This is a genomic window from Pseudomonas fluorescens, assembly GCF_000968015.1.
Lineage (GTDB): Bacteria > Pseudomonadota > Gammaproteobacteria > Pseudomonadales > Pseudomonadaceae > Aquipseudomonas > Aquipseudomonas fluorescens_W.
On the sequence record NZ_LACH01000008.1, the window covers coordinates 1 to 57,671 of the forward strand.

Annotated in this window: 44 protein-coding genes and 2 riboswitches (1 of these 46 running past the window's edge); of the genes, 16 read left to right on the forward strand and 28 right to left on the reverse strand. The window is 60.2% G+C overall.

Going from position 1 to position 57,671, the window contains the following annotated elements; translation table 11 throughout:
* Positions 1–35: 35 nt before the first annotated feature.
* From VD17_RS05010 to VD17_RS05040, 7 genes are all read right to left on the reverse strand, one after another.
* Positions 36–698, reverse strand: coding sequence for a flavin reductase family protein (locus tag VD17_RS05010; protein WP_046052931.1), 663 nt, complete (start codon positions 696–698; stop codon positions 36–38).
* A gap of 12 nt (positions 699–710) precedes the next feature.
* Entirely contained in the window at positions 711–2,198 is a 1,488-nt protein-coding gene (locus VD17_RS05015) for an amidohydrolase family protein (protein WP_046052932.1), read from the reverse strand.
* A complete protein-coding gene (locus VD17_RS05020; protein ID WP_046052933.1) occupies positions 2,195–3,391 on the reverse strand; it encodes an amidohydrolase family protein in 1,197 nt (398 codons plus the stop codon). Before VD17_RS05020 ends, VD17_RS05015 begins: the two co-directional genes overlap by 4 nt.
* 170 nt (positions 3,392–3,561) lie before the next feature.
* Complete coding sequence (locus VD17_RS05025) at positions 3,562–4,614, reverse strand: extracellular solute-binding protein (RefSeq protein WP_046053090.1); 1,053 nt, start codon at positions 4,612–4,614, stop codon at positions 3,562–3,564.
* Positions 4,615–4,646: 32 nt separating this feature from the next.
* Positions 4,647–5,435, reverse strand: a complete 789-nt coding sequence (locus VD17_RS05030) for an ABC transporter permease (RefSeq protein WP_046052934.1) — start codon at positions 5,433–5,435, stop codon at positions 4,647–4,649.
* A complete protein-coding gene (locus VD17_RS05035; RefSeq protein WP_046052935.1) occupies positions 5,432–6,349 on the reverse strand; it encodes an ABC transporter permease in 918 nt (305 codons plus the stop codon). Before VD17_RS05035 ends, VD17_RS05030 begins: the two co-directional genes overlap by 4 nt.
* Before the next feature lies 1 nt (position 6,350).
* Positions 6,351–7,436 (reverse strand): ABC transporter ATP-binding protein, encoded by a 1,086-nt coding sequence (locus VD17_RS05040; RefSeq protein WP_046052936.1) that lies wholly within the window; start codon positions 7,434–7,436, stop codon positions 6,351–6,353.
* 140 nt (positions 7,437–7,576) lie between these two features.
* Between VD17_RS05040 and VD17_RS05045 the strand changes: the two genes are divergently transcribed.
* The 3 genes from VD17_RS05045 (at position 7,577) to uvrA (ending at position 13,444) form a co-directional block, all read left to right on the forward strand.
* Complete coding sequence (locus tag VD17_RS05045; RefSeq protein ID WP_008154995.1) at positions 7,577–8,266, forward strand: GntR family transcriptional regulator; 690 nt, start codon at positions 7,577–7,579, stop codon at positions 8,264–8,266.
* Between the two features lie 298 nt (positions 8,267–8,564).
* Positions 8,565–10,676, forward strand: coding sequence for a hybrid sensor histidine kinase/response regulator (locus VD17_RS05050; protein WP_080931964.1), 2,112 nt, complete (start codon positions 8,565–8,567; stop codon positions 10,674–10,676).
* Between the two features lie 137 nt (positions 10,677–10,813).
* A complete protein-coding gene (uvrA, locus tag VD17_RS05055; protein WP_046052938.1) occupies positions 10,814–13,444 on the forward strand; it encodes an excinuclease ABC subunit UvrA in 2,631 nt (876 codons plus the stop codon).
* An 85-nt stretch (positions 13,445–13,529) separates the two neighbouring features.
* On the opposite strand, the gene VD17_RS05060 is transcribed toward uvrA, so the two are convergent.
* From VD17_RS05060 to VD17_RS05085, 6 genes are read right to left on the reverse strand one after another with little or no spacing between them, the layout of a single operon-like run.
* Positions 13,530–15,473, reverse strand: coding sequence for a response regulator (locus VD17_RS05060; protein ID WP_046052939.1), 1,944 nt, complete (start codon positions 15,471–15,473; stop codon positions 13,530–13,532).
* Complete coding sequence (locus VD17_RS05065; RefSeq protein ID WP_046052940.1) at positions 15,463–16,338, reverse strand: sensor histidine kinase; 876 nt, start codon at positions 16,336–16,338, stop codon at positions 15,463–15,465. The genes VD17_RS05060 and VD17_RS05065 overlap by 11 nt, the downstream gene beginning before the upstream one ends.
* Positions 16,331–17,335, reverse strand: coding sequence for an ATP-binding protein (locus tag VD17_RS05070; RefSeq protein WP_046053091.1), 1,005 nt, complete (start codon positions 17,333–17,335; stop codon positions 16,331–16,333). The genes VD17_RS05065 and VD17_RS05070 overlap by 8 nt, the downstream gene beginning before the upstream one ends.
* Positions 17,332–17,736, reverse strand: a complete 405-nt coding sequence (locus VD17_RS05075) for an anti-sigma regulatory factor (RefSeq protein ID WP_046052941.1) — start codon at positions 17,734–17,736, stop codon at positions 17,332–17,334. The genes VD17_RS05070 and VD17_RS05075 overlap by 4 nt, the downstream gene beginning before the upstream one ends.
* Positions 17,733–18,095 (reverse strand): STAS domain-containing protein, encoded by a 363-nt coding sequence (locus VD17_RS05080; protein WP_033061627.1) that lies wholly within the window; start codon positions 18,093–18,095, stop codon positions 17,733–17,735. The genes VD17_RS05075 and VD17_RS05080 overlap by 4 nt, the downstream gene beginning before the upstream one ends.
* A 4-nt stretch (positions 18,096–18,099) precedes the next feature.
* Positions 18,100–18,951: an STAS domain-containing protein gene (locus VD17_RS05085; protein WP_046052942.1), complete on the reverse strand. Its 852-nt coding sequence runs from the start codon at positions 18,949–18,951 to the stop codon at positions 18,100–18,102.
* Between the two features lie 318 nt (positions 18,952–19,269).
* Between VD17_RS05085 and VD17_RS05090 the strand changes: the two genes are divergently transcribed.
* Positions 19,270–19,458, forward strand: a complete 189-nt coding sequence (locus VD17_RS05090; protein ID WP_185753106.1) for a hypothetical protein — start codon at positions 19,270–19,272, stop codon at positions 19,456–19,458.
* A 64-nt stretch (positions 19,459–19,522) separates the two neighbouring features.
* On the opposite strand, the gene VD17_RS05095 is transcribed toward VD17_RS05090, so the two are convergent.
* Positions 19,523–20,044, reverse strand: a complete 522-nt coding sequence (locus VD17_RS05095) for a DUF4142 domain-containing protein (protein WP_046052943.1) — start codon at positions 20,042–20,044, stop codon at positions 19,523–19,525.
* 217 nt (positions 20,045–20,261) lie between these two features.
* Between VD17_RS05095 and VD17_RS05100 the strand changes: the two genes are divergently transcribed.
* Entirely contained in the window at positions 20,262–20,504 is a 243-nt protein-coding gene (locus VD17_RS05100; RefSeq protein WP_033061630.1) for a DUF465 domain-containing protein, read from the forward strand.
* A gap of 110 nt (positions 20,505–20,614) precedes the next feature.
* Positions 20,615–20,875 carry a hypothetical protein gene (locus VD17_RS05105; protein ID WP_046052944.1) on the forward strand — a complete coding sequence of 87 codons (261 nt, stop codon included), beginning with the start codon at positions 20,615–20,617 and terminating at the stop codon, positions 20,873–20,875.
* A gap of 91 nt (positions 20,876–20,966) precedes the next feature.
* Here VD17_RS05105 and VD17_RS05110 read toward each other — a convergent pair whose 3' ends face one another.
* The 6 genes from VD17_RS05110 to VD17_RS05135 form a co-directional block, all read right to left on the reverse strand.
* Positions 20,967–22,055 carry an SMP-30/gluconolactonase/LRE family protein gene (locus VD17_RS05110; RefSeq protein ID WP_046052945.1) on the reverse strand — a complete coding sequence of 363 codons (1,089 nt, stop codon included), beginning with the start codon at positions 22,053–22,055 and terminating at the stop codon, positions 20,967–20,969.
* Complete coding sequence (locus VD17_RS05115; protein WP_046052946.1) at positions 22,052–23,197, reverse strand: sterol desaturase/SRPBCC family protein; 1,146 nt, start codon at positions 23,195–23,197, stop codon at positions 22,052–22,054. Before VD17_RS05115 ends, VD17_RS05110 begins: the two co-directional genes overlap by 4 nt.
* Positions 23,198–23,304: 107 nt before the next feature.
* Complete coding sequence (locus tag VD17_RS05120) at positions 23,305–24,168, reverse strand: LysR family transcriptional regulator (protein WP_046052947.1); 864 nt, start codon at positions 24,166–24,168, stop codon at positions 23,305–23,307.
* Positions 24,169–24,417: 249 nt separating this feature from the next.
* Positions 24,418–26,265 carry an amidohydrolase gene (locus VD17_RS05125; protein WP_046052948.1) on the reverse strand — a complete coding sequence of 616 codons (1,848 nt, stop codon included), beginning with the start codon at positions 26,263–26,265 and terminating at the stop codon, positions 24,418–24,420.
* 307 nt (positions 26,266–26,572) lie between these two features.
* A complete protein-coding gene (locus tag VD17_RS05130; protein ID WP_008154977.1) occupies positions 26,573–26,887 on the reverse strand; it encodes an SCP2 sterol-binding domain-containing protein in 315 nt (104 codons plus the stop codon).
* 64 nt (positions 26,888–26,951) lie between these two features.
* The gene (locus VD17_RS05135) at positions 26,952–27,662 is read right to left on the reverse strand and encodes a histidine phosphatase family protein (protein WP_046052949.1); all 711 of its coding nucleotides are present in this window, start codon (positions 27,660–27,662) and stop codon (positions 26,952–26,954) included.
* Positions 27,663–27,865: 203 nt separating this feature from the next.
* Between VD17_RS05135 and sohB the strand changes: the two genes are divergently transcribed.
* The gene (sohB, locus tag VD17_RS05140; protein WP_046052950.1) at positions 27,866–28,891 is read left to right on the forward strand and encodes a protease SohB; all 1,026 of its coding nucleotides are present in this window, start codon (positions 27,866–27,868) and stop codon (positions 28,889–28,891) included.
* An 83-nt stretch (positions 28,892–28,974) separates the two neighbouring features.
* Here sohB and VD17_RS05145 read toward each other — a convergent pair whose 3' ends face one another.
* Together VD17_RS05145 and VD17_RS05150 are read right to left on the reverse strand one after the other, a co-directional pair.
* The gene (locus tag VD17_RS05145; protein WP_046052951.1) at positions 28,975–29,469 is read right to left on the reverse strand and encodes a DUF934 domain-containing protein; all 495 of its coding nucleotides are present in this window, start codon (positions 29,467–29,469) and stop codon (positions 28,975–28,977) included.
* A complete protein-coding gene (locus VD17_RS05150; RefSeq protein ID WP_046052952.1) occupies positions 29,453–31,111 on the reverse strand; it encodes a nitrite/sulfite reductase in 1,659 nt (552 codons plus the stop codon). Before VD17_RS05150 ends, VD17_RS05145 begins: the two co-directional genes overlap by 17 nt.
* A gap of 522 nt (positions 31,112–31,633) precedes the next feature.
* On the opposite strand from VD17_RS05150, the gene VD17_RS05155 reads away from it, so the two are divergent.
* A complete protein-coding gene (locus VD17_RS05155) occupies positions 31,634–32,707 on the forward strand; it encodes an ABC transporter substrate-binding protein (RefSeq protein ID WP_046052953.1) in 1,074 nt (357 codons plus the stop codon).
* Here VD17_RS05155 and VD17_RS05160 read toward each other — a convergent pair.
* Positions 32,704–32,922, reverse strand: a complete 219-nt coding sequence (locus tag VD17_RS05160; protein ID WP_046052954.1) for a DUF2970 domain-containing protein — start codon at positions 32,920–32,922, stop codon at positions 32,704–32,706. The two genes, VD17_RS05155 and VD17_RS05160, sit on opposite strands and share 4 nt — an antisense overlap.
* Before the next feature lie 152 nt (positions 32,923–33,074).
* Between VD17_RS05160 and VD17_RS05165 the strand changes: the two genes are divergently transcribed.
* The gene (locus tag VD17_RS05165; protein WP_046052955.1) at positions 33,075–40,154 is read left to right on the forward strand and encodes an NEL-type E3 ubiquitin ligase domain-containing protein; all 7,080 of its coding nucleotides are present in this window, start codon (positions 33,075–33,077) and stop codon (positions 40,152–40,154) included.
* Positions 40,155–40,216: 62 nt separating this feature from the next.
* Here the strand turns inward: VD17_RS05165 and metH are convergent, their stop codons facing one another.
* A complete protein-coding gene (metH, locus tag VD17_RS05170) occupies positions 40,217–43,927 on the reverse strand; it encodes a methionine synthase (protein WP_046052956.1) in 3,711 nt (1,236 codons plus the stop codon).
* A gap of 155 nt (positions 43,928–44,082) precedes the next feature.
* Here metH and VD17_RS05175 point away from each other — a divergent pair, with 155 nt between their 5' ends.
* The 3 genes from VD17_RS05175 (at position 44,083) to nfuA (ending at position 48,240) form a co-directional block, all read left to right on the forward strand.
* Positions 44,083–46,377: a fatty acid cis/trans isomerase gene (locus VD17_RS05175; protein WP_046052957.1), complete on the forward strand. Its 2,295-nt coding sequence runs from the start codon at positions 44,083–44,085 to the stop codon at positions 46,375–46,377.
* Between the two features lie 186 nt (positions 46,378–46,563).
* The gene (locus tag VD17_RS05180) at positions 46,564–47,598 is read left to right on the forward strand and encodes an acyltransferase family protein (protein WP_046052958.1); all 1,035 of its coding nucleotides are present in this window, start codon (positions 46,564–46,566) and stop codon (positions 47,596–47,598) included.
* Between the two features lie 57 nt (positions 47,599–47,655).
* Positions 47,656–48,240, forward strand: coding sequence for a Fe-S biogenesis protein NfuA (gene nfuA, locus VD17_RS05185; RefSeq protein WP_008150988.1), 585 nt, complete (start codon positions 47,656–47,658; stop codon positions 48,238–48,240).
* Between the two features lie 147 nt (positions 48,241–48,387).
* Here the strand turns inward: nfuA and cobM are convergent, their stop codons facing one another.
* The 4 genes from cobM to VD17_RS05205 all read right to left on the reverse strand — a co-directional run bounded on the left by cobM (position 48,388) and on the right by VD17_RS05205 (position 50,550).
* Positions 48,388–49,134 (reverse strand): precorrin-4 C(11)-methyltransferase, encoded by a 747-nt coding sequence (cobM, locus tag VD17_RS05190; protein ID WP_046052959.1) that lies wholly within the window; start codon positions 49,132–49,134, stop codon positions 48,388–48,390.
* Positions 49,135–49,217: 83 nt separating this feature from the next.
* Complete coding sequence (locus VD17_RS05195; protein WP_046052960.1) at positions 49,218–49,631, reverse strand: cobalamin biosynthesis protein; 414 nt, start codon at positions 49,629–49,631, stop codon at positions 49,218–49,220.
* Positions 49,628–50,335 carry a CbtA family protein gene (locus VD17_RS05200; protein ID WP_046052961.1) on the reverse strand — a complete coding sequence of 236 codons (708 nt, stop codon included), beginning with the start codon at positions 50,333–50,335 and terminating at the stop codon, positions 49,628–49,630. The genes VD17_RS05195 and VD17_RS05200 overlap by 4 nt, the downstream gene beginning before the upstream one ends.
* An 11-nt stretch (positions 50,336–50,346) precedes the next feature.
* Entirely contained in the window at positions 50,347–50,550 is a 204-nt protein-coding gene (locus VD17_RS05205) for a CbtB domain-containing protein (protein ID WP_008150980.1), read from the reverse strand.
* A 121-nt stretch (positions 50,551–50,671) separates the two neighbouring features.
* Positions 50,672–50,900, reverse strand: a riboswitch (cobalamin riboswitch).
* 252 nt (positions 50,901–51,152) lie between these two features.
* Positions 51,153–51,365, forward strand: a riboswitch (cobalamin riboswitch).
* A gap of 100 nt (positions 51,366–51,465) precedes the next feature.
* Here VD17_RS05205 and cobW point away from each other — a divergent pair.
* The 4 genes from cobW to VD17_RS05225 all read left to right on the forward strand — a co-directional run.
* Positions 51,466–52,527 (forward strand): cobalamin biosynthesis protein CobW, encoded by a 1,062-nt coding sequence (gene cobW, locus VD17_RS05210; RefSeq protein WP_046052962.1) that lies wholly within the window; start codon positions 51,466–51,468, stop codon positions 52,525–52,527.
* Positions 52,528–52,530: 3 nt separating this feature from the next.
* Positions 52,531–56,394, forward strand: coding sequence for a cobaltochelatase subunit CobN (gene cobN / locus VD17_RS05215; protein ID WP_046052963.1), 3,864 nt, complete (start codon positions 52,531–52,533; stop codon positions 56,392–56,394).
* Between the two features lie 151 nt (positions 56,395–56,545).
* Positions 56,546–57,544: an ATP-binding protein gene (locus VD17_RS05220; protein ID WP_046052964.1), complete on the forward strand. Its 999-nt coding sequence runs from the start codon at positions 56,546–56,548 to the stop codon at positions 57,542–57,544.
* Positions 57,545–57,663: 119 nt separating this feature from the next.
* A protein-coding gene (locus VD17_RS05225; RefSeq protein ID WP_046052965.1) for a vWA domain-containing protein crosses the window boundary here: on the forward strand, positions 57,664–57,671 show its 5' portion. The gene runs 532 nt beyond the window's last position; the window shows 8 of its 540 coding nt (coding positions 1–8); it begins with the start codon at positions 57,664–57,666; its stop codon lies off the right edge, out of view.

Consider the following 57,671-nt stretch of genomic DNA (forward strand, 5'->3'; position numbering starts at 1 on the left):
CACTCGACAGCTCCTACAGAATAGGTGAGTGATCACTACTTGGTCTCAGGCCAAAACCGCTCCCCACCCCCCGGCGCCTCCGTCCACGCCTGCAACGAGCGTGTCGGCAAATCGAAATAGTCGCGGGTGCGTGCATATCCATGCCCACCCATCCGGCCAATGGCATCGAGCCCGAGTTGATCGATATACAAGGTTTTCGGGTCGATCAATTCATCCCGTACATGCGCCATCAGCACTTCGCCAAAGATAATCTCCCGTGACTGCCCGATGGACAGCGCCATCATCCGTCGACACTCCAGTGCAACCGGGGCTTCGCCAATCCGTGGGCATTTGACCGTGGTGCCGGGTATGGCGGTGAGGCCGGCGGCTGTCAGCTCGTCGAAGCCGGGGGCGAACGGCACGGCGCAGACGTTCATGGCTTCCACCAGGGCATCGCTGACGATGTTCACGGTGAATTCCTGGTTGAGCTGGATATTGCGCGTGGTGTCCTTGGGGCTTTGGTCGCCGTAGTTTTCCACGCCCAACGCGAGGATCGGCGGGTCGGCCGAGAGGGCGTTGAAGAAGCTGAAGGGCGCGGCGTTGATCCGACCTTCGCCGTCGATGGTGGTGACCAGGGCAATCGGCCGTGGCACCACGCTGCCGATCAAAATCTTGTACTTGTCTCGCGGGCTCAATTGGCTGAAGTCAAAGCTTTGCATGGGCAGAATTCTCTAAAGAAGTGGATCAATCGCGCTCAGCGGCGCGTGTGCGCTGTAGTCGTCAGCGAACGGGATGGCCGGTTTGAACAGGCCTTTCCAGTCCGGTTGGCCGAAGGCCCGGTCGCTGTGGCTGCGCATCAGTTTTTCGAATTGTTGTTGGGCCTGGCGTTGCAGGGCGGGGTAGTCGACGCCCTGGACCTGACCGTCCTGCATCACGCAGCGGCCGTTGATGTAGCTGGCGATGCAGTCATCGCCGCGCCCGGCCAATACCAGGTTTTTCAGTGGGTCGAACAGCGGCCCCAAATGCAGGCCACGAAGGCTGAACACCGTGATGTCGGCCTTGGCGCCCGGTGCCAAGCGGCCCAGATCATCGCGGCCCAAAGCCTTGGCGCCGCCGAGGGTGGCGGCGTTGTAAAAATCCAGGGTGGTGGTGAGCGAGTTGCCGCCCTCCATCAATCGCGCGATGTTCAGACCCTGACGCATGTTTTCCAGCAAATCCGCCGGCCAGGTGTCGGTGCCCAAGGCGAAGTTGATGCCCTTGGCCCGATAGCGACCGAAAGAGTTCAGCGCTTCGCCATCACGGGCAAACACTACCGGGCAATGCACCAGACTCGCGCCGCCATCCACCACGCGCTGCAGATCGTCATCGCCTGAGGTGTAGAGACCGTGGGGCAGCAGACTGCGTGGGGTCAACAGATTCAGTTGCTGCAACCAACCCAGCGGCGAAGTCCCGCGCAGTTGCTCGACCATCGCCACCTCACCGAGCCCTTGGCAGCAATGCAACCGCATCGGCGCGTTCAGTTCCAGGCTGAGCGCGGCGGTGCGTTGCAGCAGGGTTGGGGTGCAGGTCTGGATGCGGTCCGGCAGCAGCGCGCCGCGAATCAAACCCTCATGTGCACCGTCGAAATCATGGAAAAACCTGACAGCGGCATCGAGCCCGGCCATGCCTCGTGCTTCATCCCAGTGATGCCCGAGGCTTCCCTCGGCGCGCCAGTAACTCATGCCGCTCATGTAGCAGGGGCCGAGGTAAGTCCGCAGCCCCAACTCGGCCGCCACACCGGCCACCGCAGAAAACTCGTCGTAGGTTTCGGCCCACTCACGGTAATACATCGAGGTGATCGGCATGGCGGTGGTGATGCCGTTGCGGATCAGCTGAGTGAAGGCGTAGCGGTATTTGAAGACTTCTTCATCAGGGCTGTAACTCTCTCTCGGACCCGCCGCCAGATAGTCCTCGGACCACATCCGGCCCATGTCGCGTTCATCGCCGTTGTCCAGCGTCAGCACCGTCGAATCAAGATCCCCGAGCGCATCCAGATCGATGAAGCCCGGACCGATCAACGCGTTGCCATAATCAATCCACTGATCCACCGGCCCCGGATAATCACGTCCGACAAACACGATGCGCGAACCTTCGAACACCACTTCGCCGTCGCGCCACAGCACATGCCGGGTGCCGTCGAAGCCGACCACGCAGCTGGCTTTCAATCCGATCCTTTTCACAAGCGACTTTCCAGCAGTCGGCCACCGGAGGCGATCAACTCACCGCTGCGATAAACCTGCCGCACCGGACGCGACACCAGCGCCTCACCCAGCGTCTGCACCGGCATCAGCAAAAAGTTCGCTGGCGCACCGATCTCCACTCCATAACCTTCACAGCCCAACGCCCGAGCGCCATTCACCGTCGCGGCTTCAAACGCCGCTGCCAGTTCATCGTCCTTGTTCAAGTCGAAACGAAAGGCCAGCAGCATCGCCCGTTCCAGCATGTCGCCGTTGCCCATGGGCGACCAGGCATCGCGAATGCCGTCCGAACCCAGGCACACGTTCACCCCGGTCTCACGCAACGCAAGGAATGGCGGCACCGCGCAATCGGCGGGCGCCGAACTCATCAGGGAAATGCCCAGCGCCGCCAAACGCTCGGCCACCGGTTTGACCTGGCTCCACGGCAACATCCCCAGGCAGTACGCATGACTGATCATCACCCGACCCTGACGCCCGAAGCGTTCGGTGTAGTCGGCGATCAGTGCGATCTGCCACAGGCCCAGTTCGCCCTTGTCGTGCAGGTGAATGTCGATGCCACGCTCGAATTCGCTGGCCAGTTTGAACACAAAGTCGAGCTGCGCGATCGGGTCGTTGTCGATGCCGCACGGGTCGAGGCCGCCGACGTTTTCCACGCCCAGGGCCATGGCTTCGCGCATCAGTTCGGCGGTGCCGGGGCGGCTGATCAGGCCGGTTTGCGGGAACACCACCAGTTGCAGGTCGATCAGGTCGCGGTAGTTTTCGCGTAGTTGCTGCATGGCTTCGACGTGGCGCAGGCCGAATTCCGGGTCGATGTCGACGTGACAACGCATCGTCAGCGAGCCACGGGCGATGCAGTTTTCCAGCAGGGCGCCAGCACGTTGGGCAATCGGTGCCTGGACTTCACGCAGCACGCGGCGCTCGTTGGCGATGTAGTCCTTGAGCGTCGGGCCGGCGCTGTTCGGGCGCCAGGGTTGGCCCCAGAGGGTTTTGTCGAGGTGGACGTGGCTTTCAACCAGGGCAGGGGTGAGGAGCTGGTTTTGGCCGTCGATGTCGGTGGTGGTCAGGGCCGCGGTCGATGCCGGGCGGCGTTGCTTGAACAGGCCGTTTTCGATCAGCAGGTCTTCGGCGGGGGAGCCGTAGGGCCGCACGTTGCGCAGCCAGCGGGGGTGGGTCATATCAAGCCTCAAATTTTGTGGTGTTTGGTCGGGCCTCATCGTCGGAACGCCGCCCGGAGCAAGCTCGCTCCCACAAGGGTTTGTGTTGGAACAAAGATAGTTTTCCAACCGAGAACCCTGTGGGAGCGAGCTTGCTCGCGATGGCCGCGACTCGGTCTCAAGTCAGCCAATCAACCCTTGAGCTTCGACCAGATCCGGTCCTGCAGCTCCCGCGCCTTGTTACTGCACTCTTTCTCCGGGCGCAGGCGCGAGGCGAACTCGTCGGGCATGTTGATCGCGTCCATTACCCGCCATTTGGCGTCGATCAACTTGTCGCTCTGGATGCCGTTGGCGTAGGCGATGGCGTTGGACACGGCGGCGGCGTTTTCCGGCTTCATCATCCAGTCGATGAAGATCTTCGCGTTGCCTGGGTGCGGGGCGCTTTTCGGTACGGCGAAGTTGTCCTGGAACATCGCCAGGCCTTCGCGCGGGTACACGTACTTGATGGTGCTTTTTTGCAACGTGGCCCGGGCGGTGGAGCCGTTCCAGTTCTGCATCATGATCACTTCACCGGAGGCCATGCGGTCGACGGTGTTGTCCGAGCTGTACATCTTCAAGTGCGGTTTCTGTTTTTGCAGCAGCTCCAGAATGCGCTTGGCGTCCTGCGGGTTTTCGCTGCATTCATCGACGTTCAGGTAATGGCTGGCGGCGTTGATCACGCTGCTGGAGGTGTCGAGGGCAGCGAGTTGGCCTTCGAGTTCCTTGCGCGGTTCGAAGAACTCTTTCCACGAATCGTCCAGTTTGCCGCCGGGCACCCGCGCACTGTCATAGGAAAACCCGGTGGTGCCCCACAGGTACGGGGCGGAGAATTTGCGGCCCGGGTCGAAACCCGGGTCGCGGAACGCCGGTTTGACGTACTGGAAGTTGGGCAGGGTCGACGCGTCGATTTGCAGTAGCAGGTTCTGGTTGATCAACGTGCGCATGATCGATTGTGACGGCACGATCACGTCATACGCCGCGCCACCGGCCTGCAGCTTGGCCAGCAGGGTTTCGTTGCTGTCGTAGCCGTCCATGGTGACCTTGATCCCGGTCTCCTTTTCGAATTTGGCCAGCAGATCCACCGGGTAGTAGTCGGTCCAGTTGTAGAAGAACAGTTCCTTGGGTTCGGCAGCCTGCACGGTGAGCGCCGTGAAGCAACTCAGGGCCAGACCGACGATAGCGAAACGCATGCTTTTTGTTTTCATTGGCTTTTTATTCATAACAGCAGGCTCCAGGCTCATTGGTTTTTGCCGCGCTGTCCCAGCCAGAAGGCCAGCACCACCAGCACGATGGAAATCACCAGCATCAGGGTCGAAATCGCGTTGATCTCCGGCGTGACACCGGACTTGATCGCCGAGAAGATGTACACCGGCAACGTCGTCGAACCGGGGCCGGCGACGAAGAAGGTCATGATGAAATCGTCGAGGCTGACCACGAACGCCAGCACCGAACCGGACAGCACCGCCGGCCATAACAACGGCAAGGTCACCCGACGAAATACTTGCCACGGGTTGGCGTACAAATCGTTCGCCGCCTCCAGCAAGCTCTTGTCCAGGTCATTGAGCCGCGCCCGGATCGGCAGGTAGGCGAACGGAATGCAGAAGCCGATGTGCGCGACGATTACCGTCAGCAAACCGAGCTTGATCCCCAGCGCCATGAACAGCAGCAGCGTGGCCACGGCCGTGACGATCTCCGGCAGGATCAGCGGCAGGTTGATCCCGCCTTCGACCATCTTCTGTCCATAAAACGGCCGGTACGTCGCCAGTGCTGCGAGCAAGGCAATGGCCGTGGCGCAGACCGTGGCGATGCTGGCGACGATGATCGAGTTCAGCGCGGCGGTCTGGATCGACGGGTTGGCCAGAATCCTTGCGTACCAGGCAAAGGAAAACTCGGTCCACACCGTGGCCGAACGGTTGGCGTTGAAGCTGTAGGCAATCAGCACGAAGATCGGCACGTACAGATAGGCCAGGATCAACAGGCTGACTTCGCGGGTCAGGGGCAGTTTTTTCAGGTGCAGGGCGATCATGCGGTGGCTCCCCGACGCAGGGTTTTGGCGGTGCTGCGGCTATAAAGGGCGTAAAGCACCAGGGACAGCAGCAGAATCCCCAGCAGCAGGAACGACAGCGAACTGCCCAGCGGCCAGTTGCGCGCGGTGCCGAACTGTTGCTGGATCAGGTTGCCGATCATCAACGTCTTGCCGCCGCCGAGAATCGCCGGGGTGATGAAGGCACCGAGACTCGGCACAAACACCAGCAGCGCGCCGGCAATCACGCCGGGCATCGACAGCGGCAGGATGATCCGCCGCAACGCGTGCCAACGATTGGCGCCGAGGTCGTAAGCCGCTTCCACCAGACGCCAGTCGAGTTTTTCCAGGGTCGAGTAGATCGGCAAAATCATGAACGGCAGGAAGCTGTAGACCAGCCCGACGCTGACCGCGAAGTCGTTGTAGAGCAGGGTGATGCCGCCCGCCTGCGGGAACAGCGCGTTGAGGCTCTGAGCAACCCAGCCATGCTCGCGCAGGATGATCAGCCACGCGTAGTTGCGGATCAGCAGGTTGGTCCAGAACGGAATGGTGATCAGCAACACCATGAGGTTGCGCCGACGCGGTGTCAGGCTCGACATCCACAACGCCACCGGGAAACCGAACAGGAAACACAGCAACGTGGTGCCACCGGCCTGGAACACCGAGCGCAACAGCGCCTGGGCGTAGACCCAGTTCAGTTCCAGTTCACCGTCAAAACCTTCCTGGAAAAACAGCTGCACGTAGCTTTGCAATTGCCAGTTGGCCTGCCAGTCGACGCCGCCATAGACGTTGCGCGGCAACAGGCTGATGTAGCCCATGATGCCGAGCGGAATGGCGATCAACGCCAGCAAAGTCAGGACCACCGGGCTGAGCAACAGCGCACGGTTAAGGGCGGGAGAAGTGCTGCTGACGCTCATCTCAGGCCTCCATCAACAGGCAGGCGTGGGGCGGCAGGTTGACCGCGACGCGATCACCGACCACCCGGCCGCGGTTCAGGCCTTCGTTGTTCTCGCGCAGCATGACCTTGATGTCGTTGTTCAACCGGCACTGGTAAAGGGTCGCGGTGCCGACATACAGCACCGCTTCAATCACGCCGCGCAGGTGATGCGGTTGCGCCAGGTCGACCAGTTGCGAGCGTTCCGGGCGGAACGCCAGTTGCACTTTGGTGCCGTCGAAGCCTTGAGCCGGGCAAGGGATCTCCACCGGCATGCCGTTCGGCACGAACAGTTTTTCGTTCTGCTGGCCGCGCTTGAGGTGGCCGGGGAGGAAGTTGATGTCGCCGATAAACTGCGCAACGAATTGGTGCTGCGGCCGTTCGTAGATATCGTTCGGTGTACCGATTTGCAGGATCTTGCCGGCGGACATCACGGCGATACGGTCGGACAGGGTCAGGGCTTCTTCCTGATCGTGGGTGACGAAAATGAAGGTGATCCCGGCTTCCTTCTGTACGCGCTTGAGTTCGACCTGCATTTCCTTGCGCAGCTTCAAGTCCAGCGCCGACAGCGGTTCGTCAAGCAACAGCACCTTGGGTTTCGGCGCCAGGGCCCGGGCCAGGGCCACGCGCTGTTGCTGACCACCGGACAATTCGGCCGGTTTGCGCTGGGCCAGGTGCTGCATTTGCACCAGCGCCAGCATCTCATCGACTCGTTGCGGGATGAGCTTGCGATCAAGACCCTGCATCTCGAGGCCGAAGGCGATATTCTGCGCGACGCTCATGTGTGGAAACAGCGCGTAGCTCTGGAATACTGTGTTGACCCGGCGCTTGAACGGTGGCAAATCATTGACCGGCTCGCCCGCCAGACGAATCTCGCCGTCGCTGACCTGTTCGAAGCCGGCGATGGTGCGCAGCAGGGTGGTCTTGCCGCAGCCGGAAGGGCCGAGCAGGGTGAAGAACTCATTGTCGGCAATGTCGACTGAAACGTTGTCGAGGGCTGGAGCCAGCCCCGGATCGTCGGAATACCGCTTGGAAACGTTACGCACTTCAATCGCTGTTGGATGACCCATAATGGTGCATTCCTCTAATTATTGTATGCAATATCTGGATGCAATCTAGAAATAACCGGATTAATCTGCTCGTGCAACCCCCTTTTTCAAAGGCTGCTCATCGCCTGGGGCCGGTTGTTTAGCGCTAAAGGAGTGTTCAGATGACCGAGAAAAAACTCGAGACCACGGTCGACCGCGTCTACCAAGGGGTTTACGAGGCGATCAGCAAACGTTCATTGCGTCCCGGGATGAAGCTCGGCGAAGCGTCATTGGCCGAACTTTTTAATGTCAGCCGGACGTCGGTTCGTGCTGCGCTCAAACAGTTGGAGGCCGATGGCCTGGTCACCACCGAGCCCAACAAAGGGGCGTCGGTGTCGTTGCCCAGTGATGAGGAGATCCGCTCGCTGTTTGAAACGAGGCGCCTGATCGAGATCGGCATCGTCACCGAGCTCTGCCGTCGTCGTGATACGGCAGTGACCCAGGACCTGCGTGATCATCTGTTACTGGAAGATGAAGCGCACCGCAGCGGCGACCATGAACGGCTGATTCATTTGCTCGGCGAATTCCATATCAAGCTCGCGCAGAGCCTGAACAACCCGGTGTTGCTGGACTGGTTCCGCAAACTGATTTCCCGCGCCTCGCTGTACGCCGCCGCGCTGGATGACGACAGTCACGAGGCTTGCCGCGACGACGAACACCTGCGACTGATCGAGTACATCGAAGCCGGCAATCAGAGCGCCGCGATCGAACTGACCTGCATGCATTTGAATGGCATCGAGAAGGCGATCCTCGACGTCGCCGCCACGCTGAAAACCGGCTACCACCCGCTCAAACACCTGATTGAGGTGTAGTGGACTGCGCCGATTCCCCTGTAGGAGCTGCCGCAGGCTGCGATCTTTTGATCTTGCCTTAAAAAAGCAAAGTCAAAAGATCGCAGCCTGCGGCAGCTCCTACAGGGTAGATGCTTCGCGCCCCCAACGGGAGCAAGCTCCCTCGCCACAAAAGCCCCGCTGCCACGGAGGTTTAGCGAATCAGCTAACCTCTATGAAACCATTGGCGGCGGCGATGCTCGAAACAAACGGGCACGCACCGTCCTCATGCCGTTGCGATCCCTTAAGCCAGTCATCTACAGGGATACAGAGTCAGTCGATGCAGTTTCTAGACGATAGCCATGGGTGTGCAGGCTGGAACGGTGAAATGGCCGGACGCATCCGCGCGTTCGACTGGAGCGTGACTGAGCTTGGGAACATGGACACCTGGCCCAGAAGCCTGTGCAGCGCGGTGCAATTGATGCTCGCGTCGCCACTGCCGATGGTGATGCTGTGGGGCCGCCCCGGTTACATGATCTATAACGACGCTTATTCGAAGTTTGCCGGTGGTCGCCATCCTTACCTGTTGGGTTCCCCGGTGGAGCTGGGCTGGCCGGAAGTCGCCGAATTCAATCGGCATGTGGTCGATACCTGCCTGGCCGGCGGCACCTTGTCCTATCGCAACAAAGTCCTGGAGTTGCTGCGCGACGGGGTTCCCGAAGACGTCTGGCTGGACCTCTATTACAGCCCGGTCGCTGATGACGACGGGAAACCGGCCGGGGTGATGGCGATGGTGGTCGAGACCACCGAGCATGTGATTTCCGAACGCCGGCGTCAGGCCGCCGAGGACGCCTATCACGCCGACAACGAACGGGTGCGCCTGGCGCTCAATGCCGGGGCTTTGCTCGGCTCGTTCGTCTGGGACATCAAGGACAATGTGCTCTCCGGCGATGAGCGTTTCGCCCGCACCTTTTCCTACCCGCCGGAGCAAAACCTGGCCGACCTGCCAATGGACGTCGCCGGAGCACGGATCCATCCCGATGACCTCAGCTGGGTGCAGGAGCAGATCAAGCAATCAGTGGAAACCGGCGAACCGTTTAACGCCGAGTATCGGGTCCTGCGCCCGGATGGCAGTTATCTGTGGGTGCTGGCGAGTGGGGGCTGCGAGTTCAATGAGCAGGGCGAACCGTTCCGTTTTCCCGGGGTGTTGATCGATATCCACGAACGCAAAACCGCCGAAGAATCCCTGCTCAAGTTCACCCGCAATCTGGAGCAACGCGTTGCCGACGAAGTCGAAGCGCGGCTGGCCGCTGAAGAACAATTGCGTCAATCGCAGAAACTCGAAGCCATCGGCGGCCTCACCGGCGGCGTGGCCCATGACTTCAACAACCTGTTGCAGGTGATCGCCGGCAACCTGCACTTGCTGGCGCGTCATGAACCGGACAACGCCAATGTGCAGCGCCGGGTCAGCGCTTCGATTGCCGCGGTCGAACGTGGCGCCAAACTGTCTTCGCAATTGCTCGCGTTCGCCCGTCGTCAGCCCTTGTCGCCAGCGGTCTGCGACCTGCGGCAGGTCTTCGATGGGGTCGGGGAATTGTTGCAGCGGGCGCTGGGGGAAACCATCCAGATAAATGTCACCGCGGCCGAAGCCCTTTGGTATATCTACGTGGACCGCAATCAACTGGAAAACGCCATCCTCAATCTGGCGATCAATGCCCGTGACGCCATGAAAGGCGAGGGAACCATTGACCTGAGCGCCGAGAATGTTGCCCTTGATCGCAAGTTTTGTGCAGGTAAAGGCATCGTCCCTGGCGACTATGTCTGTGTAGCGGTGGCCGACAAAGGGGTTGGTATGCCGCCGCAAGTACTCGCACAGGCTTTCGAACCGTTTTTCACCACCAAGGCCGATGGCCAGGGCACGGGGCTGGGGCTGAGCATGGTGTTCGGTTTCGTCAAGCAGAGTGACGGGCATATCGAGATGTCCAGCGTGGTCGGGCAGGGCACTCGGGTGCAGCTGTATTTCCCGCGCAGCCTGCGCCCGATGCTCAACGAAACGACACATCATGACCCGCAACAGCGAGGCGGACACGAAACCATTCTGGTGGTCGAGGACAACGAGGCGGTGCGCAGCTCAGCGGTGGAGTTGCTGAGCGAAGAAGGTTATCAAGTGCTGACGGCGGCCAACGGTGACGCCGCGATGCAGATGTTGCTGGATGGTGCCGTGGTCGAGCTGATTTTCACCGACGTGGTCATGCCCGGCCTGATCAAAAGCTCGGACCTTGCCGCCTGGGCCAAGGTGCAGACGCCGCCGGTGGCCGTGCTGTTCACCTCGGGCCACACCCGTGACATGATCTCGCGCAATCACCAACTCAGTCCCGACACTTACTTGCTGAGCAAACCCTATGGCCCCGAGGCGCTCACCCAAATGGTGCGCACCGTCCTCAACGGCTAAACACAAACCCGCTGTAGGAGCTGCCGCAGGCTGCGATCTTTTGATCTTGATCCTGGCAATTTCAAGACCGCCATAAGATCAAAAGATCGCAGCCTGCGGCAGCTCCTACATTTGTATCGCGATTCTTAAGGCTGCTCATGACTTCCACACGCACCTCCAACCCTCCCTCCGGCATGGTCAGGGTGCGCGGCGCCCGGGAACACAATCTCAAAAACGTCGATGTCGACATCCCCCGGGATGCCCTGGTGGTGTTCACTGGCGTGTCCGGCTCAGGGAAATCGTCGCTGGCGTTCTCGACCCTCTATGCCGAAGCGCAACGCCGCTATTTCGAATCCGTGGCGCCTTATGCGCGGCGCCTGATCGATCAGGTCGGGGTGCCGGACGTCGACTCCATCGAAGGCTTGCCGCCGGCGGTGGCCCTGCAACAACAGCGAGGTACGCCGAGCACGCGCTCTTCGGTGGGCAGCGTAACGACGTTGTCGAGTCTGATCCGCATGCTGTACTCCCGGGCCGGCAGTTATCCGCCAGGGCAGCCGATGCTGTATGCCGAAGACTTTTCGCCCAACACGCCCCAGGGCGCGTGCGCCGAATGTCATGGGTTGGGGCGGGTGTATGAAGTCACCGAAGCCCTGATGGTCCCGGACCCGAGCCTGACCATTCGCCAGCGCGCGGTCGCCTCCTGGCCCACCGCCTGGCAGGGACAGAACCTGCGCGACATCCTGGTGACGATGGGCTACGACGTCGATAAACCCTGGCGCGATCTGCCGAAAAAACTGCGCGACTGGATTCTCTTCACCGAAGAAACACCCACGGTGCCGGTGTACGCCGGGCTCACCCCCGAAGAAACCAAAATCGCGCTCAAACGAAACATGGAACCCAGTTACCAGGGCACGTTCACCGGCGCCCGGCGCTACATCCTGCACACCTTCAGCCATTCCCAAAGCGCGCTGATGAAGAAGCGCGTTTCGCAATTCATGCTCGGCAGCCCGTGCCCGTTGTGCGACGGCAAACGGCTCAAGCGTGAGGCGTTGTCGGTGACCTTTGCCGGTTACGACATCGGCGAACTGTCGCAGATGCCGTTGCTGCAAGTGGCCGAAGTCTTGAAACCAGTGGCTGCTCACAGCTACCTCGAACAGACCGAGGCGGCGGGCGAAGTATTGACGCACGAGCAGACCCGCGAGGCCCGCGAGCAACGAGTGGCCCACGGCGCCAGTGGTCACGCCAACGCGCCGGATGTCCGCCACACACCGAATCTGTCAGTGGAGAAACGCCTGGCCGCGCAGCGGATCGCTCAGGACTTGCTGGAACGGGTTAGCACGTTGACCGACCTGGGGCTCGGTTACCTGGCGCTGGAACGCAGCACGCCGACGCTGTCGTCCGGCGAGTTGCAGCGTCTGCGCCTGGCGACACAATTGGGTTCGCAGCTGTTCGGCGTGATCTACGTGCTGGATGAACCGTCAGCCGGATTGCACCCGGCGGATGGCGAAGCATTGTTCGAAGCGCTGCAACGCCTGAAGGCTGCCGGCAACACCTTGTTTGTGGTCGAACATGACCTGGAAACCATGCGCCGCGCCGACTGGTTGATCGACGTAGGCCCGGCGGCCGGCGAGCATGGCGGCCAGATCCTGTACAGCGGACCACCGCCGGGGTTGGCGCAGGTGACGAACTCGCAGACACGCGCTTATCTGTTCGCCGAGCAAGTCACTCAGCCCCAAGCGAGCCGCAAGGCGAACGATTGGCTACGGCTGGAAGGCATCACCCGTAATAACCTGAACAACCTCAGCGTCGAGTTTCCGCTGGGCTGTTTTACCGCGGTGACGGGCGTCTCCGGTTCCGGTAAATCGAGCCTGGTCAGTCAGGCGTTGCTGGAACTGGTGGGCGCGCATCTCGGGCGCGCGGCAAGTGAGAGCGAGCCAGAAGCGTTGAGCCTTGAAGACGACGCACCGCAAATGAGCGGCGGTCAGGTTACGGCGGGGCTGGAATCGATCAAGCGCCTGGTGCAAGTCGATCAGAAACCCATCGGCCGCACGCCGCGTTCGAACCTGGCGACCTACACCGGGCTGTTCGACAACGTGCGCAAGCTGTACGCCGCCACTCCTGAAGCGCAGGCCGAGGGTTACGACGCGGGCCAGTTTTCCTTCAACGTCGCCAAGGGCCGTTGCCCGACGTGCGAAGGTGAAGGCTTTGTCAGCGTCGAGTTGCTGTTCATGCCCAGCGTCTATGCACCGTGTTCGACCTGCCATGGCGCGCGCTACAACCCCGAGACGCTGGCAATCATCTGGCAAGGGTTGAACATCGCCCAGGTGCTGCAACTGACGGTGGACGAAGCGGTTACGGTGTTTGCCGAGCAACCGGGTATTCGCCGCTCGCTGGAGGTGCTGCGCGATATCGGCCTGGGTTACTTGCGCCTCGGCCAGCCGGCGACCGAGTTGTCGGGCGGTGAAGCCCAACGGATCAAGCTGGCCACCGAGCTGCAACGCAACCAGCGCGGAGCGACGCTGTATGTGCTCGACGAGCCCACCACGGGTTTGCACCCAAGGGATGTCGATCGCTTGCTCGAACAGTTGAATACGCTGGTGACGGCGGGGCATACGGTGATCGTCGTCGAGCATGAAATGCGCGTGGTGGCGCAGAGTGACTGGGTGATCGACATCGGCCCGGGGGCGGGGGATCAGGGTGGGAAGATTGTCGTCAGTGGCACGCCACAGAAAGTGGCCAACAGCAAAAAGAGCCGGACGGCACCGTTTTTGGCCAGAACCTTGGTCTAGATCAAAAGATCGCAGCCTTCGGCAGCTCCTACAGGTGTACGCCGATCCTTTGTAGGAGCTGCCGAAGGCTGCGATCTTTTAATCTTTAAGCGCTGTCGAGCGTGCGCCGCACCTTGTCCAGCAGCTCATTGATCTGGAACGGCTTGATCAGCATCTCCATGCCATCGCCGAGGAACACCTGACGGTTGATCGCGGTTTCGGCATAACCGGTCATGAACAGGATCGGCAGTTTTTCGCGCCAGCCCCGTGCCACATCGGCCAGCTCGCGGCCGCTCATGCGCGGCAGTCCGACGTCTGTCAGCAGCAGGTCGATGGACTCATCGTTTTGCAGGCGCTCGAGGGCACCTTCGATGTCGCCCACCTGAGTGCAACGGTAACCGGCATCCGCCAACACTTCGGCCACGAACATGAGCACCGACGGCGTGTCCTCGACGATCAACACATGTTCGCCGGCACCCTGAGGATCGACGGTGGCTGGCTCGAGTTCGCCGGCCGTAGGGCTGGAACTGGCCGGCAGCATAATCGTCACTTCGGTGCCGCGCCGGGCGACGCTGCGGATGTGTGCATCGCCACCCGATTGCCGGGCGAACCCATAGATGGTCGACAAGCCCAGCCCGGTGCCTTGGCCCAGCGGCTTGGTGGTGAAAAACGGGTCGAACACCTTGTCGATCACGCTGTGTTCGATACCGGTGCCGTCATCGCGCACCGACAACGCGACATATGCGCCATCGGCCAGATTGGGGTCGCCATGGGAGTAGGCGGCATAGGTGCTGACCCAAATGTTGCCGCCCTGGGGCAAGGCATCGCGAGCGTTGATCACCAGATTGAGCATCGCGCTTTCGAGCTGAAAGGGGTCGGCCAGGGCAATGGCGGGTTTAGAGGTCAATTCGAGTTTCAGCGCGATGCGCTCGCCGATAGTGCGCACCAGCAATTCTTCAAGGGAACGCACATGCTCGTTGATATCCACGGGCCGGGTATCGAGTGGCTGTTGGCGCGCGAAGGCGAGCAGGCGATGGGTCAGGGACGCGGCACTCATGGCCGAGTTCAAGGCGGCTTCGGCGTAAAACTGAACCTTGTCGGTGCGTGAGGCGGCAACCCGTTTCTGGATCAGTTCCAGGCTGGTGATGATGCCGGTCAGCAAGTTATTGAAGTCGTGGGCGATGCCCCCGGTCAGCTTGCCCAGTGCATCCATTTTCTGCACTTGCAGCAGTTGAGCTTCGGTTCGCGCTCGCTCGGCGACTTCTTTGGCCAACTGGGTGGTGGCGTCGTCCAGTCGGGCCAGGTGCGAGCGTTCGCGGTGACGGTGTTCAGTGACATCCTCGACAAACACCAGGCTCAGTTCCGGCGTGCGGTACGGCGAAATCTGCCACTCGGTTTCGCGAACCTCACCGTGGACCCGCATGCTCAGGGTGCCTTTCCAGCGCTCGCCATAGGCCAGACGCAGACGCAGTTCCTCGATGACGACGTCCTGATCGTCGGCAAAGCACTCGCGCAAGGTGTCCGGGTTGAGGTTGTTCTGAATCAGTTGCGCGAAGGCATGGTTGCATTCATGCACCTTCAACTCGGCATCCAGCACCGCGATGGGCGCCGAGACATTGACAAAGATTTCCCGAAACCGCGCCTCGCTTTCGCGCAAGGCATTTTCGGTATCACGCACCCGCAGCAAGGTGCGCAAGGTCGCGAGCAGTACATCTGGATCTATCGGGTGGATCAGGTAGGCATCGGCACCCGCGTCCAGGCCGGTAATGATGTCGCCGGTCTGGATCGAGGCCGCCGAGACGTGAATCACCGGCAGCAGGGCCGTGGCGGGTTCGGTGCGCAGTTTGCGCACGATGTCGAAGCCGCTCATGTCTGGCAGATTGACGTCGAGGATCAGCGCGTCGATCGCCACGCTGTCAATCAGCTCCAGGCCCTCGGTGCCGGTGCCGGCTTCGAGCACTTCATAGCCGTGGCGCTCCAGGCGTCGGCGCAGGGCGTAGCGCGTGGCGACGTTGTCGTCGACGATCAGCAAACGGATGTCACGCTTCATCGACGGGCTCCATGGCGATGGCCAGCGGGATGATCACGAAAAAGGTCGAGCCTGTGCCCGGCGTGCTCTGAACCCCGACGTCGCCACCCAGCAGCTGCGCGAAGCGTTTGCACAAGGACAGTCCGAGCCCGGTCCCTCGAAGGCGTTTTTGCAACGGTGAGTCGACTTGAGAGAAGTCCTCGAACAATGCGCCATGTAGCTGCGGGGCGATACCTATTCCGGTATCGCTGACGGCGAAGCGCACTTGGTCGCGGCCCTCCAGCCGGGCCGAGACCCGGACTTCCCCGCGGGTGGTGAACTTCAACGAGTTGGCAATGAAGTTGCGCAGGATCTGCGCGAGTTTCTTGTCATCGGTGTACAGCTTGGGCAGGCCCACCGGTTCTTCGAAAATCAGGTCCACGGCGCTGGCGTCGACAATCGGTCGAAACATGCCACGCAGGGCGGCGAACAGGTCGAGCATGTCGAACCAGGCGGGTGAAATGGTGATGCGCCCGGCTTCGATTTTCGCCAGGTCCAGCAGGTCGTCGACCATGTCGCTCAACTCGCGCGCGGCACCGCTGACGAAGGCTACCTGTTTATGCTGCTCGGGGCTCAAGGGCCCGTCGAGTTCATCGGTCAGCAGGCCGGTGATGCTCAGAATCGAGCCCAGTGGCGTGCGGAATTCATGGCTCATGTACGACAGAAAACGGCTTTTGAGGTCCGAGGCCTGACGCAACTGTTCAGCCTGGGTGTCGAGCTCGGCGTACAGCGCCAGAACGCCCTGGTTGGTCTCATCCAGTTCTTCGCGCAAGGCACAGGCTTCGGCCTGCAACTGCGCAACCAGCGCCGCTTGCTCGTCAATCTGACTCATGGGTGACTCAGCCATGGACGGCCTCCAGAGCAATGACCAATACCGTGACATCGTCCCGTCCACGGCAGAAATCGCGGTGCAGAATGGCGGCAATCACGGCGGGATGGCGGTGCACCAGGCCGGGGTAATCTTGCAGGTTCCAACGGGACTGCAGGCCGTCGCTGTACATGATCAACAAATGTCCGTTCACTTGAGCATAGTCAAAGGGTTGCGCCTTTCGGTATTGGCCGCCGACGATGCCGGGGTGGGAAGCCAGGCCGCGGGATTTGTCGGGTGCGATCAGGCAGGCACCAATGTTGCCGATCCCGACGAATTTCAGCTGGTCACCGTCGAACTGCGCGATCGCCAGCGCACCTCCGCGGGTGCCGATCATGGCTTGATGAATGTCCTCAAGCAACAGCATGGGTGAGGCGAAAGGCGACAGGGCGAAAGTCTTCTCACCGGCGCGGGCGGCACGTTCGGCTTCTTCGCCATGCCCCAGGCCGTCGATCACCAAGGCGCTGATGCGTGTCCCGTCGAATGCCAGGTGCCAGACATCGCCGCAGGCAGGATCGTTGTGCAGCGAGTGCTGGCTGATGCCGACTCGCCGGTCCGGGGCCTTGTCGCTGCGCGGATACAGCCGCGTCAGCAGCACGGCACCCCGTGAGTCGGCATAGACGTCGAACACTTCAGTCTGGCGCGACACGGCTCCAAGCCCGATGCCCTGGGTGCCGCCGGTGGAAAAGCCGTCGGTCAGGCATGCCTGCAAATCAAAGCCTTGAGCGCGGTCGACTGCGAGCATTTCAATCCCCGCGCCTGACGCTCGGGGCACGATCCGAAGGTGCAGTTCCCCCCGGGCGGCGTGCTTGAGAATGTTGCTGGCCAGCTCGGTAGCCACCAGCGCCACGCGTCCGGCATCGGTGGCGTCGAAGCCATGTTCTTCTGCAAGTTTCTGCGCCGTGCGCCGTGCATGGCCGACTTGGCTGCTGTCTTCGATGGGCAGCACTTGCGTCATTGAACCCGCCATATTCATGTCCATCGGGTGATCGTGATGCGAGTGCCTTTGCCTGGCGCGGTCTCGAGTTCGAACTCTTCCACTAGCCGCTTGGCGCCGGTCAGGCCCAGCCCCAGGCCGTTGCCGGAGGTCCAGCCGTCGGTCATCGCCAGTTTGACGTCGGCAATGCCCGGTCCTTCGTCGCGGAAGGTCAGGCGCAAACCGGTGCGTGCGTTGTCGTCGAGGATCTGCCAGTCCATGTCACCACCACCGCCATAGACCATGGTGTTGCGCGCCAGCTCACTGACCGCCGTCACCAGTTTGGTCAGGTCGATCAGGCGCATGCCGCACTCGGTGGCCAGCTTGCGCGCCGTCTGCCGAGCCAGCACCACGTCCTGCTCGATGTGAATCGGGTGAGTGCCGCTGCTGCGCACGGTCATTGCTCGCGTACTCGTTCCTGTAACAGTTTCATGCCGCGCTCGACATTCAGCGCGGTGCTGACGCCGGGCAGGGTCAGGCCAAGCTCAACCAGGGTAATGGCAACGGCTGGTTGCATGCCGACCAGCACGGTCTGGGCATCCATGATTTTCGACAGCCCGGAGATGGTGCCGATCATCCGGCCAATGAACGAGTCGACCATGTCCAGCGCAGAGATATCGATCAGCACGCCGTGGGCCGACGTCTTGCTGATGCGCTCGGACAGGTCGTCCTGAAGGGTCAGGGCCAACTGGTCATGCATGTCGACCTGGATCGTCACCAGCAGGAAGTCGCCCATTTGCAAAATCGGAATGCGCTCCATCGGCTCAGTCCGCCTTGCTGACAGTCAACCCGAGCCGGGTCAGGGCCAGTTTCAGGGCATCGGCCAGGTTGGCCTTGGTGACCACGCCTTGCAGGTCCAGCCCCAGGTGCACGATGGTCTGGGCGATCTGCGGACGCACACCGCTGATGATGCAATCGGCGCCCATCAAGCGAATGGCGGTCACCGTTTTGAGCAGGTGCTGAGCCACCAGCGTATCGACAGTCGGCACGCCGGTGATGTCGATAATGGCGATCTCCGAACCGGTGTCGACGATCCGCTGCAACAGCGATTCCATCACCACCTGAGTCCGTTGTGAGTCGAGGGTGCCAATCATCGGCAGCGCCAGCACGCCATCCCAGAGCTTGACCACCGGGGTCGACAGTTCCAGCAGCTCTTCCTGCTGGCGCTTGATCACTGCTTCGCGGGACTTCTGGAAGGTGCGGATGGTGTGCATGCCCAGGGCATCGAGCAGTTCGGAGACTTCCCATATTTGCTCGGCCAACAGCGCCGGATTGTCCTGGTAGTGATTCTGCAGGAGCGCAAACAGCGGGCCTTTCAGTGCAAAGATGAAGCTGGCAGTCTGGTACGAGTCCTGGCCAAGCAGGGCGCGGCTGTGGGAGAGTTTTTCGAGGAACTGGCGAATCTCGTCCCAGCCCGGTGCCGCAATATTCTGGCCGTTGCCTCGTTCAAGGCCCGAGACGATCAGTTGCAGGAACTCCGCTGTCTGCTGCCGCAGATCCTGCTCTTTGAGGTTGCGCGCGGCACCGCTGGCTTCAAGGCCTTTGGTCCATTCGGCCAACAGTTGCGTCTGGTTTTTTGTCATCGCATCGAGTGTGCTGGTTTGCAGTGCTGCCATGTGCCTTGACTCCCTGGAAGTGTTTGCCGGTTCCCAAATATTGACCGGTGTAAAGTCAGAGACCTTTGCCGAATGAGATAGTTGTTCGCCCGGCAGGATATTTTGATCCGGTGCACATGGACTCTAGTAGGAGCTGCCGAAGGCTGCGATCTTTTGGCAGCTTCGGGGATTGCCGAAGATCAAAGTCAAAAGATCGCAGCCTTCGGCAGCTCCTACGGGTCGGCGATCCATTCGATGGAACGTTGCTTGCCGGGCGGCTTCGAATCTTCAAGGCCCGACTGTTTCAGCCGCGCACGTGCAGTGATGAACGAGGTACTTATGAAAGATGACAGTGGTCGTGAGGACAACGGCAAAACAGCCGAACCGGAAAGCGCAGACCAAGCGGTCGACCAGAAGCAACTCCACACCGATAACGACAATGAGTTCAGCCCGGGTTTCAAGCCCAATCCCGACCGGCCCAAACCCGGGGATGACACCGATGCAGACATCGACACCGATGGCGGCTAGGCAAGTCGTGAAAAGGCCGCATCAATCGATGCGGCCTTTTTGTGGACCTTACTTTTTGTGAGCGTTATTTACTGGGGTGGGCAGCCTGGAGCTTTTTCGCCATATCCAGATGTTTCTCCAGCGCCGGCAGCATTTTTTGCGCGAAACCTTTCAGCGCCGTGGCGCCTTTGACTTTGTCGTCTGTCACTGTGTTGGCTTCTTTCTTGAACAGCTCGAGGGTGTCTTCGTGAGCCTTCACCTGATTGTTGGCATAGGCCGCGTCGAAGGATTCATCACGCAAGTCGAGGATTTTCTCTTTCGCCTGTTTGACCAGCGTCGTGCTGTCCGGTACCTCGATGTCATGCTTTTTTGCCAGCGCCGCCAGTTCATCGTTGGCCTTGGAATGGTCGGTGATCATCATTTTGGCGAATGCCTTGATGTCCGCCGATGAGCTTTTTTCCAGGGCCAGTCGGCTCGTTTCGACTTCCGCGATACCGCCCGCGGCCGCGCTGTCGACGAAGTCATTGGAAGTGGCGGCGAACGCCGTGCCCATGCTGGTGCTCAAGGCTACGGCCAAACTGAGGTGGCGCAGGGTAAATCCGTCCATTGGTTATTCTCCACACAGGTTTTCATGGGCGATCGATTGATCGTTAATCTGTGGAGGCCGACCAGCGGACAAAGGTTTTATTGCGTTTGCGGCAGGGCGACGAACGGGCACCGCTGGTCTGATAGGCGGTCGACAGAACCGGCTAACCGAGGCCATTCTGATAGTTGGTGAACGCAATTGATCGCGTTTGCCTCCGATCAACAAACGGAGGTGTTCCATGCCGGTGCCACACGACCTTTATCAGGATCTCAAGCTTTCAAAGGAAGATATCCAGCAAAAACGCACCAAGGATCCGTTACTGGATTCACTGATCAACAAGTATTCGCAGGCGGACGCCGAGGTGGTCAAGGCTGAAACCGCCCAATCGGATGCGCCCAGTGATGACGCATTGAAGAAGCTCAAGGCGAAGCGCGTGGAGGTTAAGCAAAAGATCGTTGATCGACTCCAGACGCCGTCCTGACGCGCCCTGTCTGGTCACCGACGATCGGTGACTGAAAAATGGGAACGGCGATAAATACCGGCACCTCGAATGTTCAGAGTCCGAATTTACGGCTCCATGCGAGGTGCCCCATGACCGAACCACTCATCCCCGGTAATGAAAAGTTTCCCAGCGAAGAACAGGGTGGCTACGACCCCATCCCGACACATCCCGAACCCCTGAGTCCAGGACGCACCACTGTCAACCCGGAAGATGACCCGGGAATCGACGAACTGCCGAACAACGAAGGTGCCATCCCGATGGACGAGGATGACTCCACCGCCATGGACCCGCACAGGGTGCTTGAAGAAACGGATAACGCGGTACGCGATGGTGAGATGGATCCGCGGTAAACCAAGATCAAAAGATCGCAGCCTTCGGCAGCTCCTACAGGTGTACGCGGAGTCAATGTAGGAGCTGCCGAAGGCTGCGATCTTTTGATGTTTACTGCAACGCAGTGCTCAACGGCAATCGCGCCATGTTTTTCGCCTTCAACGACCCGAAGTACAACCAATCCCCGTACTCGCGAACGGTCGTGATCGGCGAGTAGTTGTCGCGGCTGCCGTCCTGCAAGTTGGCGATCACTTTACCGTCCAGGTCCAGCCCCAGCGCAAAGGCGCGCTTCTCCAACGGTTTGGGCAGGAAAGTCATGGCTCGCACGATCATCTTGCGCACGAAGGGATGCGGTGCGGTGGCATCGAGCAGCACGTTGCGCGGTGCATAGAGCGCCACCCAAAAGCGGTCGCGGCCATTGAACGCGAGGTTGTCCGGCAACCCTGGCAAGTTGTCGATGAATAGATCACGGGTGCCGGCTTTCGGTCCGCTCAGCCAGTAACGACTGATGCGATAGGCGCCCGTTTCGTTGACCAACACAAAGGCATCGTCCGGTCCCAGCGTCACGCCGTTGGCGAATTCCAGCTTATCCAGCAGGACCGCGGTCTTTCCGGTCTGGAAGTCATAACGCAGCAAGCGGCCATCGCCGCCGTGCTCGATGATCGCGTCGCCGTCACTGCCGTAGCCAAAGCGACTGGAGGCATCACTGAAATAGGCGTAGTGCCCGGACTTGTCGATCGCCACGTCGTCGGTGAAACCGAAGGGCACGCCGTTGGCCTCCGTGGTCAATGGAATCAGGCGGCCTTGGGCATCCAGTGACAGCAAGCCCTTGACCCCGTCGGCAATCACCAGCAGACCGCTGGGATGACGGGCCAGGCCCAAGGGTCTGCCGCCCGTATCGGCCAGGACCTTGGTGACCTTGCCGTCGAGGCTGGTACGGATCAATCGGCCGTCATGCAAACCCGTGATGAGAACGTTTTCCTCCAGCAGCAACGCTTCCGGCCCGTCGATATCGGCGACGCCGACGCGCTCCACGCCTTTGAGGCGCTGATTGTCGGCGTAGATGCCGCTGGTGAGAGAGGGCGCCGGTAGCGGTGTCCAGGCCACCGGTTGAACCTTGGTTGGCATCAGTAGCAGAAAGGCGCCGATGGCGACGATTATCAGCAACAACAGATGGCGAAACTTGATGGTTCGACTCACGCGCTGACTCCTGCCGGGGCCAGTTGTTTTTGAGCCATCTCGCGCAATGCCAACATCGAAGCTGCCGACTCACGATCGATGCGGCGCTTGAGCAGCAGTCGATTGGCAATGCGCATCGCCAGGCCGCTGAACCGATACTCCAGGGTGCGGACAAAGTGTGTGCCAGCGCCCTGGGCCTTGCATTCATAAGTCACCACTAAAGACAACCCGTGATCGTCATGGGCCCAGGCACTCCAGCGGCGTCCTGGCAGGTATTCGTTAACCTCCCAGTGCAAGTGTCCCTCACGCCCGCCCGCCTTGATGTCTTCCTCGAACCGCCCCCCGGCATGCAGCGGACCGCTCTGGCCATCGACCTTGAGGGACGAAGGATGCCACTCCGGCCAACGGGTTACGGTGCTGGCATAGGCGAGCACGTCAATCGGGTTTCCAGCAATGTCGATCTGATGCTGCATGCGGGTCATGGTTGTTCTCGTCGGGTGCAGGTCCGTCGGTTCCGGTTCCCAATAAAGGGTGCCGAACAGGTAGTCCATCAGCGGAAAAACGATATTGAAATTGCGTTCCTGCATCAGCTCACGACGGTGATGCAGTTCATGCAGGCGGCGCATCTGGCGGATCCACGGCAACCGTGTGACGGGGTTCTCCGGCGGCAGGTGCTCGCAGGCATGGAACACTTCATAGGTCAGGTAGCCGAGAACCAGGCAGCCGCCGAACATTCCGGCGACGTTGGCATCGAACTGCTCAAGCAGCCACCAGACGGGCAGGGTGATGACGACCGTGTGCAACACGATCAGCCAGGCTGGAAACAGAATCACCCGCCAGTCCCGGGCACTGTCATAGGTCATGTGGCCAGGGGCGAAAAAGCTGTGATGGTCGCCGGCATGGCGTGCGTAGAACATTCGCGCGAAGTTTTTTTTACGGTGCCCCAAGTGCCGATGGACCATGTACACGCCGAAGTTGAAGAACAACAACGTCAACGGAATTGCCAACCATTCCAGTGGCTGGACCTGGTGCACGGTGCTCCAGAATCCGCCGATGGCCAGCACCCCGAACAGCAGCACAAATGCGCCGTGCAGCCATGGGTTGTAGAGGGGATGAATAGCAGCGCGGTAGCGGGCGCGGAATGCTTCGGTGGTCTGCCTCACTGCAATCACCTGTGGTTATTGTTATCTCCAGCAGATTAGACGATCCCGGCGCTTCAGGCGGGCCGAACCGTGAGGTCACACATGCCATGCTCCGGTGCAAACCGGATTCAGATCAGCGGGTTCCAGCGTTGCGACCAGTCATCGTCGGATTTGATCACTTCGCGCAGCAGGTCGAAGGCGCGTTGCAAGGTCGCGGAATCGCGGTCGCGGGAGTAAACCAGATAGGTCGGGTAGCTGAATTCGGGGGCTTTGGGCACTTGCTCCAGCACACCGCTTTGCAGATAACTCTGGACCACCCGGGTGCGGAAGTAGCCGCTGCCGCCGTTTTCCAGAATGTACTGCAAACCCAGTGGGCCGAGGTTGAAGCTCAGCGCGGCTTTGGCTTTTTCCGGCAGGGCCGCATCGTGCTGACGGCGGAAGTCCGGGCCCCAGTCGATGTACACGTAGGGATCGGGTCTTGCGGCCAGGCGGATGAGGACCAGTTTTTCTTCCAGCACCTGTTCGACTTGCAGGCGCGGCCAATACTCGGGCTGGTAAACCAGCGCGGCATCCAGAACTCCGAGTTCCAGTTGGCGCAGCAGGTTTTCACCGTCACGAATTTCCATGCGCAGGGCGTGGCTGGGAATCTTCTCGCGCAGTGCGCCGGCCCAACTGAGCATCAGCGGGTTGCACAGACTGACCTCGCCACCGATGTGCAACACGTCGCGGTAACCCTCGGGCAACGGCAAGTCCCGTCGCGCCGCTTCCCAGGTTTCGACCAGTTGATTGGCGTAGACCACGAAGGCTTCACCGTTCGGCGTCAGGCGCGCACCGGCGCGGTTGCGCACGAACAGGGTGCTGCCCAGTTGACTCTCGAGTTTCTGCACGCGCGCGGTGATTGCGGTCTGGGTAACGTGAAGTTTTTCGGCGGCTGCGGCAAGGCTGCCGTGGCGGACGATTTCCAGAAAGGTGCGGGCGAGATCGATGTCCATGGGGCGGCCGGTGGGGAAAGTGCAGGCATTGTAAACGGATACCGCCGGATCAGTTCATGTAGCAGCTGGCGGAGCCTGCGTTCGGTTCGGGCCGCGTTCGGACGTAGCAGTCGTGAATCCTGTGCACGCGGTTTATCTGAGACACCGCAGCGTTTGGTTTAGCGACTGCTGCGCAGCCGAACGCAGGCTCCGCCAGCTGCTACAGGGATCGAGGAGCTGCCGCAGGCTGCGATCTTTTAGCGGCTCATTTCAAAACGCAAAACACGAACAACCAAAGGCCCCCCAGAAACCGGCGAAATCACTGACAGGCGCCGAGGACAGCCGCGCCCGTTCATGGCTATGCGCATGCACCGCGCAAGCCCCGACACATTGATGAACCTGCGCGGTCAGCGGCGCCAGGGGGTTCCAATGGCCCGGTACTTTGGCGACGGGCGACCATTCAGGCACCACCGGGACGGGAGGCGGCCCGAGTTTTTCAAACTCGACGCTGCCGTAGACGATCTTGCCGTCGACGATGGTCAGTACCGATTCGATCCATTTGACTGCTTCATCCTCGATGTGGAAATAGTCCGCCGACAGCGCAATCAAGTCGGCCAGTTGCCCAACCTTGATCTGGCCTTTTTTGCCTTGCTCGGAGGAAAACCAGGCGCTGCCATGGGTGAAGAGTTCCAGCGCGGTGTCGCGGCTCAAGCCTTGCGGGTACAGCGCCAGACCACCGACGGTACGGCCGCTGATCAGCCAGTACAGCGAAGTCCAGGGGTTGTAGCTGGAGACGCGCGTGGCATCGGTGCCGGCACCGACCGGAATGCCTTCGGCCAGCATACGAGCGATGGGCGGCGTGGCTTCGGCAGCCTTGGCGCCGTAACGGTCGACGAAATACTCGCCCTGGAATGCCATACGGTCCTGGATCGCGATGCCACCGCCGAGGGCTTTAACCCGTTCGATGTTCTGCGGGGTGATGGTTTCCGCGTGGTCGAAGAACCACGGCAAACCATCGAACGGAATATCGCGATTAACCTTCTCGAATACGTCGAGCATACGGCTGATGGATTCGTTGTACGTGGCGTGCAAACGGAACGGCCAGCGCTGTTCCACCAGATGGCGGACCACCGGTTCCAGTTCCTGCTCCATGGTTTGCGGCAGGTCGGGGCGAGGCTCGAGGAAGTCCTCGAAGTCGGCCGCCGAGAACACCAGCATTTCCCCGGCACCGTTGTGCCGTAGGAAATCGTCGCCCTGACCGTAGTGGGAGGTGCTGGTCCAGTTCTTGAAGTCGCTCAGTTCTTCCTTGGGTTTTTGCGTGAACAGGTTGTAGGCAATGCGCACCGTGAGCTGCTGGTCTTTGGCCAGTTGCTGGATGACTTGATAGTCGTCCGGATAATTCTGGTAACCGCCGCCGGCGTCGATGGCGCTGGTGACACCCAGGCGATTGAGTTCGCGCATGAATTGGCGGGTGGAGTTGACCTGATACTCCAGCGGCAACTTCGGCCCTTTCGCCAGGGTCGAGTAGAGAATCATCGCGTTGGGGCGGGCGATCAGCATGCCCGTCGGGTCGCCATTGGCATCGCGCTGGATTTCGCCACCCGGCGGGTTCGGCGTGTCACGGTTATAACCGACCACTTTCAATGCCGCGCGGTTGAGCAGGGCACGGTCGTAGAGGTGCAGGATGAACACCGGGGTATCCGGCGCGGCCTTGTTCAGTTCATCAATCGTCGGCAGGCGTTTTTCGGCGAACTGGAACTCGTTCCAGCCACCGACCACTCGTACCCATTGTGGCGTGGGTGTGCGGTCGGCCTGATCCTTGAGCATACGCAGCGCGTCAGCCAGCGAGGGAACGCCTTCCCAGCGCAGTTCGAGGTTGTAGTTGAGGCCACCACGGATCAGGTGCAGGTGCGAGTCGTTAAGGCCGGGAATCACCGTGCGACCGTGCAGGTCGATAATCTGGCTGCCGGGGCCTTGCAGGGCCATGGCCTGGGCATCGCTGCCGACCACCACGAAGCGTCCGTCCTTGATCGCGACGGCGCTGGCTTGAGGTTTTTTGCGATCGACGGTGTGCAGGCGTCCGTTGTACAGGATGAGGTCGGCGGGGGCGTCGGGCATGGTATTACTCCCTGCGATTAGCGGGCTGATCCAGGCACCGACGGCGCCTGCCGAAAGGCCTTGCAGTACACGTCGGCGGTTAAATCCGTCGTGGTCGTCAGGTGGGCTCATGGCAATGCTCCACGCAAAGGCTCTTCATAAAAAAAGCGAGGGCAAACAGCCGATGTCTGACGCATGCGGCCAGAAGGAATATAGACGGCAAATCCACAGGTAGCCGTTTTCCGATGGCGAAAAACGACGAATCCCGCCACGAGGGGCGGGATTCGTTTGCAGCCAGGCGTGCCCCCGAAGGTCGGGAGCGGTGCGCTTAGGCCGGGAACAGCTCGGACAGTTTCATGGCCAGCATCATGTCGCCTTCGGCGCGCAGTTTGCCGCCCATGAAGGCTTGCATGCCGTCTGTTTCGCCGCTGACGATGCCTTCCAGGGTTTCGCCGTCCATCACCAGAGTCACCTGGGCGTCCGGGTTTTCGCCTTCCTGGAGCTCGCAGGTGCTGTCTTTGACGATCAGCGAGAAGTTCTTGGTGTCGTCGATGCGGAAACCGAATACCAGGTCCAGACCGGCAGCAGCGGCTGGGTTGAACTTGGCTTTCATTGCTTGTACGGCATCAGCTACGGAGGTCATGGTTCGATCCTTTCTTGGGTTATTAGAGCTGGGTGAATACAGCCAGGGTCACAACAGTCCGGACTCAGCGAAACGTGATGAGTTCCGGGGTCTTCAACAGCTGCAGGTGCGCATGATTGTTGAAAGAAGACAGAGCCACCTCGCGACCGCGAAACTTCAGCAGGTTGAGCGAGGTGTTGACGATTTGCCAGTTCAGTTCAAACGCCTGCTTTGCCGGCATTTGCGTAATGAGGTGGAGCAGGGCCGTGATAGTGCCGCCGGAGGTGAACACGGCGATTTTCTGGGTGTTGTCGGCGCTTTCGAGGATTCGCTGCAGACCGGCCTGCACCCGTTCGACAAACCCCAGCCAGCTTTCCAGACCCGGTGTGTCATAGGTGCCGGCGAGCCAGCGTTCGATGATCAGGGCGAAGATGCGCTGGAACTCACCGCGGTTTTGCGCGGCATTGCGCAGGATGTGCAGCGCTTCGGGTTCGTCCGGCAACATGGCCGGCAGCAGCGCGCGGATCACCGCGTCGGCGTCGAACTCATTGAAAGCGGAATCGATTTCCAGCGCAGGAACCGGCAGGCCTGCCGCAGCGAACTGTTCCAGAGCGCTGTTGGCCGTGTGCTGTTGGCGGCGCAGATCGCCCGAGAGGCAGCGATCGAAGCTGATGCCCAGCTCGGCGAGGTGCTGGCCGAGGACTTCTGCCTGGCGAATACCGGTCGGCGACAGGACGTCATAGTCGTCTGCACCAAAGGAGGCCTGGCCATGTCGAATCAAATAGATACTGCCCACGTCCGCGTCATCCCGGTACGTTGAAGGTTCGGCGAGGTTATGAGGATGAAGGTGAGCTGTCAATGAAAAAACATACGCTTGTTTGAAATGCCCGTTACAGGGCTGTTGCCAGAGGTTTCACGGCTGGCCGCCGGGGCGGCGCATGGGTATGCTGGAGGTATCCCGCGCGCGATTATGCAGCGCATCGTATTAAAGGAGTCCCTGTGGAGTTTTTTGCCGAATACGCAGTTTTTCTGGCTAAGACCGTGACACTGGTGATCGCCATTCTGGTGGTCCTGGCCAGTTTCGCGGCCTTGCGCAGCAAAGGTCGACGCAAGTCGGTCGGCCAGTTGCAAGTCAGCAAACTCAATGATTTCTACAAAGGGCTGCGCGAACGCCTGGAGCAAACCTTGCTCGACAAGGACCAGCTCAAGGCCTTGCGCAAGGTCGAAGCTAAAACCGAGAAAAAGCAAAAGAAAAAACCTGAGGCAACCAAATCCCGGGTGTTCGTGCTGGATTTCGACGGCGACATCAAGGCGTCAGCCACCGAAAGCCTGCGCCATGAAATCACCGCGCTGCTGACCCTTGCCACGCCCAAGGATGAAGTGGTGCTGCGTCTGGAAAGCGGCGGCGGCATGGTTCACAGCTACGGCCTGGCGTCCTCGCAACTGGCGCGTATCCGTGATGCCGGTGTGCCGTTGACCGTGTGCATCGACAAGGTCGCGGCCAGCGGCGGCTACATGATGGCGTGCATCGGCGAGAAGATCATCAGTGCGCCGTTCGCAATTCTCGGCTCGATCGGCGTCGTGGCGCAGTTGCCTAACGTCAACCGCCTGCTGAAAAAGCACGACATCGACTTCGAAGTGCTGACCGCGGGCGAGTACAAGCGCACCCTGACGGTGTTTGGCGAAAACACCGAGAAGGGCCGCGAGAAGTTCCAGGAAGACCTGGACGTCACTCACCAGTTGTTCAAGAACTTTGTTTCCCGCTATCGCCCGCAACTGGCCATCGATGAAGTGGCCACCGGTGAAATCTGGCTCGGCGTCGCGGCGCTGGACAAGCAACTGGTGGACGAAATCAAGACCAGCGATGAATACCTCGCCGAACGTGCCAAGAAGTCCGAGCTCTACCACTTGCACTACGCCGAACGCAAAAGCCTGCAGGAACGCATCGGCATGGCGGCCAGCAGCTCGGTCGATCGTGTGCTGCTGAGCTGGTGGAGCCGGTTGACCCAGCAACGCTTCTGGTAAGCACCGTCGCGTTATCGTTTACGCCGGACACAAAAAAGCCCTGAACCGGATTTCCGATTCAGGGCTTTTTGTTTTACGCGTACTTAGCGGCGACGGAACAGCGGCAGCGGTTCGTCGGTAGCCGCCTGATAGGTCACCGAGAAGTCCTTGAGACCTTCCAGGGCTTCGTACGGGTCTTTATCGGCGCGGATCGCAAAGGCGTCGAAACCGCAGCGGTGCAGGTAGAACAGCTGGTCGCGCAGCACATCGCCAATCGCCCGCAATTCGCCTTTGAAACCATAACGGTCACGCAGCAGGCGGGCGTTGGAGTAGTTGCGGCCGTCGGTGAAGGCAGGGAAGTTCAAGGCGATCACCTGGAAATTCTCCACGTCGTCACCGATTTCTTCCGCTTCTTCATCGGCATCCAGCCATACGCCCAGGCCGCCATCGCGGGCCTTGAGCATGCGGCTGTGTTCGCGCCACAGCTGCAACGGGACGATCAGGTCGTCGCAGTTGCTGATCTCGTCGATGTTGAAATCTTTGGGCAGCAAGTGCCAGGTTTCGTCGACGACTGCGTTGTTCTTAATTATTCGCTGCATAGACGCGCTCCTTGAAGAGGTCGATGCCAATACGCTGATAGGTGTCGATGAAACGCTCGTCTTCGGTACGTTGTTCGATGTACACGTCGATCAGCTTTTCGATCACGTCAGGCATGGCTTCCTGGGCGAAAGACGGGCCGAGGATCTTGCCCAGGCTGGCGTCACGGCTGGCGCTGCCACCCAGGGACACCTGGTAGAACTCTTCGCCTTTCTTGTCTACCCCGAGGATGCCGATGTGGCCGACGTGGTGGTGACCACAGGCGTTCATGCAGCCGGAGATGTTCAGGTCCAGTTCGCCGATATCGAACAGGTAATCCAGGTCTTCGAAACGACGCTGGATCGATTCGGCGATCGGGATCGACTTGGCGTTGGCCAGGGAGCAGAAGTCGCCGCCCGGGCAGCAGATGATGTCGGTCAGCAAGCCGATGTTCGGCGTGGCGAAACCCTGCTCGCGCAACTCGCCCCACATCGCGAACAACTGACTTTGTTCAACGTCGGCCAGAATGATGTTCTGCTCGTGGGAGGTGCGCAGCTGACCGAAGCTGTAGCGATCGGCCAGGTCGGCAACGGCATCGAGCTGCTTGTCGGTGATGTCGCCCGGTGCAACACCGGTCGGCTTCAGGGACAGGGTCACGGCGACATAACCCGGCTTTTTGTGAGCCAGGGTATTGCGGGTGCGCCAACGCGCGAAGCCCGGGTGTTCTTTATCGAGTTCGGCCAACGCCAAGGCCTGGTTGTCCAGCGCCTTGTAATCCGGGTCAACGAAGTGTTTGGCGACGCGATGCACTTCGGCTTCGGTGAGCGTGGTCTGGCCACCGCGAAGGTGTTCCATTTCCGCATCGACTTTTTGCGCGAAGACTTCAGGGGTCAGGGCCTTGACCAGAATCTTGATCCGCGCCTTGTACTTGTTGTCACGACGGCCGTAGCGGTTGTAGACCCGCAGGATGGCGTCAAGGTAGCTCAACAGGTCTTGCCACGGCAGGAATTCATTGATGAACGCGCCGACCACCGGGGTACGGCCGAGACCGCCGCCCACCAGCACACGGAAGCCCAGCTCGCCAGCGGCGTTGTGCACCGGCTCAAGGCCGATGTCATGGACTTCGATGGCCGCACGGTCGGAAGTCGAACCGTTGATGGCGATCTTGAACTTGCGCGGCAAGTAAGCGAATTCAGGGTGGAACGTGGTCCATTGGCGGACGATTTCGCACCACGGGCGCGGATCGATCAGCTCGTCGGCAGCGACACCGGCGAACTGGTCGGTGGTGACGTTGCGCAAGCAGTTGCCGCTGGTCTGGATCGCGTGCATCTGCACGGTCGCCAGTTCGGCAAGGATGTCCGGGATGTCTTCCAGCGCCGGCCAGTTGAACTGTACGTTCTGCCGGGTGCTGATGTGGGCATAGCCCTTGTCATAGTCGCGGGCAATCTTGGCCATCATTCGCGTCTGGCGCGAAGTCAGTTGGCCGTAAGGCACCGCCACCCGCAACATCGGCGCGAAGCGCTGGATGTAAAGGCCATTTTGCAGGCGCAGGGGGCGGAATTCTTCTTCGCTCAGCTCGCCTGCCAGATAGCGTCGGGTCTGATCACGGAACTGCTTGACGCGGTCCTCGATGATCCGCTGATCGTACTCGTCGTATACGTACATATAAGTCCTGTTCTCAGGCTTGGGCCGGTCGGATCCAGTTGCGTTTTTCGCTTGGAAGTCTCCGATACTGCCTCGGCAATTCTGCGCGCACGGCCGCGCACTCCCAACGGAGCCGGGGCAAGATACCAGTTTGCAGTTATGCGCAAAAGTGATGTTTGAGTATATGTAAAGAACCAAAACGACTAATGAGATCCAATGAGGTAAAACCCACATTTGTGGTGCGGGCAATCATCGTCTTAACTGTGCTCGAGTCTTTATGCAATCACCGATAAAACCGACAAGAGGCGATGCAATGAGCAACCCTACCAAAACGTCAAAACCCGATAGCACGGTCGATGCTTGGGCCATTCTGTTCCTGATCATCCTGGTCGTGGGCACCGCGGTATTTTGGGTCAGCCATCAATAACCGACCTCGTCCGGGTCCCATTCCGACGATTGTCGGACAATAACCGGAATAAACGCCGTTTTCCGGGACTTCGCTGGCTATAATGCGCGGCGAATTGCCGGGGGCTCGGACGATCAATGTTGAAGTTTTTCTACTCATTCCTGCTCATGTGCGGCGCGGTTTACGGACCCGGTGCGTGCGCGGAATCAGTGCTGTTCCTGAGTCCCGGGAAGACTGACGAAGCCTTCTGGATCAGCTATTCGCAATTCATGCAGGCGGCAGCCACGGATCTGGGCATTGATCTGCAAATTCTCTATTCCCGACGCATGCCGGAGCTCACGTTGGCGCAAGCGCGTCAGGCGCTGCAAGGCCCCGATCGTCCGGACTATCTGGTATTTGCCAACGAACAGTACGTCGCCCCGCAGATCATTCGCCTGGCCCAGGACAGCGGGGTAAAGCTGTTTATGGTCAACGCGTCGCTGACGGCCAATCAAATGAGTCTGCTGGGTGAGCGCCCTGAGCGCTTGGGCAGCCTGGTGCCCAACGACGAGGAGGGTGGCTACCTGATGCTCAAGGAACTGATTCGCCAGCATCCGCCCGCGGCGCCCGGTCAGGTCATCGAGTTGCTGGCGTTTTCCGGCCTGAAGATCACCCCTTCAGCGCAACTGCGCGAGCAAGGCATGATGCGGGCCTTGGCCGAGCACCCTGAAGTGCGTTTGCGCCAACTGGTTTATAGCGGCTGGACCCGGGAACGGGCTTATGAACAGGCCAAACTGCTGTTCAAGCGTTACCCGAAGGTTTCGCTGGTGTGGTCAGCCAATGACGAAATGGCGTTTGGCGCCATGCAGGCGTATTCGGAGACGGGTGGGATACCCGGCAAGGATGGGTTGTTCAGTGCGGTCAACACCTCGCCGGAGGCGTTACAGGCGACGGTCGACGGGCGCATCAGCGTGCTGTTGGGCGGGCACTTCACGTTGGGCGGCTGGGCGCTGGTGGAGTTGCATGATCTTGATCAGGGCGTGGATCTCACCCATTACGGCGGCCGAGACCGGAGAATCCCGTTGCTGCAACTGATCGACAAGGCACAGGCCAGGCGATTGCTGGCCATGGGGGAATCACCGGATTACGGTGTGAACTTCCGCCGTCTTTCAGCCAAGGGCCGGCCCACGTCGTATCGCTATCCGTTCAGCCTGCAAACCTTGATGCGCTAAACCCCGGCCAGATGCAGCACCAGTTGGACGATGCCATACAGCGTCAATGCGAACACCGCGGTGAACAAAATCCCCAGAATCACGAAGTGACTGGGCTTGCCGTGAGTGAAGTCCCGCGCCCGGTTCTTCCCGCTCTGCACCCCGAACGCCGCTGCCATGACGCTGTGCAGCATCTGCCAGAAAGTGGGCGGCTTGTTGTCGCCTGGATCGTCCATAAACCCCTCGTCTTCCGTTTGAGTAAGACAAGCATAGACAACCCACGCAAAGAAGATCGCCCCCGGCGCTACCCGGTATAAATATGTACCGCCCTGGAGGACAAGCCTGCTGATTGACTGGTGCTTCATTTAACCGCATCAGGTATTGCCACATGAGTGGAATCCCTTCCGCCCAGGAAAAGGGCCTTCACAACCATTTCATCAAAAAAAAGCTGCACGATCGGATACGCCACCTGACCCCGGCAAACATCCGGGCTCTGGATCGGGCGAGGACCCCGGGAGGCCTGGCCGAAAATGTCATGCCGGACTGGTTTCAGAACGCCTCCAGCGACCAACGACAAACTGTGCGGGATGACCAGAAGCGCAGTCGAGCCTCCAACGAAACCTTGGCAAAAACGCTTGCGGGGTTCAAAGGGGTCACCGAATTCGCGCAACCGTTGCTCGAAGCGGCGCTGCAAAAAAAGCTCGGGTTGAAAGTTGATGTTGCGCAGACCTGGCTCTACGAGCCCTTGGCAGGCTCGCTCATCACTCACCAGACACTGCTGCAACTGGCACTGCGCAATTTTGAACAAGACCAGGCGTTTGATGAACGTGACGTCATTGCTGAACGAGGTATACGGGCTGCCAATCTGGAAACCCAAGGAGGACCTTACGGTTGGGACTATCCAGAAAAGGGCCCTTCAACGCGCTACAGGATCAAGAAGCTAGCGATAAAACCCGCCGATTTCGCCTCGCTATGCCGTGAACTGGATATCGGCAAGCAATATCAGGAACACCTGACGGCGATGTTTGATGCCGCGGACAGGGCGGCCACCGTGTGCACCCAAACGGTCGACGCGTGGAAGGACAGTCTGCGGGTGCATGCCCATATTGCCCATCTCAAATCGCTGATCACGCCATCGGCCTATCGCACATTGCTGGCCGTGCTCAACAGCGACAAATCGCCAACACTGGACGGTGAGCGCGTCACTTGCAGTCAGTTGCATGTGCTGGGGTCGCCTGTCAGTGAGCTGTTTGTCATTGGCGCAAGCCGGCGCAAAGGTAAAAAGGTCGACTTCAGCTGGAGCAATCCCGGCGTAAACCTGTTTGACGTACTGGGTTACCAGGACTCGCGGATCATCGTCTGTATTCCGGGTGATCCGGTGGCGCCGGTCATGGAGTATGCCTCGCTCAAGGCCTTTGAAAATGACCTGAGCTACAGGCTGCGGGATGTGAATTACCAGCGCTCTTTCCTCAGGCTCATCCCCCACGGTGATGCGGGCAAGTTCCTCGGCAAAATCAAGACTGCTCTGCAAACACTCAAATGGAACCCGGATTTCCCTTACCGTAAACAGACCCTCTTGGGGCACATAGACGGAATCTACGAAAATGTTTACCGGGACGAGCCGGCGCTCGATATCAGTGAAGAGTTTTTTGACACGCCGCTGTTCGGCGAGCTGTACACGCGGCACCAGGCGCGCCTCAAGGAGACTGCCGAGCAACTGGCGGTGCCGACGGCCAAGGTCGATCATGACGCCTGGTATGAACGACTCGCCCACTATGCCGAGTGGGGACTGAACATACTCAACGTGGCCGCATTTTTTGTGCCCGGCCTGGGCGAGGTAATGATGGCCGTGATGGCTGTGCAACTGACCACAGACATTTATCACGGGGTTGAAGCCTGGAGCATCGGGGACACGGATCAGGCGTGGAGTTATTTGAAGTCAGTGGCCGTGAACATCGCATTTATGGCGGCTGTAGGCGCGGTTGTCAGTAAAGCGCCGAAAGTGCTGTCCACCCCCTTCGTCGATGGCCTGGTTAAAGTCAAATTGCCGTTTGGCAGCGAACAGTTGTGGAGGCCTGGCTTGGCGCCTTATCTGAGCGACAGGGTCTTGCCGGCTAGGCTCAAGCCCAACACGCTTGGGCAGTATGAAGTGGGCGGCAAGACCTATATCAGGCTCGACGGTAACGTTTACGAACAAACCTTCGACCCCAAGCTGAACAAATGGCGCCTCAAACACCCGACGGACTCGGACGCTTACTCTCCCGTTCTTGAGCACAATGGTGAGGGCGCGTGGCGTCATCGTTTCGAGCGCCCGCTGGAGTGGGATCGTGCCACCTTGTTACGACGTCTTGGCCCGGTCACCGACGGTATTGACGCGGCGACGCTGGAGAAAATCGCCGATATCAGCGGCGTTGACGACGGCGTGCTGCGCAAGACCCATACGGATAACCTGCGCATGCCATCAGCGTTTTCCGACACGTTGCGGCAGTTTCAAATCGACCGTCAGCTCAATGAAATGATTGAACAGATTCGTCTCGATCAGCCGGTGCCGAACAGCCGCTACAACGACGTCTTGCCGCAAGTGATCAATATGCCGCGTTGGCCGCTGGCGCGGGTGATCGACGTGTTTGACAACGCAAGCCTGAGCGGTGCCTCGTCCCGCTATGGTGAGGCGTCGACTCCCATGAAACCGAGCATCAGGATTTCCCGTGAGGAGGTGTCTGCCGGGAAATTGCCCGAACGCGTGCTTGCGACACTGGATAAGGAAGAAATCGTTCGCTTGCTGGGGGGCGAAGGTGCGCGGGTCGAGGCGGAGCGTGAAACGGTTTTTCGACAACAGCTTGGCGATCAGCTTTCGGCCAACAAAACTTCATTGTTCGACAAACTCAGTCAGGATTCCACGGCAACAACGCGTGAAGCTCAGGCGCTGCAACGTACTTTCCCCAGTCTATCGACGGACGCGGCGCAAGAAGTCCTGGCCAATACTACCGCCAAGGAACGGCTGCACATCAAACAAACCGGCCGATACCCCACCAGTTTGTTGCTCAAGGGGCGTGCGCGCGCCCGGGTGACTCGGCTGAACAAGGCCCTGGCCGGATTGCAGTTGGAGAGCATGGCGTCATCCGACAGCCAGCGCCTGGCGCTGCACAGCCTGGAAAAACTCCCCGGCTGGCCAAAAAACCTGCGCCTGGAAGTTCGTCAGGGCGATTGCGCTGGAAAACTGCTCGACAGCATCGGTAGCGAGACGGCCGAGCACGTCAAATACCTGGTCAAGAACGGCTATCAACATCATCAAGCCAACCAGTTCCAGGCCTTCGACCCGCAAAAAAACGCGTTGAACAGCGTGCCGAAAGCAGGCGACAACTTTTTCTCTTCGGTCATGCATGCGTTGCCGGACGACGTCCGCACTCAGTTGGGCATGCCCAATGTGGCGCAGGGTGCCACGTTACAAAAGACATTGGCCACCTATGCCATGGGCCACCGTGACCGGATGATGGAAACCCTCGTGCCCAACGCCACCACGCCAGGATTCCGTCCGCCGGTGCGACTGGCCGACGGCAGGGTCGGCTACCCCTTGAGCGGGCGAGGTGCCGGCGCAACGGTGAATCCCTCGTTGGTCTCCAGGTTACGGGATGTCTATCCGAACTTCTCCGATGAGTTGGCGGAATCGATGGTCATCCAGCTTGCGCTGGATGGCATGACCGAAACGCAGATCGTCCATTTACTGAACATGCGGGGCCGGGAATACGAGGCACTGACGGCGCAGCTCGAACAATGGGTACACAGCGGCGGCCAGAATACGGTCCGCCATCAAGTCGCACGAAACATTAGAGGCGTCTGGCAGCAGAGGGGTATTTACGATGGCGATGCCAGTGTTTCTCTGGACGTGGGTGCTGCAGACAGCCTGCCGGAACTGGCCGGCAACTTTCCTCACGTCAGTCGCCTGAATATGAGCGTTGGTGGAGTATTGAGCCAGACACCGGAAGCCTTTGTGCGCCAGTTCCCCAACGCCCGGTCGCTAACGTTGGGGATCCCGGATGGCGTCGATAGGGTTCAACTGGTCGAGAGGCTAAAGGCACTGCCGAGTATTCGTGAACTGCGGATGGCAGGGCCGCTGGGTCCGCAATTCACCGAAGCTGCCCAATCGGTGATAGATGCCATGCCACACCTGCAACGATTAGACGTGATCGGCATGGCGGACGAGCTGGATGTCAGTCGCCTGACTCAACTGCATTCGTTGAGTGTGTACGGGACGACAGAGGCCTGGCCGAAGGGCGCTCTGCAATTGCCACAGCTCAGGTCGCTGGATCTCACTCACTCAAGCGTCAAGACACTTCCCCCAGAATGGCTGTCCGGGCATGAATCACTGTGGCCAGGTATGAAACTCAACTGGGCCGGGCTGGGCCCTGAGGATTTCGTGAAGGCATACGAATATGTGCACGACAATCCTGCGCATTTGCTGGATCCCGGGCAAATGCTGGATCGTTATTGCCAAGGCACGCTACAGAACGCCCTGGACACAAGCGACGAACTTTCGAAGATTGCCCTCGGGCGAATGAAGGCTGAGGGCTTGGCAGGGCGGGCGTTGCTGGCACGGATCAATGCACTGCGCCAGGATGGACAGGCATTGCGACAGCAACTGGAGGCGTGGCAGCAGCGAACAACAATAGCCAATGGCCGGCAAGTCAACCTTCGGGAGCGAGAATCCGTTGCCCGGCGAATCCGTGACTGCTGGCGTGATGGCCTGCGTAAACGCTATGGCGGTACGCAGGAGGCACAGTCTTCGCAACCTCAGGCCGGGTCTTCAACGGGGCGGCCACGGCCTGTCATGCCGCGACAAATCATTTCATCGACGCTTGATTTGTCCGGCTGGGCGCTGGGTGATCTGCCTGAACTGCCCGCGTTGTCAGCAACGAATTTTGCTCATGTGCACACCCTGAAAATGTCGGGTGTGGTGGCCTCATCCGAGGATTTCAGTGGTTTTTTGAGCGGCTTCACCGACATTCGCGAGTTGGATCTGAGTGGCAATCAACTGCAGGATCTTCCGTCGGCATTGGGCAACTTCGGAAAACTCACTGATCTGGCGCTGAGCCGAAATCACCTGACAATTACCCCGAGTGTGCAGCGACGCTTGAACCGGTTGTCTGCCCTTGAAAGTCTGGACTTGCGCTATAACCGGCTCGATTCGCTGGATGTCAGCGCCATGACTCGCTTGAAGACCTTGCGTGTGGGTCATACCGCCATTAAAGACTGGCCCAAAGGTGCGTTGGACTTGTCCGGCCTCGGCAAGCTCGAGTTGAACAACAGCGCGATCACGACGATTCCCGAGGCTGCCCTGATCGGCCATGACGCTCTACGGATCGATATGACTGGCTGTCGGTTGACGGCCAAGGCCCGCACCGATTTGCTCGCGAGTACTGCTTCCGAAACACCCATGGGTATTCCCAGAGCCGCCTTGCAGGTGGGCTTTACCATGGGTGAACCAGAGTATTTTCCGGTTCTGGTCGCGCAAAATCCGGACTTGTTATTGCCACTGCCCGTTGTACCGGGCAATGACCTGACACGCTTGACCCCGCAAGCCCGCTTGCAAAGTCTTGACCCGGATCTGCCAGGCGCCGAGGCGATACAGGTGATTGATGAACTGACGTTACGCCATGGCGGCGTTGGCCCCCTGTATGAGCAATTGGCGAAATGGGACAGCCAGCATCAGGCATTGACGAAGGCCCTGAACACATGGATCGAAACCCCACCACAGCGGATGGGTGAATCCTCCCCTCCTGTGTGGATTGCAGCCACCGAGCGTCGTCAGGCGGCTGATCGGATAATGGCGTGCTGGAGGCAGAACCTTCGTGGGGCGCAGGCCGTGGAGCGCGGATCGGGAGGTTATATCCTTGATCTGTCCGATAGCCCCTTGGGCAATCTCCCGGCTCTACCTGCCGACTTCGCTCATGTCGGTGCGTTGAACCTGAACAACGTGTATCTGAGAGAGGAGGGGCTAAGCGATTTCCTCGGTGCGTTTACTCATGTTCATACCCTGGCGCTGAATGCCAACGCACTGTATGCCTTGCCAGAGTCAGTGACTTCGTTGAACAGCCTCAAGCGACTTTCGGCAGTCAATAACCGTTTTTCCAATGCGCCTCAGCTCCAGCTCCAGCTTCAGCTTGCAGGATTGAGCAACCTGGAGTCATTGAACCTGGCGGAAAACTGGCTTGAGTCGCTGGATGTCAGCCCTCTTACCCGTTTGCAGGCCCTCGATCTGAGTGGCAATCGCCTGATCCTCTGGCCACAGGGAGCGCTTCAGCTCCCCTCGCTCAGCGCACTGGATTTGCGCGACAACATGATCGAGTCCATTCCGCCGGTCCTGATGGCCGACGAGCACAGGGTATTGCGTGCGGGCACGAATCTGGCGAGTAACGAAGCTATGGATAGCGCAAGCCTGCTAATGCTGCGTCATCAGGTGCAGGCGGGCGAGCAGATAGTGGGATGGACGCCAGAAGAGATTGACGAGGCGTTGGAGCAGTTTAACCGCAGCAGCGACAGCTCTAACGACAGCGATATCGATGACTCGATCGCAAGTGACGTAGACGTGGATATGGATGAGGTGACAGGTACCGACGCACGTGAGCGATGGATCGCTCAGTCAGCAGCCGACGCAGAGGAATTGACACGGATATGGAATGACTTCGAGCAAGCGCACAACAGTAAGTTCTTCTTCAATCTGCTGACCAAGATGGAAGGTACGACTGACTTCCTGACGGGACGTGCTGATCTTGTGCGGAGGGTCCATACCGTACTGAGGGTGGCCAATAGCGACGCAGGACTGAGGGATACGATATTCGAAATGGCGAGGTCTGGCGCCACCTGCGTTGATGGTCAAATCCTGTTGTTCAGCGATATAGAAGTTAAGGCTTTCGAATTTGAGACCGCGAAGTCAGTTTCCCCGGGCCAACAAGGCAGCGTTTTGTTCAGACTTGGCAGGAGCCTGTTTCGCCTTGGGAAAGTCGAGGAAATCGCTAACCGCGACATTGTCCAGCGCCAGGCACAGCGCCGTTCAACTGACCCGGCGGAAGTGCGGTTGGCCTATCGTATCGGCCTTGCCGAGCGACTTGAGTTGCCGGGGCAACCAAGAGGCATGCGCTACAGCGGCAACGTTTCGTCTGCCATGCTGGATGCGGCCCATGCCGAAGTGATCGCGGCAGAACAATCATCGGCATTTATTGATGATTTGGTCGGCCACAAGTACTGGAGCGACTATTTGAAGGGCAAATACCCTGAACGGTTCGCCCTGGTGCGAGAGGGTTTCGCAGGCAGAGAGCAGGATGTAGAGGAGGCGTATCCAAATTACGGCGAAGGCGCGCAGGAACAGTACAAAACCGCCATGCAGGCGATAGAGGCAGACCTTCTTTTCGAACAAGGAAAGTTGGTGCGCCAATTGTCTGAAAAAGAACGGACGCTGGTGGGGCTGTAACGTTTACTTGCAGCTTTCATAAGAACCCCGGGAGTCGCACCAGTCGACTCCCGGGGCCAGCATCAGTTGTCGTAACCCAGGTTCGGCGCCAACCAGCGCTCGGTCACGCTCAATTCCTGACCCTTGCGCGACGTGTAGCTCTGCACCTGATCCTTGTCGATCTTGCCCACGGCAAAATACTGCGCTTGCGGGTGAGCGAAGTACCAACCGCTGACCGCTGCCGCCGGGAACATGGCGTAGTGCTCGGTGAGGAACACGCCGCTGCGGCCGGCTTTCATTTCCGAGGCCTCAGGGTCCAGCAGCTTGAACAGCGTGGATTTCTCGGTGTGATCCGGGCAGGCCGGGTAGCCCGGGGCAGGGCGGATACCGGTGTATAGCTCTTTGATCAGCGCCTCGTTGTCGAGCGTCTCGTCCTTGGCATAACCCCAGTAGTCTTTACGGACCTGCTGGTGCAGCCACTCGGCGCAAGCCTCGGCCAAACGGTCGGCCAGTGCCTTGACCATGATCGAGTTGTAGTCGTCACCGGCATCTTGATAGGCCTTGGCCACTTCTTCGGCACCGATACCGGCGGTGGTGATGAAACCACCCACGTAGTCGGTCACTTCGCTGTCCTTCGGTGCAACGAAGTCAGCCAGGGAGAAGTTCGGTTTGCCGTCGGTCTTGATGATCTGCTGACGCAGGTGATGCAGCTTGGCAATCGGCTTGCCGTCATCGCCGTAGACTTCAATGTCATCCTCACGCACCTGATTGGCCGGCCAGAAGCCGAACACCGCACGGGCGCTGATGAGTTTCTCGTCGATCAGCTTGGCGAGCATTTCCTGGGCATCGGCGAACAGCGCGGTGGCGGCTTCACCGACCACTTCATCCGTGAGGATGCGCGGGTACTTGCCGGCCAGGTCCCAGGAGATAAAGAACGGCGTCCAGTCGATGTATTCGGCCAGGACTTTCAGGTCGATGTTGTCCAACACCTTGGCACCGGTGAACGTCGGTTTGACCGGCTCGTAAGTGCTCCAGTCGAACTGCGGCTTCTTGGCGATGGCCGCCGGGTAGCTCAGGCGTTCGGTACGGGCGCTGCGGTTGGCGGTACGCTCGCGGACTTCGATGTATTCCAGGCGAGTCTTCTCGATGAACGCCGGCTTCAATTCCTTGGACAGCAACTGCGTCGCCACGCCCACGGCGCGGGAAGCGTCGGTGACGTAGATCACTGCGTCGTTGCTGTATTTCGGCTCGATCTTCACCGCCGTGTGCGCTTTCGAGGTGGTCGCGCCACCGATCATCAGCGGCAGATGGAAGTCCTGGCGCTGCATCTCGCGGGCGACGTGGACCATTTCATCCAGCGAAGGCGTGATCAAACCGGACAGGCCGATGATGTCGCACTTCTGTTCCTTGGCCACCTGCAGGATTTTTTCCGCCGGCACCATCACGCCGAGGTCGACGATGTCGTAGCCGTTACAGCCCAGCACCACGCCAACGATGTTCTTGCCGATGTCGTGCACGTCGCCTTTTACCGTCGCCATCAGGATTTTGCCCTTGGCTTCCGGTTTGTCGCCTTTTTCCAGTTCGATGAACGGGATCAAGTGAGCCACGGCCTGCTTCATTACGCGGGCGGATTTCACCACTTGTGGCAGGAACATTTTGCCGGCGCCGAACAGGTCGCCAACGATGTTCATACCGGACATCAGCGGGCCTTCGATCACTTCGATCGGGCGAGCGAACGACTGACGGGATTCTTCAGTGTCTTCAACAATGTGCGTGGTGATGCCTTTGACCAGCGCATGCTCCAGACGCTTGTTGACGTCCCAGCCGCGCCACTCTTCGGTTTCGGCTTCCTTGACGCTGCCGTCACCCTTGTACTTGTCAGCAATGGCGAGGAGGGCGTCGGTGCCTTCCGGGGTGCGGTTGAGCACTACGTCTTCCACGGCGTCACGCAGTTCAGCGGGGATCTGGTCGTAGATCTCCAGCTGGCCGGCGTTGACGATACCCATGGTCAGGCCGTTGCGGATCGCATACAGCAGGAACACCGAGTGAATCGCCTCGCGCACCGGGTTGTTGCCGCGGAACGAGAACGACACGTTGGACACGCCACCGGAGGTCAGCGCGTACGGCAGTTCGTCACGGATGTAGGCACAGGCGTTGATGAAGTCGACAGCGTAGTTGTTGTGTTCTTCGATGCCGGTGGCGATGGCGAAGATGTTCGGGTCGAAGATGATGTCTTCCGGCGGGAAGCCGACTTCGTTGACCAGAATGTCGTAGGAGCGTTTGCAGATTTCTTTCTTGCGCGCTTCGGTGTCGGCCTGGCCGGCTTCGTCGAAGGCCATCACGACGACTGCGGCGCCGTAGCGTTTGCACAGTTTGGCGTGATGAATGAACTGCTCGACGCCTTCCTTCATGCTGATGGAGTTGACGATGCCCTTGCCTTGAATGCACTTGAGGCCGGCTTCGATCACTTCCCACTTGGAGGAGTCGATCATGATCGGTACGCGGGAGATGTCCGGCTCGCCGGCAATCAGGTTGAGGAAGGTCACCATGGCCTTCTTCGAATCGAGCATCCCTTCGTCCATGTTGATGTCGATCACCTGGGCGCCGGCTTCGACCTGTTGCAGGGCGACTTCCAGGGCTTCGGTGTAGTTGTCTTCACGGATCAGGCGGGCGAACTTGGCGGAACCGGTGATGTTGGTCCGCTCGCCGACGTTGATGAACAGCGAGTTGCGATCGATGGTGAACGGTTCCAGGCCCGACAGGCGGCAGGCCTTTGGAATGTCCGGAATTTCACGCGGCGCATAACCGGCCACGGCGTTGGCGATGGCTTCGATGTGGCCCGGCGTGGTGCCGCAGCAACCGCCGACGATGTTGAGGAAGCCGCTTTGGGCGAACTCTTCGATGACCTTGGCCGTTTCCGCTGGCAGTTCGTCGTACTCGCCGAATTCGTTCGGCAGGCCGGCGTTCGGGTGCGCGGAAACGTGGGTGCTGGCCTTGTTCGACAGCTCCTCCAGGTACGGACGCAATTCGCTGGCGCCGAGGGCGCAGTTCAGGCCGACCGAGATCGGCTTGGCGTGGGCCACGGAGTTCCAGAACGCTTCGGTGGTCTGACCGGAAAGCGTGCGGCCGGACGCATCGGTGATGGTGCCGGAAATCATGATCGGCAGTTCGACGCCGAGTTCTTCGTAAACCCCTTGCACGGCGAAGATCGCCGCTTTGGCGTTCAGGGTGTCGAAAATGGTTTCGATCAGGATCAGGTCGGCGCCGCCTTCGATCAGGCCTTTGGTGGCCTCGGTGTAGTTTTCCACCAATTCATCGAAGGTCACGTTGCGGTAGCCGGGGTTGTTCACGTCAGGCGACAGCGAGCAGGTGCGACTTGTAGGACCGAGCACGCCAGCGACGAAGCGCGGCTTGTCCGGGGTTTCCAGGGTCTTGGCGTCTGCAACCTTGCGCGCCAGACGTGCGCCTTCTACGTTTAGCTCGTACGCCAGGCCTTGCATGCCGTAGTCAGCCTGGGACACCTGGGTGGCGTTGAAGGTGTTGGTTTCCAGAATGTCGGCGCCGGCATCCAGGTAGGCTTTCTCGATGGCGCCAATCACGTCCGGGCGCGTCAGGATCAACAGGTCGTTGTTACCCTTGACGTCACTTGGCCAGTCGGCGAAGCGTTTGCCGCGGTAATCCTGCTCTTCGAGCTTGTAGCTCTGGATCATCGTGCCCATGCCGCCATCGAGAATCAGGATGCGCTCTTTGAGGGCGTGCTTGAGAGCTTGAAGGCGAACACTGCGATCGGACATTTGGACTACTCGGAAAGACCATGACGAAGGGGCGGGATAATAGCAAACCTGTGCGGTTTTAGAGCATGCCCCGGTTTTGCATGAATATCGCTCATGTTGGAGTGGGGTGCAGATCGGTAGAATCGCGGCGTTTTTTCATGATCGGGACCAGGGATATGTCTTATCGCGTCATCAGCATGGTGTTGCTGTTTTTAAGCTGGGGCGCTGCCGCGCAGGAACCGGCGATTTCTTCTGCCATTTCCTACAGCCGCGACATTCAACCGATCTTCACCGAAAAGTGTGTGGCCTGCCATGCCTGCTATGACGCCGCCTGTCAGCTCAATCTGGGCAGTGGCGAAGGGGCTGCCCGTGGCGCAACCAAGATTCCGGTCTACGACGGCAACCGCCGCCAGGCTGCCGCGCCGACCCGGCTGTTTTATGACGCCTTCGGGAAACGCGCCTGGCAGCAAAAGGACTTCTATTCGGTGCTCGACGCTCAGGGCAGTCAGGCCGCGTTGATGGCGCGGATGCTTGAGTTGGGCCACAAAACCCCCTTGCAACCCAACGCCAGGTTGCCGGAGGACATCGTCCTTGGTCTGAACCGGGAAAACATGTGCGCCTTGCCTGCCGAATTCGACGGCTACGCCAAATCACATCCCACAGAGGGCATGCCACTGGCGGTCACCGGCCTGACCGACCAGCAGTACCAGACGCTGCAACGCTGGCTGGCGTCCGGTGCGCCGATTGACGAGCAAGGCCTGGTGCCGAGCGCCAAAGAAGCGTTGCAGGTGGTGCAGTGGGAAAACCTGCTCAACGCACCGGGCGCACGGCAAAGCCTGGTGGGGCGCTGGTTATTCGAGCATTGGTTTCTCGCACATCTCTATTTCAAGGACGGCGAGCCGGGGCATTTCTTTCAGTGGGTGCGTTCGCGCACGCCGACCGGCCAGCCGATCGATCTGATCAACACACGCCGCCCGAATGACGATCCGGGCACTCAGGTGTATTACCGCCTGTGGCCGGTGCAAGGCGTGATTGTGCAAAAGACCCACATCACCTACCCGTTGAGCGCGGCGAAGATGGCACGGATAAAAAGCCTGTTCTATAACGGCAACTGGCAGGTCCACGCCTTGCCGGGCTACGGGCCGGAGCGTCGGGCCAATCCGTTCACCACGTTCGAGGCGATCCCGGCCCAGGCGCGTTATCAATTCATGCTCGATAACGCCGAATACTTCGTCCGTACGTTTATTCGTGGCCCGGTGTGCCGCGGCCAGATCGCCACCGACGTGATCCGCGATAACTTCTGGGCAATGTTCCAGGCGCCTGAGCACGACCTCTACATCATCGATCCGAAGTACCGCGGCCAAGCCACGCCATTGCTGGCGATGCCGGGGCAGAACGACGATGTCGGCAGCATCCTGAGCCTGTGGCATGACTACCGCGACAAGCGTAACGAGTACGAGGCGCTGCGCCGTGACAGTTACGCCGATGCGCCGGCGCCGAGCTGGTCGACCTTATGGGCCGGCAACGATAACGCCTTGCTGACGATCTTCCGGCATTTCGACAGTGCCTCGGTGAGCAAAGGCCTGATCGGTGACGTGCCGCAAACGATGTGGCTGTTCGACTTCCCGCTGCTGGAGCGCACGTACTACCAGTTGGCAGTCAACTTCGACGTGTTCGGCAATGTCTCCCATCAGGCACAGACTCGGTTGTACTTCGACCTGATCCGCAACGGTGCCGAGCAGAACTTCCTGCGCCTGATGCCGGCCGATTCGCGCGACGACTACCTCGACGATTGGTACCAGAGCGGCGGCAAATTCAAGATGTGGCTGAATTACGAGGCCATTGATAACGACAAAGAGACGGCGCTGGTACTGGACGAAAAAGACCCGAAACGCGATTTCGCCCTGCAGTTGCTCACCCGTTACGGCGACCTCAACGCCAAGCCTGATCCGATCAACCGTTGTGACGGCGCTTATTGCTCGCGGCCGAACATCGACCCGGCCTTGCAGAGCGCCGAGCAGGCCTTGAGTCGCCTGACTTCGCGTCCGGCGGCCGGGCTGAAGGTTATCGATCAGTTGCCGGAAGCGACCCTGCTGCGCATCGAAACCGCGAGCGGCAAACGCGAGGTTTACAGCCTGCTGCGCAACCGCGCGCACAGTAACGTCGCGTTCCTGCTCGGTGAATCCCTGCGGTATCAGCCTGGGCTCGACACAGTGACTATTTATCCGGGTGTGCTCAGCAGCTACCCGAACTTCATGTTCAACATCCCGGCCGAGCAAGTGCCTGAGTTCGTGGACGAGATGGAAAACGCCAAGGACGCCAATCACTTCGAAAAAATCGTCGAGCGCTGGGGCATTCGTCGCAGCCACCCGCAGTTCTGGTTCTACTTCCATGACCTGAGCCGGTACGTCCACGAGACCGATCCGGTGGAAGAGGGCGTGCTGGACATGAACCGGTACGAGAATCTTTGATCGACCTTTGAATCGCAGCTGCTGTCCCAATCCAGAGACACCACAAAAACCCTGTGGGAGCGAGCTTGCTCGCGATAGCTATCTGACAGTCAACATATGAGGTGACTGGCAGGCCGCCATCGCGAGCAAGCTCGCTCCCACAGGGAATCTGTGGTGATTTGAAGGTTGTGATCGGGAGGATGGTCGATGTTGATTTCAGTACAGGCACTGCGCGCGCTCGCGGCCTGGACGGTGGTCTGCCACCATTTCATGCAGATATTTTTCGACTTCCAGGCCCGTGGGCCGGTGGGACAGATGTTCATCGACAAAGGCGCGGTGGGGGTCGATGTCTTCTTCGTCATCAGTGGGCTGGTGATTTTCCTGTCCACCGAAGGCAAATCACTGCCGCCGGGGCGCTTTCTGCTGTATCGGCTGTTCCGCATCGTTCCGGCGTACTGGCTGTATACGGTGTTGATGGCGCTGCTGGTGGTGTTCGCTCAACCGGTTTTGCCGGATCAGACCGTCGACTGGTCGCATTTCCTGCTGTCGCTGTTGTTCATTCCTACGGAAAACCCCGGCGGCTACGGGATTTATCCGACGCTCAACGTCGGCTGGACCCTCAACTACGAAATGCTCTTCTACGTGCTGTTTGCCTGGGCACTGCTGTTCCGCATGCAGGTTCGGCTGCTGGTCGTCGCGGCGCTGCTGTTTGCAGTGTGTCAGGCCTGGACCGGCTACGGGTGGATCAGCGAGTTCTACCACTCGGACATTGTTTATGAATTCTTGCTGGGGATCGCCATCGGCATGATTTACCGTCGCGGCTGGATCAAGCCCGGGTTCTGGCTACCGTTGCTGGGCATTGGCGGTGCGTTGCTGGCGATTTATCACCTGGCGCCGCAGCCACGGTTGCTGGCCTGGGGCCTGCCGAGCGCGCTGCTGGTGATGGCGTGTATGGCGCTGGAGCGCTATTTCGAGAACAGTCGGGTGCTCAAATTGCTGGGCGATTGCTCCTACTCGGTGTACCTAATGCACGTGTTGGTGCTGTCCGCAGGTGGTTTTGTCGCACAGCGTTATGGCATCAATCCCTACGTGATGTTCGCCGTTTGCGTCGCGACAATCGGTCTGGGCTCGTGGGCAAGTTACGAATGGGTGGAAAAATGCAGCTATCGGTGGCTTAAAGGCCGAATTGACGGCGAATTGGTTATCGAGGCAGTTTCAGCGCTTTCCCGACAAAAATACTAGGACTTTGTGCGGCGCGATGATTGGCGTAAACTGCGCCCAAGCCTGCGAGGAGTTTCCATGACCGCTATTACCATTACCGACGCCGCCCACGATTATCTGGCTGATCTGCTTTCCAAGCAGAACACCCCAGGCATCGGCATCCGCGTCTTTATCACCCAGCCTGGCACCCAGTACGCCGAAACCTGCATTGCTTATTGCAAGCCGGGCGAAGAAAAACCTGAAGACACGGCGCTGGGGCTCAAAAGCTTCACCGCTTACATCGACTCGTTCAGCGAAGCTTTCCTGGACGATGCGGTAGTCGACTACGCCACCGACCGTATGGGCGGGCAGCTCACCATCAAGGCGCCAAACGCCAAAGTACCGATGGTCAGCGCCGACAGTCCGGTCAATGAGCGTATCAACTATTACCTGCAAACCGAGATCAACCCGGGGCTGGCCAGCCACGGCGGTCAGGTCAGCCTGATCGATGTGGTCGAAGACGGCATCGCCGTGCTGAAGTTCGGCGGCGGTTGCCAGGGCTGCGGCCAGGCAGACGTCACCTTGCGCGAAGGCATCGAGCGCACCTTGCTCGAGCGCATTCCCGAGCTCAAGGGCGTTCGTGACGTCACCGACCACACGCAGAAAGAAAACGCCTACTACTAAGTAAGGTGTTCGCTGCAGACATAAAAAACGGCGCCCCGTGAGCGCCGTTTTTTTATGGGTGAAGTCTTTAAAGATCACAGCCTTCGGCAGCTCCTACAGGTGTACGCATCCCATGTAGGAGCTGCCGAAGGCTGCGATCTTTTGATCTTATGGGCGATACAAATGTGCATGCCCGGCACGGTACAGCGACGACTCACTGAAGTGATCACTGCCCAACACCCGGCCCACCAAAATCAACGCCGTGCGCCGAAACCCCTTGGCTTCAACCTTCGCGGCAATGTCTTCAAGCGTCCCCACCACCCAGTCCTGATCCGGCCAGGTCGCCCGATGAATCACCGCGATCGGGCAGTCCGCGCCGTAATGCGGCAGCAATTCGGCGAGGATTTTCTCCAGATGATTGACCCCCAGATGGATCGCCATGGTCGCCCCGTGCTGCGCCAGGCTGCCGAGTTCTTCGCCGGCGGGCATCGCGGTCTTGTCGGCGTAGCGGGTCAGGATCACGCTTTGCGACACGTCCGGTAACGTCAGTTCCGCGCCCAGAAGCGCCGCGCAAGCCGCCGTGGCCGTGACGCCGGGAATGATTTCAAACGGGATGTCGAGTTCGCGCAGGTAGCGAATCTGCTCGCCAATGGCACCGTAAAGACTCGGGTCGCCGGAGTGCACCCGGGCCACGTCCTGGCCCTTGGCATGGGCGGATTTGATCAGCTCGATGATCTGTTCCAGGTGCAGTTCGGCGCTGTTGACCACCTGTTCGGCGCGATGGCCATCCAGCACGGCGGCGGGCACCAGGGAGCCGGCATAGATGATCACCGGGCAGCTGCGAATCAGCCGTTGGCCTTTGACCGTGATCAGTTCCGGGTCGCCGGGACCTGCGCCAATGAAGTAGACGGTCATCGTCGGTTCCTGTGAGAAAAAGGGGCTGGGCAGGGCTTCAGATGAAGATTGCTCATGATCGAAGGCGGGGATTATCGAGGATTTCAGGCGGCGCCGGCCAATGCCAAGGTGGCCTGGGCATATTTTTGTCGTGAAATCAGCAGTTTTGCCGGTGCCTGGGCCAGGTGTTCGGCCAGGGCCAGGGCAGCACTTTCCGCTACGCCGTAGCAGCCGGTGCGTTCGAACGCGATGTCCGAGCGGTGGCTGAGTTGCGGTTGATAGCCGGCCAGTTGTTCGCTACTGAAGTACATCAACGGTAACTCAAGCTGTTTGGCCAACTCGATCAAGCCAGGTTCTTCGCGCTTCAGGTCGATGCTGGCCAGGGCCTTGATCTGGTGAAGTCCGATTTTATGAGCCTGTAACGCCTGATCGAGCAGCGCCCGCAGCGTGCTGACGGGGCAGCCGCGCTGGCAGCCCAGGCCGACCACTAAAGTCGGCGCTGTGCTGATCTCAGTCATGCGTGGTACTGACCATCGCTTTTGCGGCGGAACAACCAGGCACTGATCAGGCCCAGGGCCAGCCAGAATGCCACGTTGGTCAGCTGCGAAGCGATTTTGAACTGAGCTTCCAGGGCTTGCGGAGCCATCATCGAGTGGACTTCCGGTTGTGGCGCGCCGATCACATGAGGAACAGCCAGAATGGCCACGCCGAGCACTTTCATCAGCAAGTGACGGCTGAACACGATCAATGCGATGCCGACCGCGGTGGAGGCAGCCGTGCCGATCCACCAGATCTGCCGTTGCGCCAAATCAGCTGCGGCAGTGCCCGGCAGCTCAGGTGGCAGACCGAGGGTCGGTGCCAGCACGAACGTGGCGTAACCGGCCAGGCCCCAAAGCAGGCCTTGGGAGGTTTTGGTCGGTGCGCGCAAGGTGTAAAGACCGGCCAGCATCAGCGCGAAACCGACCGCTACCACCAGGTTGCCACCGGTGGTGGACAGCACGCGCTGCCAGCCGTCTTCCGGTTCCCAGGCTTCGGCATCGTGGGTGTGAGCGGCGACAGCACCTGCGGCGTGTTCGTGAACTTCCACAGCGGCGGGCTCGGATTTTTCGTAAGTCTCGGCCTGCAGAATCAGCGGAGCCACCCAGAAGCTTTGCAGCAGGGTCAGCAACAGGGCGGCCAGCAGCCCGGTGAACCCTGCGGTTTGCGCAATACGCTTGATCATGTCATCAGGTCTCAATGGCACGGGAATGCAGAGCTGTGGCGGGTATCGTGAGCGGCGTTGTGCACTGCTTCGATGTGCGAGAAACCGGCGAAATACACAAGGCACGCCCCCAGGATCGACGCGCACACGGCGGCGGTCAGGCGTTGAGTCAGGGTATTAGTGGTGCTGGCGGTGCTCTTATCGGTGTTGCTGCCGGTACTGCTGATGATCGACATGGCGCTTCCCTCTGGTCTGTCAGCGGGTGATATAGAGCGCATGGAAGACCCCTGCGAGTCGGGCACGCAGAGGTTCAAACAGCGCCCGCCCACCGCGGGTTTGTTGTTCAGTGATCGTAATGGTCACTTTGTGTTGCGGGCCGGTCTCCGGGCTCACGAGGGGCACTGGCTTTCGCCTTGACCTGCAAGCATCACCTTCCCATGCCGAACTGCTGGCACAGTGGATCTGACGCTTCGCTCGCTTACCGTTGCGGGGGCAGCACCGGACTGACATGACTTTAGAGTAAAGCACATGATTCACCGGTTTCCCGTTTCACCCTGTGAAGGGCACCCGTAACAAGGCGTGTAGGAGAGCATGGGCGGGGGTTGGGCGTCAATTGGCAAGGGTTCTCAACTCGATACCCAGGTGGATACCTGTGGTGAGGGGATTAACTGTGGTGAGGGGATTTATCCCCGTTGGGCTGCGAAGCGGCCCCCTGCATTTCTTCAGTCGTACCCCGCAAGCAGGTTTAGCGACGGCTTCGCCGCCGAACGGGGATAAATCCCCTCGCCACAGGGGTCGCAATCAACCCTATGGACATTGACCCGCCCCCACACGATGCGTAGCCTTGCGTTTTCGAGGTTCTTCGGCGTCTGCCGAAGCTAAGAAGGGAACGCGGTCGATGCCGCGGCTGCCCCCGCAACTGTGAACGGTGATGTTCGCTGCCACGCCACTGCAAACCCTGTCCAACGGGTTCGCGGGAAGGCGCAGCCAACGCCAGTCCAACGACTGGCAAACCGTCAGCCAGGAGACCTGCCTCGACACAGATTCTCACTACAACCGGGCGGGGTGATCCGGTGGCGAACTCTTCCGCGCGCGCATCCGTCGCAGCGATTGTCGTCCCGTATGCCCGCCACCTTGCCAAAGGGCATCCGATGAAAACACTGGCCAAACTCCCCGTCACCATCGTTACCGGCTTCCTCGGCTCGGGCAAAACCACCTTGCTGCGGCACATGCTCGACAACGCTCAGGGCCGTCGTATTGCGGTGATCGTCAACGAGTTCGGCGAGCTGGGCATCGACGGCGAAATCCTCAAGCAATGCTCCATTGGCTGCACTGAAGAAGAAGCCAACGGCCGCGTCTACGAATTGGCCAACGGCTGCCTGTGCTGCACCGTTCAGGAAGAATTCTTCCCGGTGATGCGCGAATTGGTCGCCCGTCGCGGCGACCTCGACCATATCCTCATCGAAACCTCGGGCCTGGCCCTGCCAAAACCACTGGTGCAAGCCTTCCAGTGGCCGGAAATCCGCAGCGCCTGCACCGTTGATGCGGTCATCACCGTGGTCGACAGCCCTGCAGTTGCCGCTGGCACCTTCGCGGCGTTCCCGGACCAGGTCGATGCCCAGCGCAAACTCGACCCGAACCTGGACCACGAGTCGCCGCTGCATGAATTGTTCGCCGACCAACTGGCCAGCGCCGACCTGGTGATCCTCAACAAGGCCGACCTGATCAGCCCTGAAGACCTGGCCCGTGTGCGCCTGGAAGTCGCTGAAGAACTGCCGCCTGCGGTAAAAGTCATCGAAGCCAGCAGCGGTCGCGTGCCACTGGATGTGCTGATCGGCCTCGGCGCCGGTTCTGAAGAACACATCGACAGCCGTCACAGCCATCACGATCACCACCATGAAGGCGAAGACGATCACGATCACGATGCCTTCGACTCCATCTCCATCGAACTGCCGCAAGCCGACGAAAGCCTGCTGCTGGACGCGCTGACCCAATTGGTGGTCCAGCACGGCATTCTGCGCGTCAAAGGCTTCGCGGCAATCCCGAACAAGCCGATGCGCCTGCTGATCCAGGGCGTGGGTACCCGTTTCGACAAGCACTTCGACCGTCAGTGGGGCGCCGATGAAGCGCGCACCACGCGTCTGGTGTTGATCGGTCAGGAGCTGGACGCCACCCTGCTCGAATCGCAATTGCGCGCTGCGCTCAGCGTTTAAGCCATGCACCTGCTCAGGACCCAGCCCGGCGGTTTCGTGTCGGATGACAACATTGCCGACCTTGGACAAACCCCCGCCGAGCTGGTGATTCTGTGCAGCGGCGACTCCAGCCTCGCGCTGCTCGCCGAAGCCGCGCAGCAGTTGCCCGAAGATTACCCGAGCGTGCGTTTGGCCAACCCGATGCAGGTGCAGAACCACGCGTCGGTCGACCTGTATGTCGACGAAGTGCTGCGCCACGCCAAGGTGATTCTGATTTCGCTGCACGGCGGCATCGCCTATTGGCGTTACGGCGTGGAGCAACTGGTGCAACTGTCGGAGCGCGGCGTGCAGCTGATTCTGGTGCCCGGCGATGACCGCCCGGACCCGGAACTCAGCGACCTAAGCACGGTGGGTGCGGAAGACCGCGACCGCCTCTGGCAGTTTCTGCGTCAGGGCGGCATGAGCAATGCCCTGGATTTTTTCCGCTGCCTCGCCAGTCGTTGGCTGGATCGCGACTACGCCTGGGCCGAGCCGCAAACCCTACCGCGCACGGCGATTTACCATCCGCACAAAAGCCCCGCTGAACTGAAGGATTGGCAAGCCGATTGGCACGCCGATCAACCAGTCGCGGCGGTGCTGTTCTACCGCTCGCATTTGCAGGCGGCGAACACCGGTTTCATCGATGTTTTTTGCCAGCGTTTGCAGGCAGCAGGGTTGAACCCGTTGCCGATTGCGCTGGCCAGTTTGAAAGAGCCCGGCTGCCTGACGGTGGTCGAGGACCTGTTGGACGAAGTCGAAGCGGGGGTGATTCTCAACACCACCGGTTTCGCTCAATCCAGCCCCGAAGCGCCGCACCTGCGACCGTTTCGCCGCAACATCCCGGTGATCCAGGCGATTTGCGCCCAGGACAACGAACCCGGTTGGCGTGCCAGTGAACAGGGCCTCGGTCCGCGCGATCTGGCGATGCACATCGCGCTGCCGGAACTGGACGGGCGGATCATCAGCCGACCGATCAGTTTCAAAGACCTGGCCTGGCGCAGCGAGCGCAGTCAATCCGATGTGGTCTGCTATCGGCCACAACCGGAGCGCATGGATTTTGTCGCCGAACTGGCGCGGCGCTGGATTGATCTGGCGCGAGTGCCCAACGCTGAAAAACGCATCGCCCTGATCCTCGCCAACTACCCGACCCGCGACGGTCGCATCGGCAATGGTGTCGGCCTCGACACTCCGGCCGCGGCGCTGAACATCCTGCGTGCGCTGCATAAAGAAGGTTATCCGCTACCGGCCGAATTGCCCGACACGGGCACCGCGTTGATCCAGCAATTGCTTGGCGGCGTCAGCAATGACCTTGACACCCTCGACCAGCGCCCGTGTCAGCAAAGCCTGGCGATGGACGACTATCTGCTGATGTTCAACGCCTTGCCCGAATCCAACCGTCAAGCCGTGCTGGAACGTTGGGGCTCGCCCGAAAACGATCCAATGTGCCGTGGCGGGCGAATGATGATTGCCGGGCTGCGCTCTGGCCTGACCTTCGTCGGCATTCAACCGGCGCGGGGTTATCAGGTCGATCCGAGCGCGGTGTATCACGACCCGGACCTGGTGCCGCCTCACGGTTATCTGGCGTTCTATTTCTGGTTGCGTAACACCTACGGCGCCCACGGCGTGATCCACGTCGGCAAGCACGGCAACCTCGAATGGTTGCCGGGCAAAGGCGTCGGGCTGTCCGAGCATTGCTGGCCGGATGCGCTGCTCGGGCCGTTGCCGAACATCTATCCCTTTATCGTCAACGATCCGGGCGAGGGCGCCCAGGCCAAGCGCCGTACGCAGGCGGTGATCATCGATCACTTGATGCCACCGCTTACTCGCGCCGAAACGTACGGCCCGTTGCGCAACCTCGAATTACTTGCCGACGAGTATTACGAAGCGCAATTGCTCGATCCGCGCCGTGCCCGGGAATTGCAGCGCGACATCCTGCAACTGGTGCGCGAGACGCACATCGACCGCGAACTGCAACTGGACGAAAAACTCGACAGTGATGCCGATGCGGCGATCTGGTTGCCGCGTCTGGACACCTATTTGTGCGACTTGAAAGAGTCGCAGATCCGCGACGGTCTGCATGTGTTTGGCGAATCGCCCACCGGGCGTTTGCGCATCGACACCTTGTTGGCGTTGTTGCGCATTCCGCGTGGCGATGGGCGTGGTGCTCAATCGAGTCTGCTGCGGGCCTTGGCCAAGGCGTTCACGTTAGGCTTCGATCCGCTGGATTGTGCGCTCGCCGAACCTTGGACCGGACCGCGTCCGATGGAACTGCAAACCCTCACCGATGAAGTCTGGCGCACGGCGGGCGATACCCGCGAGCGTCTGGAACTGTTTGCCGCCCAACTGATCTCGCAGACTTTAAATACCGAGGCCGAACCCGACCCCTGTAGGAGCGAGCCTGCTCGCGATAGCGGTGGGTCAGCCAACATTGATGAGACTGATACACCGCTATCGCGAGCAGGCTCGCTCCTACAGGGGGCAGGGTGGTCAGAGGTGCACGCCATCATCGACAGCCTGCGCGAAGTCGTCGCGCCACGGCTGGACGCCTGCGGCCCGGCGGAAATGCGTGGTCTGCTCGATGCCCTCAGCGGTCGTTTCGTGCCGGCCGGCCCCAGCGGTGCGCCGAGTCGCGGTCGGCTCGACGTGCTGCCGACCGGTCGCAACTTCTACTCGGTGGACGTGCGTAACCTGCCGACCACCACCGCATGGCGCATCGGTTTCCAGTCGGCCAACCTGATTCTGGAACGACACCTGCAAGACCACGGCGATCACCTGCGTCAGCTCGGTCTGTCGGTGTGGGGCACCGCGACCATGCGTACCGGTGGCGATGACATCGCCCAGGCCATGGCGCTGATGGGTGTGCGCCCGGTCTGGGCGACGGGCAGTCAGCGGGTCGACGACTTCGAAATTCTGCCGCTGAGTCTGCTGGACCGTCCGCGTGTGGACGTGACGTTGCGCGTCTCCGGATTCTTCCGCGATGCCTTTGCCAATCTGATCCGCCTGTTCGACGCCGCCGTGCAAGCGGTCGCCTCCCTCGACGAACCGGACGACCTCAACCCCTTGGCCGCCAAGGTGCGTGCCGAGCGCGAAGCGTTGATGCAATCGGGTCTGGATGAAGACTCGGCGAAGCGTCAGGCCGGTTGGCGCATCTTTGGCGCCAAGCCCGGTGCTTACGGCGCGGGCGTGCAGGGCGCCATTGATGGACGTTTGTGGCAAAGTCGCGACGACCTGGCCGAGGTTTATCTGAACTGGGGCGGCTACGCTTATGGCGGGTCTGACGAAGGCACCGCGGCGCGAGAACAGTTCGCCCAGCGCCTGAGCCAGGTGCAAGCCGTGCTGCAAAACCAGGACAACCGTGAACACGACTTGCTCGATTCCAACGACTATTACCAATTCCAGGGCGGCATGCTCGCGGCCGTGGAGAGCCTCAGTGGTGAAGCGGCGGCCAGTTACCATGGCGACCACAGCCAGCCGGACTTGCCGAAGATCCGCACGTTGAAGGAAGAGCTGAACCGGGTGATTCGCTCACGGGCAGCCAATCCGAAGTGGATCGACGGCGTGAAGCGCCATGGCTATAAAGGCGCGTTTGAACTGGCGGCGACGGTCGATAACCTGTTTGCTTTCGACGCTACAACGCAGCTGATCGACGATCACCAATATGCGTTGCTGGCGGATGCGTATTTGCTGGATCCGGCGACCCGGGATTTTGTTCGCGAACATAATCCGCATGCGTTGCGTGACATGACCGAGCGAATGCTGGAAGCGCAGCAGCGGGGGATGTGGAAGGAGCCGGGCGAATATCGCGAGGCGCTGGAGAATTTGTTGCTGGATATTGAAGAAGACACCTGACGCGCCGCACCCCCCCCTGTGGGAGCGAGCCTGCTCGCGATAGCGGTCGACCAGTCAATATTGATGTCGATTGATCCACCGCTATCGCGAGCAGGCTCACTCCCACAAGGTACAAGGTGTGCCTGCTACCGACCATGACCGAGTATTAAAGATGACCGACACCCCGCATTTCCCGCTGTCCGCCGTGGTCGGCGCCGACGATCTCAAACTCGCCCTCTGCCTGACCGCCATCGACCCGAAAATCGGCGGCGTACTCATCGAAGGCCCACGGGGCATGGCCAAATCGACCCTGGCCCGAGGCCTGGCGGACTTACTGGCCAGCGGCCAATTCGTCACCTTGCCGCTCGGTGCCACCGAAGAACGGCTGGTGGGCACCCTCGACCTGGACGCCGCCCTGAGCGAGGGGCGCGCACAGTTTTCCCCTGGTGTACTGGCCAAGGCCGACGGCGGCGTGCTCTACGTTGATGAGGTCAATTTATTGCCCGATCACCTGGTGGACCTGCTGTTGGATGTGGCCGCCAGCGGCACCAACCTGATTGAACGCGACGGCATTTCCCATCGGCATTCGGCGAAGTTCGTGCTGATCGGCACCATGAACCCGGAAGAGGGTGAGCTGCGTCCGCAATTGCTCGACCGCTTTGGCCTGAACGTCGCCCTCGGTGGTCACACAGCACCGACCGAGCGCGGCCAGATCATCCGGCGACGGCTGGATTTCGACAGCGATCCCCACAGCTTCTGCGCCGAATGGGAAAGCCAACAGCAGTCGCTGCGCGAACGTTGCCAGAAAGCACGCAGCACGCTGGCAAGCATCCCGCTCGACGATCATGCGCTGGCGCAGATTACCGAGCGCTGCTTTGCCGCCGGGGTCGATGGTTTGCGGGCCGACCTGGTCTGGTTGCGCGCGGCGCGTGCCCATGCGGCGTGGCGTGGGGCGAGCACCATTACCGAGGAAGATATCGACGCCGTCGCCGAATTTGCCTTGCGCCATCGCCGCCGCGAACCATCGCCACCGGCACCGCAACAAAGCCAGACGCCTTCTACCCAGCATTCCAACCCGAGCGAAGGCCAGGGCCAATGGGGGGAAATGCCTGCTCAGGCGCTTCCGGTCGGCGCACGACGTGAAGTGCCGAGCTGGCCAAAAAAGCCCTAGGCATTCGCCCTCGATCTGACGCGGGGGCGAATGCCAGGCCCCGCGCCGGACGACTGGACAATGGCAAGCAGGGTAAACGTCACGCGGCACGCAGCGGCTCGATCAACTGGCCGGGCACATTGCTGAA

Coding starts and splice junctions, on each gene's coding strand:
- VD17_RS05045 (WP_008154995.1), top strand. CDS start 7,577: ATGACCGAGAAAAAACTCGAGACCACGGTCGACCGCGTCTACCAAGGG.
- VD17_RS05020 (WP_046052933.1), bottom strand. CDS start 3,391: ATGACCCACCCCCGCTGGCTGCGCAACGTGCGGCCCTACGGCTCCCCC.
- VD17_RS05205 (WP_008150980.1), bottom strand. CDS start 50,550: ATGTCGATCATCAGCAGTACCGGCAGCAACACCGATAAGAGCACCGCC.
- VD17_RS05150 (WP_046052952.1), bottom strand. CDS start 31,111: ATGTACGTATACGACGAGTACGATCAGCGGATCATCGAGGACCGCGTC.
- VD17_RS05200 (WP_046052961.1), bottom strand. CDS start 50,335: ATGATCAAGCGTATTGCGCAAACCGCAGGGTTCACCGGGCTGCTGGCC.
- VD17_RS05075 (WP_046052941.1), bottom strand. CDS start 17,736: ATGACCGTGCGCAGCAGCGGCACTCACCCGATTCACATCGAGCAGGAC.
- VD17_RS05090 (WP_185753106.1), top strand. CDS start 19,270: ATGAAAGATGACAGTGGTCGTGAGGACAACGGCAAAACAGCCGAACCG.
- VD17_RS05040 (WP_046052936.1), bottom strand. CDS start 7,436: ATGGGTCATCCAACAGCGATTGAAGTGCGTAACGTTTCCAAGCGGTAT.
- VD17_RS05070 (WP_046053091.1), bottom strand. CDS start 17,335: ATGAATATGGCGGGTTCAATGACGCAAGTGCTGCCCATCGAAGACAGC.
- VD17_RS05175 (WP_046052957.1), top strand. CDS start 44,083: ATGTCTTATCGCGTCATCAGCATGGTGTTGCTGTTTTTAAGCTGGGGC.
- VD17_RS05080 (WP_033061627.1), bottom strand. CDS start 18,095: ATGGAGCGCATTCCGATTTTGCAAATGGGCGACTTCCTGCTGGTGACG.
- VD17_RS05155 (WP_046052953.1), top strand. CDS start 31,634: ATGTTGAAGTTTTTCTACTCATTCCTGCTCATGTGCGGCGCGGTTTAC.
- cobM (WP_046052959.1), bottom strand. CDS start 49,134: ATGACCGTCTACTTCATTGGCGCAGGTCCCGGCGACCCGGAACTGATC.
- VD17_RS05195 (WP_046052960.1), bottom strand. CDS start 49,631: ATGACTGAGATCAGCACAGCGCCGACTTTAGTGGTCGGCCTGGGCTGC.
- cobN (WP_046052963.1), top strand. CDS start 52,531: ATGCACCTGCTCAGGACCCAGCCCGGCGGTTTCGTGTCGGATGACAAC.
- VD17_RS05085 (WP_046052942.1), bottom strand. CDS start 18,951: ATGGCAGCACTGCAAACCAGCACACTCGATGCGATGACAAAAAACCAG.
- VD17_RS05120 (WP_046052947.1), bottom strand. CDS start 24,168: ATGGACATCGATCTCGCCCGCACCTTTCTGGAAATCGTCCGCCACGGC.
- VD17_RS05125 (WP_046052948.1), bottom strand. CDS start 26,265: ATGCCCGACGCCCCCGCCGACCTCATCCTGTACAACGGACGCCTGCAC.
- metH (WP_046052956.1), bottom strand. CDS start 43,927: ATGTCCGATCGCAGTGTTCGCCTTCAAGCTCTCAAGCACGCCCTCAAA.
- cobW (WP_046052962.1), top strand. CDS start 51,466: ATGAAAACACTGGCCAAACTCCCCGTCACCATCGTTACCGGCTTCCTC.
- VD17_RS05095 (WP_046052943.1), bottom strand. CDS start 20,044: ATGGACGGATTTACCCTGCGCCACCTCAGTTTGGCCGTAGCCTTGAGC.
- VD17_RS05025 (WP_046053090.1), bottom strand. CDS start 4,614: ATGAAAACAAAAAGCATGCGTTTCGCTATCGTCGGTCTGGCCCTGAGT.
- VD17_RS05165 (WP_046052955.1), top strand. CDS start 33,075: ATGAGTGGAATCCCTTCCGCCCAGGAAAAGGGCCTTCACAACCATTTC.
- VD17_RS05030 (WP_046052934.1), bottom strand. CDS start 5,435: ATGATCGCCCTGCACCTGAAAAAACTGCCCCTGACCCGCGAAGTCAGC.
- VD17_RS05035 (WP_046052935.1), bottom strand. CDS start 6,349: ATGAGCGTCAGCAGCACTTCTCCCGCCCTTAACCGTGCGCTGTTGCTC.
- VD17_RS05220 (WP_046052964.1), top strand. CDS start 56,546: ATGACCGACACCCCGCATTTCCCGCTGTCCGCCGTGGTCGGCGCCGAC.
- nfuA (WP_008150988.1), top strand. CDS start 47,656: ATGACCGCTATTACCATTACCGACGCCGCCCACGATTATCTGGCTGAT.
- VD17_RS05060 (WP_046052939.1), bottom strand. CDS start 15,473: ATGAAGCGTGACATCCGTTTGCTGATCGTCGACGACAACGTCGCCACG.
- uvrA (WP_046052938.1), top strand. CDS start 10,814: ATGACTTCCACACGCACCTCCAACCCTCCCTCCGGCATGGTCAGGGTG.
- VD17_RS05050 (WP_080931964.1), top strand. CDS start 8,565: ATGCAGTTTCTAGACGATAGCCATGGGTGTGCAGGCTGGAACGGTGAA.
- VD17_RS05145 (WP_046052951.1), bottom strand. CDS start 29,469: ATGCAGCGAATAATTAAGAACAACGCAGTCGTCGACGAAACCTGGCAC.
- VD17_RS05065 (WP_046052940.1), bottom strand. CDS start 16,338: ATGGCTGAGTCACCCATGAGTCAGATTGACGAGCAAGCGGCGCTGGTT.
- VD17_RS05180 (WP_046052958.1), top strand. CDS start 46,564: ATGTTGATTTCAGTACAGGCACTGCGCGCGCTCGCGGCCTGGACGGTG.
- VD17_RS05160 (WP_046052954.1), bottom strand. CDS start 32,922: ATGGACGATCCAGGCGACAACAAGCCGCCCACTTTCTGGCAGATGCTG.
- VD17_RS05105 (WP_046052944.1), top strand. CDS start 20,615: ATGACCGAACCACTCATCCCCGGTAATGAAAAGTTTCCCAGCGAAGAA.
- VD17_RS05010 (WP_046052931.1), bottom strand. CDS start 698: ATGCAAAGCTTTGACTTCAGCCAATTGAGCCCGCGAGACAAGTACAAG.
- VD17_RS05130 (WP_008154977.1), bottom strand. CDS start 26,887: ATGACCTCCGTAGCTGATGCCGTACAAGCAATGAAAGCCAAGTTCAAC.
- VD17_RS05100 (WP_033061630.1), top strand. CDS start 20,262: ATGCCGGTGCCACACGACCTTTATCAGGATCTCAAGCTTTCAAAGGAA.